Raw genomic sequence first — 57671 nt, forward strand, 5'->3', positions numbered from 1 at the left:
GGAACCCGCGTCCACCGCTTCCACCTCTCCGGTGTCGAGATCGAAGCGCAGAAGCAGAACGGACGCGTAGGCCCTGCCCCGGTAATGGGAGTAGACCGCCTGGTCCGCGAGCGTGGCCTGACCTGCGAGATCGAGCCCGGCGCGGCGGGCGTTGCGCAGGGCGTTGACGACAAGACCGGTCAGCAGAGCGGCGTCGATGCCCTCGCCCATCCCGTTGGTGACCGACAACGTCAGATGGCCGGCCGAGGCGGACCAGTCGTAGTTGTCGCCGAAGATCGCGTAGGCCGGCTCCAGGTGAGCGCCGAGGGCGAACTCGGGCCGGGCACAGGAGCGCCCGGGGAGCAGTTGCCACTGCATCTCCGCCGCCAGCGTCAGGCGCGCGGCACGCCGTGCGAGCACATAGAGGTCGGTGTCGCGTTCGGCGACGAGGATCTCACGGCCCAGTGCCTCGCAGATCTCCTGCATGTCCGGCAGAAGCGCCGGCGAGTAACGATCGTCCGGCAGGCTCACCGACAGAACGCCCAAGCGGTCGCCCCGGATGGTGACAGGCAGGTGTACCGTCACGGCAGCGGCGCCGAGGTCTCTGGTCACACATGGCTCCTGGGCCCCGAAGGCGCGCCCCTGTGGGCTGTCGTGAATCGGTACGGGGCGGGTACTGAAGGGCACGTTCTCGACGGCTTGAAGGGACCGCATCCCGTAGTCGGCGAGCCGCAGTTCGACGCGGTCGGCTCCGTACTGGCGTGTGAAGGCGGCTGTGATCACGCTCAGCAGGGCATCAGGCGCCGCGCTGCGCAAAGCCTGCTCAACACCTGAGGATCCGTCCACGTCGGCCCGCTTCTCGTCGTACCGGGGACACGCCGCCCGGTACTGCCGGGGCGTGATGTCACAGTTGCCCGGCCGCGCCGTACGCGCCCAGCTCGCACGACCCGGAACCAGCACCCAGTCTACGAATGCCTCACAACCCTTACCAAGCGGCAACGATCACAGGGTGCTCGACGATCTTCCTGCACACGTCCGGGCCTGTGCCCGTGGCTGCGGCGTCGGGGTGCCGATGACCGGGGACAGCCGGTCTGGGCGCCCCCCGAACCGTCGCCGTACACGCGGCGGGCACGTGGTGCGACGGCTGTTATCCCTACGTCGCACCACGGGCGCGTTCACGTGTCCCGGTCCCATTCGAGGTGAAGGAGCGCGACGTCGTCACTGTGGCCACCGTGACCGGCCGACAGTGCGTGCGTCTCGGAGATCAGAGCGGTGACGAACTCCTCTGCGGACAGAGCGGCATGGGACTCCGCCAGGGCGAGCAGGCCTTCCTCGCCCAGGCGTCGCCCGTCGTCGCTGATACGGCCTTCGAAGAGGCCGTCGGTGAACAGCGCCAGCGAGCCGGCCGCGGGCAGATCCAGGCAGTCCTCGCGCCAGCGGCCCGGTCCGCAGGGAAGCAGACCGAGGGCGGGCCCGACCGCGCTCTCCACGAGCCGGACACCGCCGGCGTCGCGCAGCATCAGAGGAGGGTGGCCGGCGCGGACGAGCGTGGCCTTGGCCAGTCCCGGGGGCAGCTCGACCGTCGTCACCGTGGCGAAGATCTCGGCCCCGGTGCGCTCCGCGACGAGGACCTTCTGCATGAGCTCACACACGTCGGCGCCGGTGACACCTGCCAGGGTGAAGGAGCGCCAGGCGACGCGCAGGCAGACGCCGATTGCCGCCTCGTCGGGACCATGGCCCGAGACGTCACCGATGACCGCATGGACCGTGCCGTCTCCCGTCTCCACCACGTCGTAGAAGTCACCGCTGAGCAATCCCAGGGAGCGGCTGGGTTCGTAGCGGGCGACCACGTCCACCGAGTCGCCGTGCAGCAACGGGGAGGGGAGAAGACCGCGCTCCAGCCGCGCATTCTCCTGGGCACGCATCCGGCCGGCTTCCAGGGCGACGGCCGCATGCTCGATCTGCCGACGCTGGACCGCATAGCGAATCGATCGCCCCAGAACCGTGGGCTCGAAAACACCCTTGATCAAGTAGTCCTGGGCTCCCGCCGCGACCGCGGAGAGCCCCATGCCTTCCTCGGCGATCCCTGTCAGCACGACGACGGCCGCTCCGGGCGCCTTGGCCAGGACCCGCTGGACGACGTCCAGACCCTGCGCGTCCGGAAGATGCAGGTCCAGAAGGACGCACTGCACCGGCGTCCCCTTCGGGGCACCCAGCTGCTCCTGAGCCTGTGTCAGAGAACGGGCACGGGTCAGCAGAGCTCTCAGGCCGCTGTCGCGAAGCAGCTCCTCGACAAGAAGAGCATCACCGTCGTCGTCCTCGACCAGCAGGATGGAGACGGCGGAATCGGCGTCGCCCCTCAGGCCGGAGGAGGATACCCGGGGCACCGGCCCCCGGGGACCCGGCACGTCTGCCCCTTGAGCACCGAACGTGCTCGTCACAGCCCACTCTCCCTCCCGGTCGGCCGCCTGTGGACCTCAGGCGCAAGAAGGATACTTTCCGCTCGCCAATACTTGCAGCCGCGCTGCTCCGGGCCGGCCCACACACGAGGTCCCCGACTCATCGCAGGTCAGGACTGTGGGGGCAGCCGTCCTGACCACACCGTAGGGCATGCCCCCCGAAGAGGTTGACGCCATGTCAGTCACGGTGCGCCGACGGAGTCAGGGCTCACCTGCACGCCCGGCCGTTGCCTCGTCCGGCTCCGGCAGCGCCTGTTCCGTCCAGATGGTCTTGCCCGAGGGACCGTAGCGCGTTCCCCAGCGCTGGACGAGCTGGGCGACGATGAACAGTCCGCGCCCGCCTTCGTCGTCGTCCGCGGCGTGACGGAGGTGGGGGGAGGTGTGACCGCCGTCCGAGACCTCGCACACGAGGGTGCGGTCATGAATGAGCCGCAGGCCGACCGGGCCCTCGGCATGCTTGACGGCGTTGGTGACCAGTTCGCTGACGATCAGCTCGGTGGCGAACACCAGCTCTTCGAGCCCCCATCGGCGCAACTGCTCGGCCGCGAGCTCCCGGGCATTGCTGACCGCCACAGGTTCGGTCGGCAGATGCCAGGAGGCGGTCCTGTGGCTGTCGAGCTCACGGGTGCGTACCAGCAGCAGGGCCGTGTCATCGGTGGTCGTGCCGTCCGGCATCAGTTCCGAGACGACACGGTCGCACAGGTCCTCGAGGGACCCACGGTCGTCACCGAGGACCCTCCCCAGGATTTCCAGACCTTCGTCGATCTCCCGGTCCCGGGACTCCACCAGACCGTCCGTGAACATCGCCACGAGACTGCCCACCGGCAGCTCGATGTCGACGGACTCGAACGGCAGCCCGCCCAGACCCAGCGGCGGCCCTGGCGGCAGATCCGGAAAGGTGACCCGGCCACCGGGGAAGACGATCGCGGGCGGCACATGGCCCGCTCGGGCCATGGTGCAGCGCCGTGTTGACGGGTCGTAGACGACATAGAGACATGTGGCTCCGGTGGCCACGTCCTCGCCCTCGCCGGATGTACCGACCACTTCCGTGCGGTCCGCCGCGGCCTGCCCGACCAGATCGTCGAGCCGCCTGAGGAGCTCGTCGGGGGGCATGTCCATCGGGGCGAGCGCCCGTACCGTCGTACGCAGTCGGCCCATCGTGGCGGCGGCCTGGAGGCCATGGCCCACGACGTCCCCGACCACGAGTCCGACGCGCGTACCGGACAGCGGGATGACGTCGTACCAGTCACCGCCGACGCCGGTCACATCGTCGGTGGGCAGATAGCGATGGGCCATGTGCACCGCGGAGTTGGGTGGAAGGTGCTGTGGCAGGAGCTGGCGCTGGAGGGCCAGGGCCGCCCTGCGCTCGCGGGTGAACCGGCGGGCGTTGTCGATGCATACCGCCGCCCGGGTGACGAGTTCGTCCGCCAGAGCGACGGCGGCGCTGTCGAAGACCCCCGGCCTGCCGCCACGTACGAAAGTGACCAGACCCAGGGGGATCCCCCCGGCCCGCAGCGGAACGACCAGGGTGTCCTCGTCCCGTACGAGCCCGCCCGAGGAGCGACTGCGGTACTGCGGGGAGCCGGGCGGGTAGATCACCGGACGCGACGGATGAAACCGCGACCCCACGGCCTCCGCCGTTCCGTCGCCCCTCGCCGAGAACGCGGCCGTGCGGATCAGTTCGGAACCCGGGGTTCCGGGGGCGCCCGGCAGCTCTCCCTCCAGCACCGCCGCGGCGATGTCGACCTCGACGGTGTCGGCGAACCGGGGGACGGCCACCTCGGCGAGCTCCCGCGTGGTGACGACCACGTCCAGCGTGGTGCCGACTTGACGGCCGACCTCGACCAGCAGATTCAACTGGCGCTGGGCCTCGTAGCGTTCGGAGATGTCGAAGGCGTCCTCGCAGACACCGAACACATAACCGTCGGGATCCTGCAGCCGGTAGTAGGAACAGGACCACAGGTGCTCGGTCCCGGGGTCGCTGGGCTGCTCTCCGAGGAAGTGCAGGTCGACGAACGGCTCGCCGGTCTCCAGCACGTGCCGGAGGACCGCGTCGAGCGTCTCCGGGTAACCGGGCGTCACGAACCTGCCCTCCGGATACAGCTCATCGCCCCGCTTGCCGCGGAAGGCGTCGAAGGGCAGCCCGATCTCCTCTTCGTAGGCGGCGTTGCACCATGTCAGGTGGAGGTCCGTGTCATGGATGGCGAGACCGACGGGAGACTGGGTTGCCAGACCGTGCAGCATGGCGAGCCGCGATTCCCACACCATGAGTCCTTCACGCTCCGCGGCCACGAGGACGCGTTCGGCGGCCCCGACGCCGGAGAGCGGACAGACCACGGTGACGAGTTCCACGCGGTGCCCGTCCCGGTGCTCGGCGACGAGGACGTCACCCTCCTCGAGCGGTGAGGGGGGCGGGCCTGCCGAAGGGCCCACGAGGGCGGGAGCGGCCGATGGTTCCGCATGCTTCAGGAACGTGGCGAGGGGGCGGCCGACGGCCTCGTCCGGCCGGTACCCCAGCAGTCGCTGCGCGCCCGGACTCCAGCCGATGACGATGCCCCGGCTGTCGAGCACGACCGTGGCGGCCCTGGTGACGTCCAGGGGGTCACGGAAATCGCCGACCCCGGCTGCCCTTCCTGCGCTCATGGCGCCCCACCGGCCCACTTCATCACGTCCAGAATCCGCCTGGCACCGAGCCCGCGCAACAGCGGAATCGTGCCTCGGGGCCGGTCAGAGCCGGACGATGACGAGGGCGATGTCGTCACTGGACCCGGCGCTGAGGCCGAGCCGTTCCAGTACCGCGTCGGCAAGGCGTTCCGCGCCGAGCCGGTGGTGCCGGGACAGGACGTCGGTGAGCCGGGCGAGGCCCGTGTCGATGTCTTCGTCCCGCCGTTCGATGAGTCCGTCGGTGTAGAGGACGAGCGCCGCGTCGGGGGTGTACGGGCAGCTGAACTGGGGACGGTCAACGTGGGCGGGTCGTGCCCCGAGCGGCGGATCGGTGGCCTTGTCCAGGAGCTCCCAGGACCCGTCGCGGTGCAGCAGGACGGGCGGCGGATGGCCCGCGCTGCTGTAGGTGATCAGACGGCGACGGGTGTCGACCACCACTTGGGCCGCGGTGGCGGCCAGCGCGCCCTCCACGGAGCGGGCGTACAGTCCCAGCACCTCGAGCGCCTGTGCCGGCCCTTCGACCGCTCGGGTCGCGGCGCTCAACGCACTGCGGAGCATTCCCATGACGGTGGCGGCCTCGAGCCCGTGGCCCACGACGTCGCCGACGGCCACGGCGAAGCGGCCCTCAGGGAGGTCGGCGATGTCGTACCAGTCGCCGCAGACGTTCAGCGATCCGATGGCAGGCAGGTAGCGCACCGCGATGTCCTGGTGCCTGACCAGGTCGGGTGCGTGGAGCATCGCCTCCTGCAGAGTGAGCGCCACCTGGCGTTCACGGGCATGGGCATGACGCAGTTCGTCGTTGAGCCGCTGCAGCTCACGCGCCCGCGCGTAGAGCTCGGCCTCCATCTCCACTTCACGTTCGCTCGGCTTTGCGCCCGCCGTGCGCGACTGGATGAAGGCGGTCACGTCCTCGACCCGGTGAATGATCCATTCGACCTCGCCGTCCGCGTCGACGACCGGGGTGTTGATCGTCGACCACCACCGCTCCTCGAACAGGCCGGGACTGTCCACAAGGGGGATGTCGTACCTCTGCAGTGCCATCGAGTCGGGCCTGCGTGAGGCCAGGACACGATGCAGGGAGGTGCCGAGGTTCGAGACCCCGTCGGCGTCGGGATCGGCGGGGTTGTCGGGAAAGGCATCGAAGACGAACTGCCCGACGAGGTCCTCTCTCGTCCGGAGGGTCGCCCGGAGGTAGGCATGATTGACATCGACGATGACGAAACGCCTGTCGAGCACCAGATACGGGCTGGGCGTGGCGGCGAACAGCGCTGCGTAGTCGAGTCTCATGCCATCACGCGCCTGCCGTTCCCTACCTGCCGCTCACCCCCGCTCTTCGATCAATCTACGGGGCTTCCGGCGCTCTCGCGCCACGGCCGGACCGGTCTGCCGATCCGGACTGCCGTGCCGGTCCTGCCTACGGGGTCCCCCGCAGGCAGGACCGGTACGGCCGATGCGGGGCACACCGCGAGCGCGCGAGCACGCGCCCCGACGACGAAACGGCCGGTGTCGTCCGGCGCGTGCCCGCGGCCGGTCCCGTACGGCTGACGGGACCGTACGGTCAGTCCTCGCGCATCCCCCACGGCGAGCCGTACTCCGTGAGGAGATCGAGGAACGGCTGAGGGTCGAAGGCCTCCGGGCCGAGCACTCCCGCCCCCGTCCACGTCCCGTCCGCCAGGAGTTCCAGGGCGACGACGGGGTTGACGGCCGTCTGCCAGACCACGGCCTGGGACCCGTACTCCTTCATCGACCAGTCGTTGTCGACGACGTGGTACAGGTACACCTCACGGGGCTTGCCGTCCTTGGTCCCCTTGACCCAGGTGCCCGCGCAGGTCTTGCCGTGCATACGGTCGCCGAGCGTCGCCGGATCGGGCAGGCAGGCCGCGACGACGTCACGGGGCGAGACCCGCACCGGCCCGTCGGTACCCGGCACCGTGACCGGGTCGGTACGGTCGAGGCCCACCTGGTGCAGGACCCGCAGCGTGTTGATGAAGTCGCCGCCCAGCCCGTACTTGAAGGTGACACGGCCCGCGTCGACCCAGCGCGGGATCAGCAGGACTTCCTCGTGCTCGACGTTGACGCACTCGACGGGTCCGATGCCCTCGGGGAAGTCGAACACCTCCGGCTCGGTGAAGGGCGCGGTGGTGAACCAGCCGCGGTCCTTCTCGAAGACCACCGGCGGGTTGAGGCATTCCTCGATCGTGGTCCAGATGTTGAACGACGGCGCGAAGTCGTAGCCGTCCACGGTGAGGTTGGCGCCGTCGCGTACGCCGATCTCCTCGATGGTGTCGAAGAGCTGGTCCGCGGCGTAGCGGGCGAAGACATCGGACAGGCCCGGCTCCACGCCCATGCCGACAAGGGCGAGCCGGCCGGACCTGGTCCAGTCGTCCTCGAGGGAGAACTGCTCGTCACCCAGCTTGACCCCGCACTCCTCGTAGGGCCGCTCGGCATGCGGCCTCGACAGGGACATCGCCATGTCCATGTAGTGGGCACCGGCGGCGAGTGCGGCGCGGTAGAGCGGCATGACGAATCGGGGGTCGGTCGCGTTGACCAGGACGTCACAGCGCTCTCGTTCGAGCAGTTCCCTGACCGCGGACTCGTCCGACGCGTCGATGCGGGCGGCGGCGAACCGGTCTTCCGCCTCGGGGCGCGCACCCTTTCCGGGCGTGGTGACGGCCGCCACGGCCGCTTTGGCGCGTGACTCGTCGTAGTCGGCGACGATCATCCGCTCGAAGAATCCTCGGCGGGCGGCGATCCGGGTGATGGCCGTGCCCACCCCACCGGCGCCGATCAGCAATACGCGCATAGCCAGGTCCTTTCCGTTTCCCGAAGTCTGCCCGAGGCGTCGCCCCGTGCCTCGATGAAACGCAGCGGGCGCTGATACGGTCAATGGCGTTGGCATAAGGGTGACCGAGGGTGAGGACGGGGACGGGTCAATGCCGAAGAAGGTGGTACCGGAGCGCCAGAGACGTCGTCGGCGCCCCACGAAGGGCGGCGTCGTGCTCTCTGAGCGGCTGATCGTCGAGACGGCGCTACGGATGCTGCGTGAGCACGGCGGCGCCGGGCTCACGGCGCGGCGGCTCGGAACGGCTCTGGGGGCCGATCCGAGCACGCTCTACCGCTACTTCCGGGGCATGGACGAACTGACGCTGGCGGTCGGGGACGAGCTGATCGGCCGGGCCCTGCGCGGCTGGTCGCCGTCGGAGGACTGGCAGGCGGACCTGCGCGAGTTGGGCCTGCGGATCCATGCCGCGTACCTCGCCCATCCGCAGGCCGCGGTGCTGACGGCGAGCCGGGTCTCCGGAAGAGCGCATGAGATCGCCTCGGACGAGACCATCCTGGGCGTGCTGCACAGGGCCGGCTTTCCCACACCCGACGCGGTGCGTGTCTATCACTGCTTCATCGACCAGACGCTGGCCTTCGCCGCCCTCGACGCGGCTGCTCTCGCGCTGCCGGAAGCGGCCCGCCGGGCGGACGAGGCCGTGTGGCAGGCCACCTACGCCCGACTGCCCGCGAGCTCGCATCCTCATATCGCACCGGCGGCCCCGCACCTGATCGCGGAGATGAACGTCAGCGCCTACCCGGCGGCGCTCGACATGCTCATCCGCAGTGCCGCGGCGCAACTCACGGCGTCGTGACGGGGGCAGCCGCCGGCCCGGGTTCTGCGACCCGCGCGGGATCGGTGACCGTCGCGGGGCGCTTGCCCGCCATACGGCAGCCGAGGCAGTCCGGATGCCCGTGCCGCGCGGAGCGGTCGCGCACGCGCCAGGACCATTCGTGCCGCGGGCGCGGTCCGCTCGGCTTGCCCCAGCCGGCGAGGTGGAGCGCCCAGGTCACGACGGCGGCCAGGGCGGTGATGCCCCCGCCCAGCAGGGTGAGCGGCAGTGACACGGCGGCGACGGCGACCCCCACGACGCCGAGGCCGACGAGCGAGATCGCCGTGCCGGTCCATCCCGCCACGGTGTGGCCGAGGTCGACATCCCCGTGTGCGCTCATGGCTCCCCTTCCCAGTGGCCGGAGATAGGCTCGGACCAGAGAAATTTTATCTCACGAACTAAGTTACTTAGACAGTAAGGGAAAATCTCGGTGGATGGCAAGGCGCGCCCCCGCGCCACCGCGGAACAGGCCCACGCCCAGATGGATCACCTCGTCGCGCTCGGGATCGTCGCCCAGCACGACGTCGCACAACGGCTGGGACTGAACGTCACCGACCTCACCTGCCTCGGCTTCGTCCTGGAGGCCGAGGCGGCCCAGGAACCCCTCACCGCGGGGGAACTGGCACAGCGGGCGAACCTCACCACAGGGGCGATCACCGGCGTGATCACCCGGCTCGAACGCGCGGGATACGCCCATCGCCGCAGCGATCCCGGCGACCGCCGGCGAGTGCGGGTCGTCGCCGACGAAACCGCCGCGGCGCGCCTGTTCGAGGTCTACGAGCCCAACTACCTCCGAATGGCGGACCTGTTCGCCGATTACTCCCCCGAGGAGATCGCGGTGCTCTCGGACTGGTTCACGCGCGCGACCGAGATCATGCGCGCATCACTGGAGGAGGTCCGCAGCAGCGGAACGGACTAGACAGCTCCCGGTCCGGCGCCCGGGCACATAGGCTCCCCCTGCATGTGCTCGATCACTCCGGAGGCACAACCACCGTGGCAGACCAGCGAGTTTTCATCATCACCGGCGGAGGGACGGGCATCGGGGCGGCCACCGTGCGGCTGTTGCGCGCGGACGGTCACCACGTGGTGATCTCCGGGAGACGCCCCGAGCCGCTGTTCGCGATCGCGCGGGAGACAGGGGCCCTGGCGCACCCGGCGGATGCCGCCGACCCGGGAGCCGTCCAGAGCCTCGTGGACGCCGCTGTGACCGCGTACGGCCGGCTGGACGGGCTCGTGCTCAATGCCGGTGTCGGACGTGCGGGTGCCGTCGGGGATCTGGCGGACGAGGACTGGGAGGCGGTGATGCGGACCAACGTCACCGGGCCCTTCCTCCTGCTTCGCGCCGCCCTGCCGCAGTTGCTCCGCGCACGTGGTTCGGTCGTTGCCGTCGCGTCCGTGTCCGCGCTGCGCAACGGGCAGGCCAATGCGGCGTACGCGACGTCGAAGGCGGCACTGCTCCAGCTGTGCCGGTCGGTGGCGGTGGACTACGGACGGCAGGGCGTGCGGGCCAACACCGTGTGCCCGAGCTGGGTACGTACGGAGATGGCCGACCGGCGTATGGCCCGCTTCGCCGAGGAGGCCGCACTGGGCGACGGCGGGGTGCAGGCGGCATACGAGGAGGCGACCCGGCTCATTCCGGCGCACCGGCCCGGCGAACCGCACGAGGTCGCCGAGGCGATCTCGTGGCTGCTCTCCCCCGCCGCATCGTTCGTCAACGGGGCAACACTCACGGTGGACGGCGGAGTGACCGCCGTGGATCCCGGGACCCTCGCCTTCGGCCACCGGATCGAACCCCGTACCACCGACGGCGGTTGAGGCCACGGGGGCCGCCGGTCCGGGTCACCTGATGGGAGTCCGGGTCACCTGATGGGAGGAAGTTCCCGGCCGGTCCCGGCGATCGAAGCTCCGGCAGCCGGCGCGCTGCCAGAGTGAGGGCGCACCCCTCTCCCGAAGGAGTCCGCTGTGCCGCTCAGGCTCGCGCCCACCCGTCTCGCCGTCGCGACCGCCGCTGTCGCCGCCCTCGCCGCAGGAACTCCCGTCGCGTATGCGGCACTGGACGCGGACCGGGCCGGTGCCCAGGAGCGGGCCGGCGTCGCGGACCGGTCCGCTGTCGCGGAGCGGGGTCAGCGGTACGTCGAGACGCGTCTGTTCTTCGGGACCGAGCGGCCGGACGGCGGACCCGCGGTCACGGAGCGGCAGTTCAGCGCCTTCGTCGACCGGCATGTGACGCCCGCCTTCCCGGACGGGCTCACGGTCCAGGACGGGCAGGGCCAGTGGCGCGACGCCGCCGGGGCGATCGAGAGGGAGCGGTCGTACGAGCTGATCCTTTTGTACCCGGCGGCCGAAGGCAGCAGCCGCGACCACAGTGTCGAGGAGATCCGCGCGACGTATCGGAGGCTGTACGGACAGGAGTCCGTCGCCCGCCTCGACCAGACCGTTCATGCGGACTTCTGACGCGAAGCCCCGGGCGTAGCCGAGACGGGGGCGATCTCCCACATGAAGGAAGCCTGATTCCTCCCGTCGGGATCATTGCGCAGCAGGAGCAGCCTCGAGGCGCTGTCGGGCAGGGACGCAAGATGGTTTATCGTTCATCTAGACGCGGGTGCGAACAACGGGACACCTCTGCGCGTACGCACCCGCCCCAGAGCCGCCCCGGCCGGCCTCCCCCGACCGGCCGGGGCTTCCCTTCGTTCCAGGCGCCCTCCCCTCAGGACGAGTCCCGCTCGGCGAAGGCCAGGACCTGCTCGATCGTGTCCGCCTCCGCCGCGGTCTTGTCGGGGCGGTGACGCAGCACACGCGCAAATCGCAGCGTCACGCCCCCGGGGTAGCGCGTGGAGCGCTGAAGGCCGTCGTAGGCGATCTCGACGACCAGCTCGGGACGGACATGTACGACGAAGCCGTCGTCGGAGATCGCCAGTTCGCGCAGCTGATCGGTCTGCCGGCGCAGCATCGCGTCCGTGAGCCCCTTGAAGGTCTTGCCGAGCATGACGAAACCGCCGTCGGCCGCGCGGGCGCCGAGGTGGAGATTGGAGAGCAGTCCGGTGCGGCGGCCGTGCCCCCATTCGGCGGCCAGGACGACGAGGTCGAGGGTGTGGACGGGTTTCACCTTGAGCCATGAGCGCCCGCGCCGGCCGGCCACGTAGGGGGCGTCCAGGGCCTTGACCATGACGCCCTCGTGGCCGCGGTCGAGGGTTGCGGCGAGGAACTCGTCGGCAGCACGCAGTTGCTCCTCGGACCCGGGATCGTCCACGACGACGCGGCGCACCCGCATGGGTTCGGCGACGAGGCGCGCCAAGGCCGCATGCCGCTCGCGGCCGGGCAGATCGAGCAGATCGACGGCGTCGGCCGCCAGGATGTCGAAGAAGACCGGGGACAGGGGCAGCGCGGCGGTCGCCGCGGCCACGTCCGTGCGGGAACCCACGCGCGAAGCGATGTCCTGGAACGGCAGGGGCCTGCCGGACGGGTCGAGTGCGATCACTTCGCCGTCCAGGATGAACCGGTCGCCCGGCAGATCACGCACGGCGGCGACGATGTCGGGCAGCCGTCCGGTGATGTCATCGAGGGAACGGGTGTGAATGCGCACATCCTCGCCGGAGCGGTGGACCTGGATACGGACGCCGTCCAGCTTCTCCTCGACAGAGCAGGCCCCGACCGCCTGGACGGCGTCGGCGACCGATGTCGCGGTGTGGGCGAGCATCGGATGCACGGGGCGGCCGACATGCAGCCGGAAGGACGCGAGGACGGCGGGCCCCTCGGCGAGCAGGGCCTCTGCCACACGGGGCAGGGAACCCTCGACCATGACCGCGCGCCGCACTTCGCCGGCCGGGGCACCTGCCGCTTCGGCGACGCCTTCCAGCGCTACGGCGTCCAGGGCCCCTTGGCGCACCTCGCCCGTCAGCAGCCGGAGCATGAACTCCTGCTCCGGGCCGGTCGCTGCACCCATGAGTTCCCCGACGAGCCGCCTGCGTCCGGCCTGGGCACCCGCTCCGGCGACCTGCGCGAGCGCGGTGAACGCGGCATCGGCGTCGGCGACGGTAAGGCGCGGCTCGGCCGCCGGCTCCACCCGGTCCTTGAGGACGCTCCAGCCGACGCCCAAGCGCCCCTGGGGGAGCCGTCCCGCGAGGTAGGAGATGACGAGCGCGACCTCACCCGGCCGGGCGTCCGCGAACAGCGACGCGAGCGCCGCGATCTTGCGGGTACGGGACGGCTCGGCGGCGACCTGTCGTGACACGTCCGCGATACGGGCCAACAGCATGTCGCCATCGTGCCCGCCTGGAGCGAGCCGCGCACGTGCTGACGACGGGCGGTGGGACGGGCGCGCGGAGGACGCCCGGAGACGGACGGAAGGGGGCCGACGGCCGAGCCCGGCGGCTGTCAGCCGGCGGTGCCGAACAGCCGCTCCAGATGGCGGTCGAGCAACCGCAGCGCCTCCTCGGGTGAGTGGACATTCAGCAGCGTGTACGCCGTCAGTCCGTCGACCAGGCCGATGAGAATCATCGCCTCGTCCTCGGCGACGATCCCGGCAGGCAGCTCATCCCGTTCCGCGGCCCTGCGCAGAAGTCCCGCGAAGAACTCGCGAAGCCTCGGAATGCCCTCCTGAGCCTCGGAGCTGAGCCGCTCGTCATGGACGGCCCGTCCGAAGTAGGCCGCGGCGACGAGCTGCCCGATGCGGCTGCGTTCGTCCAGGGGCAGCATCCCGGCGAGGGATTCGCGCAGCACGAAGCGGGGCGAGGGCTCCTCCGGCAGATCGGCTGCGGCCTTCTCGATGCGTTCCCTGATGCGCCGGTCGGCGAGCTGACTGATCTGCCGGAGCGCGAAGAGCAGCATCTCGTCCTTGGAACGGAAGTAGTGCTGGAGCCTGCCCAGCGAGATCCCGGCCTCGGCGGCGACCTCGCGCAGACTCACTCCGTCGAGCCCTCGTGTACTAGCGATGCGCCAGAGCGCATCGGAGATCTCCTGACGCCGCTCCTCATGATCCACCTTCTTGGGCACGGTCTGCCTCGCTCCCTTTTACAAGTCACTTGTACCGTTGTAACGTATCGGCGCCCAATACAGTTGACTTGAAAACGGGGGTCTCATGTCCACGCCTGCCGCGCCGCTCCTGCGACCACCCCGCTTCGGGGTCGATCCCCGCGCCCGGCGCTGGTGGACGATGCAGGCACTGCTCTCGGTCAGCGGGCCCGTGCTGCTCGTGGCGCTCACGCTCGCGACGCTCTCCGCGCTCTTCTTCGCCGGAGCGCTGCCGTGGCTCGGCCCACTGCTGCTGGTCACGCTCGTCGTTCCCGCGCTGGTGTACATGACGGTCATGCCTCGCCTGCGCTGCGCGGTGCACGGCTGGGAGCTGGGCACGTACGCCGTCTACTCGGCCAGGGGCTGGCTGTGGCAGCAGCGGCGTATCGCACCGCTGTCCCGGGTGCAGACCGTCGACACCGTGCGCGGCCCGGTCCAGCGGCGGTACGGACTTGCCACGCTCACGGTCACCACGGCCTCCACGGCGGGAGACATCAGGATCTCCGGACTGTCGGAGGCCGATGCCGAAGAACTCTCGCGCCGTATCGGCGAAGCCGCACAGGCAGTCCAGGGGGAGGCCACGTGACCGCGCAGGCGGCTTCCGAGGCCCCGCCCGCGTCCGTTGCCTGGCGCCGGCCCGATGCGCGGACCCTCCTGGTGCGGTGCGGCTGGCTGGCGCCACCACTCGGGTCGGTGACACTCACGACACTCGCCACCGGCGGGCGGATCGGCACCGGTGGATGGATCACGCTCGCCGTCATCGCCGCGGCATTCGCCGTCGTCACGTCGTACGGGGTGCTCGGGTGGAGCCGCACGCGCTACCGCCTCACCGGCGACTCGCTCGTCCTGCGCAGCGGGGTGTTCAGCCGACGGCTGCGGACCGTGCCGCTGCGGCGCGTCCGCAGCGTCGACGTCACCGCCACACCGCTGCACCGGCTGCTCGGCCTCGCGGTCGTTCGCGCGGGCTCCACCACCTCGCACGGGGGTCGAGGTGACATCACCCTGAACGCGGTCTCCCGGGGTGAGGCCCTGCGGCTGCGGTCAGCACTGCTCGCACACACCGCCCGCCGGACTCTCGGCGGCGACCCGGTCCTGGCCCGGCTCGACCGGCGCTGGCTGCGCTATGCCCCGCTCACCTTCTGGGTGATCGGCGGGGTCGGCGTGGCGGCGGGCACGGTCTACCGGATCCTGGACGCGGCCGGGATCGAGCTGTGGCGCGTGGCATTCGTCCGGCGAGCCTTCAGCGAGTTCGGCAGCAGTGTGCTGTGGCTGACCGTCCCCGGCGCCCTGCTGGCCGTCGTCGCCGTCGGCTCGCTCGGCGCGCTCGCGCTGTACGCCGAGAACTGGTGGGGTCTGCGCACCGAGTGGAGCGACGACCGCACGCTGGCCGTGCGGCGGGGCCTGCTCACCACGCGCTCGGTCGCCATCGAACGCGCGCGGCTGCGCGGAGTGATCCTCCGCGAGCCGTTGCTGCTGCGGGCCGCGGGCGGGGCGAGCGTGCACGCCGTCGCAGGCGGCCTCGGCGACCGCGAGCAGACCCGCAGACGCAGCGCGCTCCTGCCGCCCGCTCCGCGCGGGCAGGCACTGAGGGTTGCGGCCGGTGCGCTGCGTGCGGCACAAGCGCCCTTCGAGGGTGCGGAGTTCACCACGCACCCGCCGGTGGTCCTGCGCCGCCGGGTGATGCGTGGGCTGCTGCTGTTCGTCGTGCCGGGCACGGTCGTACTCGTGCTTGCAGGGCTGCTGCTCGCCCCTGTGCTTCTGCACTGCGCCTGGGTGTTCACCGTGGCCTCCGTACCACTGATGTGGGGCCTGGCCCGTGACGCGAGCCGCAACCTCGGTCATGCCGTGCGCGGACGCCATCTGCTGGTGCGTTCCGGTACGTTCACCCGGGACACACTCGCACTTGAGCGTGACGCGATCCTCGCGTGGACATTCACTTCCTCGCCGTTCGCCCGGCGGTCCGGTCTGGTCACCGTCACCGCGGCCGTGGCGGCGGGTGAGCACGGCTACCGCATCCCCGATCTGGCGGCGCGTAAGGCGCCGTCGTTCGCGGCCGCGGCGGCACCCGGGATCGTCGAGGAATTCCTTCAAGTCGCCTGAACATCTGCCATCCTTCACTCAACTCCCCTAATCTGCCGTCAATTTGCTCCACTCCCGACACAGCAGGCAGGGGACCATGAGGAAGCTCTCGCGTACGGCTGTGCCCGCGGTCGCAGCAGTATTACTGGGTATCGTGCTCGCACCGGCCGGGGCGCAGCCGGCCGAAGCACATGACGCGGCGGCAGGACCGGCGTACTCGTCCACCACCTGGGTCGGCGTCCACAACGCATACGAGAAGGCGAAGTTCCCGTACTTCGCGGACGCCCTCGACTCAGGTGCCGGAATGCTCGAACTGGACCTCTGGACCAATGTGTTCGGCAGATCGTGGCGGGTCTCCCACAGCAACCCGGTGGGCAACGACAACAACTGTGTGAACGCGGCGACCGCCGCCGAGCTGCGTACCAAGTCCCGCAACCAGGACCTCGGCGGCTGCCTCTCGGACATCCGGGCCTGGCACGACGCCAACCCCGGCCACCGGCCCATCCTGCTCAAGATGGAGCTCAAGGACGGCTTCCAGAGCAAGAACGGCCGCGGACCGGCCGCCCTCGACGCCCTGCTGGCCTCCCGGCTCGGTGACGCGCTGTTCCGTCCGTCCGATCTGGCCGGCGCTCACCCGAACCTCGACACCGCCGTGCGGGCCCAGGGCTGGCCCGCCCGTTCCGACATGGCCGGGAAGTTCGTGGTCGAGCTCATCCCCGGCACGGTCGAGCAGGGCAACCCGTTCGACACACTGTGGACCGACCGTGAGTACGCCGAGCACCTGCGCGGGCTGGCCGCGGCCGGCCGGCTGAGGGAGGCCGCCGCGTTCCCCGCAGTCATCAACGCACAGGCCGGCGATCCGCGCAGCCGGTACAAGGACCCCTCCATCCGTCCCTGGTTCGTGATCTTCGACGGCGATGCCTCCACCTATTCGGGAGGCACCATCGACACCGCCTGGTACGACCGGAACCACTACCTCGTCGTCATGACCGGCGCGGCGGGCGTGGCACCGGCCATCGACGGCACGCATCCCACCGAGGCGCAGGCTCGCGACCGTGTCGCGCTGCTGGCCGGACGGTACGCGAGCGTCGTCTCGGCGGACTGGTACCCGCTGCCCTCGGTCCTGGCCACCGTGGTGCCGCGGGGTACGGCAACCACAGCCGGCACACGGCGGTAGAACCCGTCTGTGTCACCGGCCTCGGCCGGGGCCGGTGACACGAACCGCGGGTGTAACGCGGCGACCTCGCGCGTCAAGGGCCATCGAGATCGATGAGAGGCGGGGACCCGCCGTCGGGGTAGTGCTGCTCGGCCCAGATCGTCTTTCCGGTACGTGCCTGGCGCGTCCCCCAGCGTTGCGTGAGCTGGGCGACGAGCATCAGGCCCCGCCCTCCCTCGTCGAACGTGCGCGCACGACGAAGATGGGGGGCGGTGTTGCTGCCGTCGGAGACTTCGCAGATCAGGGTGCGGTCCCGGATGAGACGCAACTGGATGGGCTCCGATCCGTAGCGGATGGCGTTCGTCACCAGCTCGCTGACCACCAGTTCGGTGGTGAACACCGCTTCGTCGAGACCCCACTCTGCGAGCTGTTCGGAAGCCGCCCTGCGGGAACGGGCGACCACGGCGGGATCCCGGGGCAGGTCCCAGGTGGCCACCTGGCCGCGGTCGAGTGCTCGGGTACGAGCCAGCAGCAGGGCGACATCGTCTTCGGGAGGACCCGGCACCAGAGTCTCGAGCACGGTGTCGCAGATGGTGTCGAGAGAGGAGGACGGGTCGGCGAGCGCGTCGGCGAAGGCACGCTGCCTCGCGTCGACGTCGCGGTCCCGGGCGTCGACGAGGCCATTGGTGTAGAGGCCCAGAAGGCTTCCTTCCGGCAGCTCTATCTCGCTCGCTTCGAAGGGAAACCCGCCGAGTCCCAGTGGAGGGCCGGGCGGCAGGTCAAGGAACTCGACCTCGCCTCCGGGTGTGACCAGCGCCGGTGCCGGATGGCCGGCACGTGCCAGGCTGCACTGGCGGGACACGGGGTCATAGACGGCATACAGGCAGGTCGCACCGACGTCGCCATCGCTGTTCGTATCGGCTTCGCCGCCTTCGGCCTGCACCCGCCGGTCCTCGGACAGACGCACCACCAGGTCGTCGAGGTGGGCGAGCAGCTCGTCGGGAGGCAGATCGATATCGGCAAGGGTGCGTACGGCGGTGCGCAGTCTGCCCATGTTCGCGGAGGCCCTCATCCCATGACCGACCACGTCACCGACGACCAGTGCGACGCGTGCGCCGGACAACGGGATCACGTCGAACCAGTCCCCGCCGACGCCGGCCCTGCCGCCCGCCGGGATGTAGCGGGAGGCGACGTCGACGGCGTTCTGCACGGGCACGACCTGCGGAAGGAGGCTGCGTTGCAGGGTCAGCGCGTTGGACCGCTCCCCCACATAGCGGCGTGCGTTGTCGATGCACACAGCGGCACGCGCCGTGATCTCCTCGGCGAGCAGCAGATCGTCCTCCGTGAACGGCGCCGGTTGCCTGTGGCGGGTGAAGGCCGCCACACCAAGGGTCACGCCACGCGCCCGCAACGGGACGAGCATCAGCGAGTGGGTACCCACCGTCCGGATGCGCTCGGCGCGGACCGGGTCGTGGGACGCCCACCGCGCCATGGCCGTATCGGTCAGTTCATAGATCGCGGACCGGCCGGCCGACACCGACTCGGCCGGCGGGGAGTGCTCGGGATAGACGGCTTCGCCCCCCACCGGCACCACGACCTCCGGCGTGCCGTCGAGGACCGAACTGTGCGCGGCGCGGTGCAATGTGATCGAGCCGGTCAGAGCGGCGGGCGAGGGTTCGTCGCCGCGTTCGAGGAACGTGAGCAGGTCGACGCTGGCGAAGTCCGCGAGCTGCGGTACGGCCGCATCGGTCAGCTCCTGGGCCGTGACCCGGACGTCGAGAGTGCTGCCGATGGCTCTGCTCGCCTCGTTGACCAGGACCAGGCGCTGCCGGGCCCGGTACTCGTCGGTCAGGTCGTGCGCTCTCAGACAGACGCCCTGCATCTGACCGGACCGGTCCTGGAGGGGTATGAGGGAGACCGCCCAGGAATGCCGCCCTCTCCTTCCCGGAACCTCCAGCTGTGTCGTCACATGCTGCGTCTCGCCGCTGCCCAAAGCCTGGCGCATGGCCCGCTCGACGCTGTCGCTGTCCTCCGCCGGCACGATCTCGGGCGTGCGCAGCCCTCGGATGACCTCCTCCCGGAGGTCGAGCGCCCGCTCCATGGCCCGGTTCACACGGACCACCCGCAGGCCGGTGTCATAGACGGCCATCGGAAGGGGCTGCTCAGTGAATGCCAGTTCCCGGAGGCTGCCTTCGTCGGCGCCGTCCTCGGGCAACACCGCGGACACTATGAGCCACTCACTGTCGCCGGCCGAGTTGGTCCGGCGGTGCGCCAGCAGGCTCACGTCCAGCGGACGACCGTCACCGTGACGCAATGCCACCGCCGCGGTCCAGCGCCGCCTACCCCCGGTGACGTGTGCCCAGACATGCTCCGTGACGGGCCGTGCCAGCAGCTCGACAGCCGGGCGGCCGATGACGTCGCGTGACGAACAGCCCAGCAGACGCGCGGCCTCCGGGCTCCATCCCGTGATGCAACCCGTCCCGTCCGTGGTGGCCGCGGCTGTGTAGGCCTCGGCGAGAAGAGCAGGCGCGCGATTGTGGCGCGACGCATGCGGGCGTGTCACTTCAGCGAATCTATCACCGGTGGTGGGCATCAGCCCGATTTACGCCCGGCGGTGCGGACGGCCCCCGCATCCGTGCCGGACACGGCCCACGGCCCCCGGCCGGCGGCACCTCAGCCGGGGGATGACGGCGACGGCTTGCGCAAGCGCAAGCGCGCAAGCAGCCCCTTGGAGACACGCCTTGCCGAAGCCCGGTGTCTCCCTCCGGTGTCCCTGCCTGCCCTTTCAGGAAGGTGCCAGTCGCTGCCGGGCGCCGTGCGATCCGGTACTCCGCGCGGGACCGGGGCCGAGAGCGCACCGGGTCTCGTACCGGTGTCGGCGCCGGTGCCACTGCCACTGCCGGGCAGCGGTGCCCTGCCCGCGGAGTCCGGATGCGGCACCCGCAGCCACTCGCCGTCCGGACGGGGCGCCGGGCCCGAGGCCCTTGCATCGTCCACCGCCAGGGCCAGGCTCATCCGGTGCCAGAGGATCTCGTCGGGGTCGTCCGCCAGCAGCAGACGGCCGGTGATCTCGCGGACCGCGGGGAACTCCGTACGCCCGAACGGCGCGGCAGGTCGGAGCCGTTCCAGATGCGCACGCTCGTACGGGTCGTCCACCACCTCGGCCACCTGCACCGGATCGAGGAGTGACGCGATCGCCGCCGCACGCGCCCATGGCCCCGGCGACTGCCGCAGCAGGATGCCCAGGCGGCGTCCGCGCCAGTTGCGGCCGCGCCAGTCCTCACCGGCGTCGAGTCCGGCCCGTAGCGCCGCCGGCAGTCTCCCGTCGAGCAGCTCGGGGTGCCGGGCCGCGAACTCCTTGAGTTCCGCTGCCAGATACAGCCAGACCACCGCCCGGTAGCGGTTCAGATAGAACCTGACCGGGATGATGTGCCCCGCGCGGGCCAGCCTCGTGAAGCGGCCGGGTGAGGCGGAGATGAGCCGGGCGGCGTCGGCCGTGCCGACGGTCCTGACCCGCTCGCGCAGCGCGTCAGGGAATCCGTCGGCCGCTCGCAGCCGGTCGATCTCCTCCTGGGGCACGCCGACCCTGCCCGCGGTCCTTCCCGGGGTGGTGCGGATGTAGCCGAGCTGCACCGCGAGGTCGAACTCGCCGCGTTTCAGCTCCAGTGCCGTCGCCGCCCGCGTGAAGGCCACGGCTGTGGGCGTACCCGTGGTGGTGTCGGTCATTTCAGTTCCCCCGTACTCCCGCGGTACTCCCGCGCTCCGGTACTCGCCGTAGGCGACGAGCACTCTCTGTGACGAGAGTAGGCCCGGGGAACGAGATCCCGCCGGGCCTGTGGAAAACCTCGGTCCGGCCTCTCGACACAGGTCAGATGTCGTGGAGGCCGGCAGGTCGGAGGTCTAGGAGGCCGGCGGGACCCGGCGCTCGGGCCGGGGCGGCCCAGCAAGCCGCGCCGGGAGCCGAAAGCTAGAGCGTCGCGCGGCCCGGCTGCCGGGCCTCCACCGCGAGATGCTCGCCCACTCGGTTCACCAGCAGGGTCATCTCGTAGGCAACCTGGCCGACGTCGGCCTCCGCCGCGCTCAGCACACACAGACAGCTGCCGTCGCCGGCCGCGGTGACGAACAGCATGGCGTCGTCGAATTCGACCATCGTCTGCCGCGCCTTGCCGGCCCGGAAGTGCCGTCCCGAGCCCCTGGCCAGACTGTGCAGCCCCGAGGAGACGGCCGCGAGATGCTCCGCGTCCTCCCTCACGAGGCCGCTGCTCGCCCCGGTGACCAGGCCGTCGTTGGAGAGTACAAGTGCGTGCCGTATGTACTCGACCCGCTTGGTCAGGTCGTCCAGAAGCCAGTCGAGCCCCTTGTCCAGCGCCATGTCCGGTCCTCCCCGTTCACGTGTTCCCTATTGCCCCGCGTTTCCAGTAAGCCTTCCTCACCGGCCTCGTACGGGCAAGGAGTCATCCAGGGCGCACGAAGGCGGGGAGCCTCCTTCGCCGTACGGCCCCCGGCGCCGAAGATGGCGGACATGCCGAAGCACATGACTCAAGAGGAATGGCGTGCGTTCGTCTCCGAGGGGACGCGCACCGGGAAGCTGGCGACCGTGAACGCGGACGGCAGCCCGCATGTGGCACCGGTCTGGTTCCTGCTCGACGGTGACGACATCGTCCTCAACACAGGGAAGCAGACCGCGAAAGGCCGTAATCTCGCGCGGGACGGGCGGGTGGCACTCTGCGTCGACGACGACCGGCCGCCGTTCTCGTTCGCGGTGATCCGGGGACGCGTGGAACTCAGCGAGGACCTTGCGGAGTTGCGTCACTGGGCGACAAGGATCGCGGCGCGGTATGTGGGTGAGGCGCTTGCGGAGGAGTTCGGCGCGCGCAACGGCGTACCCGGAGAGCTGCTGGTGCGGGTGCGCATCGAGAAGGTGGTCGCCGAGGCCGATCTGGCCGGCTGACGCAGACCGGCCCGTGAGCGCGGTCCCTGAGCACGGTGCCCCGTGAGCGCGGTCCCTGAGCACGGTGCCCCGTGAGCGCGGTCCCGAGCGTGGTGCGGTGTCCGGGCGCGCTGCGGTGTCCGGACGTGCACCGGCGGTCCGGCCGGCCCCGTCGTCCCCGGCGTGATCAGCCGACCGAGTTGAGCAGCCGGGCGGTATGCATCCGCCCGGCGTACTCGACAAGGCGGATGAGTACCTCCTTGCCCGAGTCCCGGTCGCGTGCGTCGCACAGCACGACAGGGGTCCCGCGGTCGAGGTCGAGCGCGCGGGAGACCTCGTGTGCGCCGTATGTGCGGGCTCCGGGAAAGCAGTTGACGGCGATGACGAAGGGAATGCCGCGGTGCTCGAAGTAGTCGACGGCGGGGAAGCTGTCCTCCAGCCGCCGTGTGTCGGCCAGGACGACGGCTCCGAGCGCCCCCTGCGACAGCTCGTCCCACAGGAACCAGAAACGGTCCTGGCCCGGTGTGCCGAAGAGGTAGAGGGACAGTCCTGAGCGGATGGTGATGCGTCCGAAGTCCATGGCCACGGTCGTCGTTGTCTTCCGGTCGACTCCCCCGGTGTCGTCGACGGTCTCTCCCGCAGCGCTGAGCTGCTCCTCGGTACGCAGCGGACGGATTTCGCTGACCGCTCCGACAAGGGTCGTCTTGCCGACCCCGAAACCACCGGCGACCAGTATCTTCAGCGCGAGAGCGGCGGATTCTCCGCCGGTGCTGCCGGAGAGCTCGGAGGACATGGATCACTTCTCTCATCGGATATGCGCCGACAGGCGGAAGCCCCAGGTCAGAGGCGCCCCGGAAGACGGCGGGAGCAGCGAGGGCCCGACACCAGCACATGTGTTCTGTGTGGCGTGAGCAGTATGGCAATCCGGGCCGTGACCGGGGCGTTGAGATCGATTTTTGCGTGATGTGACTGTTCTGTTTCCGGAAGATGCCCGGATGAATTCACAATTCGCGTGGCCTCGACAGGACGACGGAGGGACGCTGGTTTAGGGGGGCACTGGACGGGCACCCGGATCGTCCCGTTCATCGCATGCCCTCATCACGCTGGAGGCGATTCTCCGTGCAGGCGCCGGACATGCAGACCCCCGATATCCCGGCCTCGGGTGCGCAGGCCGAAGAGCAGCAGGCCCTGAAGCCGTTCCGGGGCGCAGTGCCCCGGATCGTGATCGTGGGGGCCGGATTCGCCGGTCACCGGACCGCGAGGAGGCTGTCGCGGATACTCGCCAAGGAGCGGGTGGAGATCGTCCTCCTCAATCCCACCGACTACTTTCTGTATCTGCCACTGCTGCCCCAGGTGGCCGCCGGGATCCTCGAGCCCCGAAGGGTCACCGTGTCGCTGGCGCACACCCTCCCCCGGGTACGGCTCGTACTCGGGGAGGCGTCCCAGGTCGATGTGGACGGACGTCGTGTGGAGTACACGGATCCGGAGGGCAGGCACCGGGAGTTGACGTACGACCGGCTCGTGCTCGCGGTCGGCAGCGTGAACAAGCTGCTGCCCGTGCCGGGAGTCGCCGAGTACGCGCACGGCTTCCGTGGCATGCCGGAGGCGCTGTTCCTGCGTGACCACATCACGAAGCAGACGGAGCTCGCCGCCGAGACGACCGATCCCGAGGAGTACGCGTCCCGCCGCACGTTCGTGGTGGTGGGAGCGGGCTACACGGGGACCGAGGTCGCCGCACAGGGCAAGCTCTTCACCGACGCGCTGCACGCGCAGTTGGCCCGCCCGAAGGCACCCCAAGAGGCTGCCGGGCAGTCGCGATCGGCCCCGCCACGCTGGCTGCTCCTCGACGTCGCACCCAGGGTGCTTCCCGGGCTCGACCAACGGTTGTCCGACACCGCGGACCGTGTGCTGCGCGGCCGGGGTGTGGAGGTGCTGATGGGAACGTCCGTCAAGGAGGCCACCCCGACCGGGGTGTTGCTGGACAACGGTGAGTTCGTCGCGACGGGGACGCTCGTCTGGTGTGTCGGCGTCCGGCCGGATCCGCTCGTCGAGGCAGTCGGCCTGCCCGTCGAAAGTGGCAGGCTGTGCGTCACCCCGCGGCTGAACGTACCCGGCCGCCCGGAGGTCTTCGCCTGTGGGGACGCGGCCGCTGTGCCCGACCTGACCCGGCCCATCGCCGGGGACGGCGGTGGCCGGGGCTACGAGCTGACGCCGATGACCGCGCAGCACGCCAGCCGTCAGGGGAACGCCGCGGCGCGCAATGTCGCGGCTTCCCTGGGGTTCGGCGAAGCCCGCCCGTACAAGCACCACGACCTGGGGTTCGCCGTCGACCTGGGAGGGGTGAAGGCGGCGGCCAACCCGATGGGCGTCCCCCTGTCGGGCCCGCTGGCGGGTGCGGTCACCCGCGGGTACCACCTGGCGGCGATGCCGGGCAACCGGGTGCGCGTGGCGGCCGACTGGCTGCTCGAAGCGGCGCTGCCGCGCCAGGCGGTGCAGCTCGGTCTGGTCCCCGAGTGGTCGGTGCCACTGGACTCGGCCTCGCCCGAGCTCGCACATTTCCCCAAGGCGCACACCAAGGAGTGACATGCGGTACGAAGAACTGGCCGAGCTCGGCCAGCAACTACGGATCGACGCGGTGCGGGCGGCCGACGCCGCGGGCTCGGGTCATCCGACCTCGTCCATGTCGGCGGCCGACATCGCGGCCGTACTCCTCGCCAACCATCTGCGCTACGACTTCGACGACCCGGGCCATCCCGCGAACGACCGGCTCATCCTCTCCAAGGGGCATGCCTCGCCCCTGCTGTACGCCCTCTACAAGGCGGCGGGAGCGATCGACGACGAGGAACTGCTGAGGTTCCGGCGGCTCGGCAGCCGCCTCGAAGGGCATCCCACACCACGGCTGCCCTGGGTGGACGTCGCCACGGGCTCGCTGGGCCAGGGCCTGCCGGTGGGCGTCGGCACGGCCCTCGCCGGAAAGTACCTCGACCGGATCCCGTACCGGGTCTGGGTGCTGTGCGGCGACAGCGAGATGGCGGAGGGCTCGGTCTGGGAGGCCGTCGAGCACGCCGCGTACGAGCGGCTCGGCAATCTGACGCTGATCGTCGACGTCAACCGGCTCGGGCAGCGCGGGCCCACCCGCCACGGGCACGATCTCGACGCCTACGCCCGCAGGCTGAAGGCCTTCGGCTGGCACACGGTCGAAGTCGACGGACATGACGTCGAAGCCGTGGACAAGGCGTTGGCGGAAGCAGCCGGCTCCGAGGAACGTCCGACCGCGGTCATCGCCGCCACCTACAAGGGGCGGGGCGTCGCCGCCGTGGAGGACCAGGAGGGCAAGCACGGAAAGCCGCTCCCCGATGCGGACGCCGCGATCCGGGAGCTCGGCGGCCCCCGTTTCATCGGGGTGGAGGTGCAGTCGCCGCCATCCACACGGTCTGCGGACCGGGACAAGGGCCGGCCGGAGCTGCCACGCTTCGACCGCGGCTCCAAGGAGGCGACCCGCACGGCGTACGGGCGGGCCCTGGCGGCGCTCGGCTCGGCACGGGACGACATCGTCGCGCTCGACGGCGAGGTCAGCGACTCGACGCGGGCGGAGTACTTCAAGAAGGAGCATCCGGACCGGTTCTTCGAGTGCTACATCGCGGAACAGCAGCTCATCGCCGCGGCGGTGGGGCTCCAGACGCGCGGCTGGGTGCCGTACGCATCGAGTTTCGCGGCGTTCCTGACCCGTGCCCACGACTTCGTGCGGATGGCGGCGGTGAGCCGGGCCGGGATCAATGTCGTCGGCTCGCACGCGGGGGTGGCCATCGGCCAGGACGGCCCGTCGCAGATGGGTCTCGAGGATCTGGCCATGTTCCGCGCCGTGCACGGTTCGACCGTCCTGTACCCGTGCGACGCGAACCAGACGGCGCGGCTGGTGGCGGCCATGGCTGACCTGGAAGGCGTCCGCTATCTGCGCACCAGCCGCGGCGAAACGCCCGTCATCTACGAACCCGACGAGGAGTTCCCGGTCGGCGGGAGCAAGGTGCTGCGCAGCAGTGAGGACGACCGGGCCACGATCGTCGCCGCGGGCCAGACCGTCCATGAGGCGCTGCGCGCCTCGGACGCACTGGCCGCGGACGGAATTCAGGTCCGGGTGATCGACCTCTACTCGGTCAAACCGGTGGACGTGGAGACGCTCAACGACGCGGCCGGCGCGACGGGATGCATCCTCACGGTCGAGGACCATCATCCGGAGGGCGGGATCGGCGACGCCGTCGCGGACGCGTTCGCTGACGGCCGTCCGGTGCCCCGGCTGGTCCGTCTGGCCGTGCGCAACATGCCGGCATCGGCGACGCCGGAGGAGCAGATGCGCGCCTCGGGCATCGACGCGGAGGCGATCTCGGCGGCAGTGAAACTTCTGGTCGAGCGGGTCGTCGTGCGCTGAGGGGACCAGGGCTGAGCGGCCCCGGGAGGGTGCCGGGCATCGGTGGGTTGCGCTCTCGGTGCCCGGCAACGGCCCGGACCTCCGCCCGGCCTCCCGTTGCGTACCGGAAGATCGATCGGAGTACCCGGGGACGCCGAGCATCGCCGGTGTGAGGGCCGGACGCCGCACGGTGGAGATCCGTCGGACCGGAAGGTTCTGTTCGCGTCGGACGGTTTCACCAAAGCCGATCTCGTCGACTCCTACCGTTCGATCGATCTCACGGCACACGCTGCCGCATCTTCCTGGATGTGCAGCGCAACGGCTATGCGCATGCGCAGACCGCCGTGGCGCCGTTCTCCGTGCGGGCGCTCGACGGCGCGCCGGTCGCCACGCTCATCGGCCGGGACCAACTGGACGATCCGGAACTGACGTCACGTCGCCGGACCATCGTCGATGTGGCGGAGCAGGCCGATGCGGACCCACGGAATGGGGGGTACTGCGTCGCGGAAGGGCTCCGGCCCGAGCAAGGCGCCGGCTCGACGCGGGCCCTCGGGGTGGCGTCGCCCCGGCGACGGCGTTGAGCGCACAGGTTGAGCGGCAGCGGCTGCTGTGAACAACCGGCGCTCGGCGGAGATCGTGTGCGTCACCACATGCCTGTGCTACCAGCGGTACCAACGTGACCTCGTGCCCGCGGCTGTCGTACTCCGCATGAGGAAGCCGAGCAGCCAGATCACCAGAACCACCAGCGCGATCCACCACAGCACTTTCACCGCGAAGCCTGCTCCGAAGAGCACAAGGGCAAGCAGCAGAACGAGAAGGATCGGAACCATTTGTCTGCACCTCCGCCCTCCGGGTGCCCCCAATCCCTCGGCATACACCGTGAGTTCCCGCGAACGCTAAGGAGGCAAGCGGCGGCAGCACTCCGACCGCGGGACGCGACCGACCGTTCTGGTCGCCCTGGCCGCAAACCTCGTCATCGCCGTCGCCGAGGCCGTCGGCGGTCCGGTCGCCTCGTCCTCCGCGGTGCCGTCGGAGACCGCCTACTCGGTTGCCGACAGTGTCGGTGAAGTCCGCTGGACCGGAGGTCGACCATGTCTTCCTCGACATCACGGAAGCGCCGCCGGACACGAGGCACTGGAAACCGTGTCAACGCCGGCGCAGCAGCGCGCCGAGGCCGCCGGCCGGTACGCCGGGCCCGACGGCGTACCGGCCGTCGGTGCCGTCCGCCGGATGCACGCGCAGTACGTCGGCTCCGTCCACCGCGGCCGACCGCAGCAGGGCGTCGTCGGCGCGCGCGGGCCGGGGCTCGTGTTCACCGAGGTAGCGCGTGGCGCCACGGCGCATCGCGATCTGGTCGGGCTCGGGGCCGACCCACACCTCGCGCCGGACGTCGGGTCCGTCCGGCCGTACGAGCAGTTCGGCGATCCGCTGCTCGCGTGCCGCCTCGACGAGTGCGAGGACGCCCTGGGCCCTGGCCGTACCTGGTGCGCGGAAGTGGTCGAGCTCGGCCTCCTCTGTGCGGCGCGCATGTTCCTGGCGGGCACGTTCGACGTCCGCGTCGGGGAGCCGCATGCCGGAGCCACGGACGGGTCGGCCCGGTTCCACCCCGACGCTGAGCGAGCGCAGTGGCTTCGGCAGCCGCTGCATGACGGCACGGCGTTCGCCGTCTCCGCCGACGAGGACGATCAGGTCGGCGCGGGCCTCCTCCTGGCAGAGGGCGAGCGCGGCTGCGACCTCACCGCCGCCGTCGTCCCAGGCGTTCTCGACCCTCATCCGGAAGTGGCGCTCCGACCAGCCGGCGGTCGCGGTGCGATACAGGGGCCAGTCCTTGCCCTCGGCCTCGCCCGACGCGTGGCTGCCGAGCGGGCCGCGGAGTTCGAAGGCGGCCCCCTCGCGGTCGATGTACGCGACAAGACAGACCGGCTCACGGACACTGAGATCCAGCAGCGGGGTCACTCGGGGCAGTACCGACCAGTGGACCTCGTCGACCGGCGGCGACACCGTGAGGGGCGGGTCGAGTACGACCTGCCCGTGGGTGGCGTAGACGGCCCGTCCGACCGCCCCCACGGATACCGGCCACTCGGTCAGCGCTGCGTGGACCGCCCTGCCCGTGGCCGCGTCGGCCCCTTTGAGTCCCAGCTCCCGGCAGACCTCCCGCGCGGCGCGTTCCTGCTGCCCCGGTGTCGCTTCGTCCGCGGCGGGCGTCGCGACACAGATGCTCGCCCAGGGGCCCGGGCGTTCGTAGAGAGGCGTGAGATGGGCGAGTCGCATGGCTGCACTCCGCGGACTTCGGGTCTTCATGGCCCTGCGGGCACCCGAACGGCATCGGGCGACGGCCGGTCTATGAGCGTGGCGGTCGTGACCGCGGCGCGGGCACCGGCGGGCTCCCGGCCCGCGCCTTCGGCCACAAGCTGTCGGTCACACAGGGTGCCGACCCCTCAGCGTGCCGCGCCCGTCCCTGCTTCCTCCTTGGCGAATTCGGCGGTGAAGGCCGAACAGAACGCATCGAGGTCGGCAGGCTTCCGACTGGTGATCAGGGTGTTCGGGCCCTCGTGGCAGATCTGCACCTGCTCGTCGACCCAGATGCCTCCCGCGTTGCGGATGTCCGTGCGCAGGCTGGGCCAGGAGGTCAGTACCCTGCCGCGCAGCACATCGGCTTCCACGAGTGCCCAGGGAGCATGGCAGATCGCGGCGACAGGCTTGCCCTGGTCGAAGAACGACCGTACGAACGCCACAGCCTTCTCGTCCATCCGCAGCGCATCGGGGTTGGCGACGCCTCCGGGCAGAATCAGGGCGGCGTAGTCGGTCGCGGTGCGGGGAACGACCAGGTCGACGGGAAAGACGTCGGCCTTGTCGAGGTGGTTGAAGGCCTGGACACGGCCTGGCTTCGTGGAGAGCAGGAGGGGTGTGTCGCCGGCGTCGGCGACAGCCTGCCAGGGCCGCGTGAGCTCGATCTGTTCGACGCCTTCCGGCGCCATGAGGAAGGCGATGTTCATGGTGGTCCTCGCTCCTCTCCCCCGTATCGCGTGTGCCGGTCCGGCCGGGGCCGGAGCACGGCCTGACACGGGACCTACGTACCCCCGTAGCGCGTGCCTATGCCCGCGGAGCTGCGACGATGGACGATGCTACGACGACCAGTGCGCGGGGCGGGTCAGCGACCGGGGCAGCTTCACCTGCCCGTCGCCCCTGGCCTGCTGGAGCTGGGGCTGAGTCACGAAGATGCTGCCGGTGAGATCGGCACCACCGAGGTCCGCGTCGCGCAGGTCGGCTCCCAGCAGATCGGCCAGGCGCAGGTCGGCGCCCGTGAGGTCCGCGGCGATGAGGCAGGCGCCGCGCAGGTCCGCGCCCCGGAGGTCGGCACCGGCGAGCCGGGCCCCCGGCAGGTCCGCGCCCCGTCGGTTCTTCCTGCGACCGGGTCCGGCCTCGGCTCGCACGAGCTCGCTCGCGCGCAGGAGCACTTCCCCCACCTGCCCGCGGTGGGAGGGCACGTCGACAGTCAGGAGGGCGGCGGCGTCCTGCCGGGCAAGCGCTTCGGTCTTCTCGAGGAGGCGTCGGACGCGGGCGTGGAGCGGCGCGGCTGCGGGAAGTGTCAGCGCTTCGTCCAGATACCAGAGCAGTTCGTGGAGCTGCCGCATCACAGGGAAGACGTCGAACATCTCGCGGGCCGTGTCCGGAGCTTCCCGCCAGCTCCGCCCGCCGAAGGTCGCTTGCGAGACCCTCTGACCGGCTCCGAAGCAGTCGTAGACGGTACAGCCGGAGAAGCCGCGCTGCCTGAGGCTGGTGTGAATGCCGCAGCCGAAGTCTTCCCGGAGGTTGGTGCAGGGCCGGCCCGCGGGCTTGTCGACGGCGAAGTCGGCCGATGCCGAGAAGGGCAGGGCGACGCAGCACAGCCCGAAGCAGCTGCCGCAGTCGGCCCGAAGCGCCGGCTGTTCCGGAACGGTGACGGGCTCACGCGCGTCGTGTACACCCCGGGTGACGGGGCCTTCATGGGTGTCGCGACCATCGCGTGTGTCGGGCACGGAGCGGTTCCTCTTTCCTGATTCCGGTCGGGTTTCCTGAGACCTGGTCGAGCCGGGCTCTCCAGTGTCTCCCGGACGGCGGAGCCGCCCGAGCGGGGGCGTCGCACAGGCACCGGGGCGCCTCTGTCCCGGCTGATCAGCCGCTGCTGCGGGGCGAGCTGGTGCCGGATGCAGGGCAACCCGCGCGGCGCGATTCCACCGCGCGTCGGCGTCGGCCGGTTTCGCAGCCGGACGGGAGCGGGCACGGCGCCTGCCGTTGACGGGGGTTCGCGGACACTCCGCACCACCGCGCGCCGAGGCCGGCCGGCGCTCGGTGCCTGCCTTCCCCTAGGGTCTTTCGTTCGGATCAGGCCGGATCAGTGAGCGGGGTCTGGCGGCGTGCATCGCAAGGCGGAGGAGGGAGTCCACGCGGAGCGTCGGCGACTGACGACAACGCAGCGAGGTGCGGTGCCAGGGCACGCGAACCCGGCAAGATCCGAACGAGAGGCCCTAGACCTCCCGCTTCCCGAGGGTGCCGACCGCGGCGATGACACGGTCCCAGAACCTCTCACTGTCCAGGCCGACCGCCACCTGAGCGTTGACGGGCCGGTCCAGATACCGGTGGAGATCGACGACGGTCGCCCCGCGCGTGTGCTGTCCGCGCAGTTCGACCGCCACGCTCGCCTCGGCGCACTGCACGATCGAGGCGTCGATGACACGGGCCACCGCGACCGGGTCGTGCAGGGGCGGGGCTTCGAAGCCCCACAGCCGCCGGTAGGTGGAGGCGAAGTAGGTCAGCAGCTCGGCACAGATACTGCCGAGTTCGGTGCCCAGACCTTCGAATCGGGCGACCACGTCAGGTGTGGCGAGCGCCTGGTGGGTGACGTTGAGCCCGCACATGGTGACGGGCAGGCCGCTGCGGAAGACGATGTCGGCGGCCTCGGGGTCGACGTACATGTTGAACTCGGCGGCCGGTGTGCGGTTTCCGCGGTCGGTGGAACCGCCCATGAGGACGATCTCCCGGATGTGCGCGGCCGCGTCGGGATACCGGGTCAGCAGCAGGGCGATGTTGGTCAGCGGGGCGGTCGGGACGAGAGTGACCGGCTCCGGGTGTCCGGTCAGAATCCGGTACATGAGGTCGACGGCGTGCTCGGGGACGGCATCGACGGTGGGTTCACCGAAGCGCGGGCCGTCCATGCCCGATTCGCCATGGACGTCGTCCGCCACATACAGCGGCTGAACGAGCGGCCTCGCGCAGCCGGCCGCGATGGGAACGTCGTCGATTCCGGCGGCAGTACAGATCCGGCGGGCGTTCAGGGTGGTCTTCTCGACCACCTGGTTGCCGGCGACCGTCGTGATCGCGAGCAGGTCGATCGCGGGATCCCCGGCAGCGAGCAGGATCGCGACGGCATCGTCGTGCCCGGGGTCGCAGTCGATGATGATCGGGACAGGCACGGTACTCCTCGGGGTCGGGGGCCCGGGTCGGTTGTGTCCGTCACCAGTCTGCCCCGGTCCAGGTCCGCGCAACGGCGGTTACAGCGCCCTCAGGCCGTCGATCACCTCCCGGAGGATCTTCTCGTCGGGCAGTTGTGCGGGCGGTACGGGCCGGCTGACGGTGACGTAGCGGGCCTCGAGGAGGTCGCCGAGGAGGACACGTACGACACCCACGGGCAGGTCGGCCCCCGCGGCGAGTTCCGCGACCGACTGGGTCTCGTCCTGGCAGAGCTCGAGGAGTGCCCGGTGCTCGGGGCCGAACAGGGAATCCCCGGCCCGGTCCACCGCGCCCCCGGCCACATCGACGAGTGCGATGAGATCGAGTTCGGTGCCGGGACCCGGTCTCGTGCGGCCTCCGGTCATGGCGTACGGGCGGACGAGGGGTCCCGCTTCGGCGTCGTACCAGCGGCTGCCCCGGAGTTCCTCGCCTTCGTCGCCGGATTCGCTCATGGTGGTGGGGACTCCCTGCGGTCAGCCGGCGGCGGGCGGGGTGGCGGAGGTGCGCGGCGGGGTGCCGAGGTGCTCACCCACGCGTTTGACGAGGCGGGCCATCTCGTACGCGATCAGACCGATGTCGCCGGTCACGGAGCTCAGAACGGCAAGGCAGGAGCCGTCCCCCGCGGCGGCGACGAAGAGGAAGCCGTCGTCCATCTCGACCATCGTCTGGCGGACGGATCCGGTGCCGAAGTGCCGGCCCGTGCCCTTGGCGAGGCTGTGGAATCCGGAGGCGACCGCGGCGAGGTGCTCCGCGTCCTCCCGCGTCAGTCCGCCAGAGGCACCGACGGCGAGGCCGTCGGAGGAGAGAACGACCGCGTGCCGGACCGCGGTCGCCCGCAGCACCAGGTCGTCGAGCAGCCAGTCGAGTTCTCCGGATCGGTGTTCCGCGGCGACCCTCTCGTGGTCGATCATGCGTCGTCTCCTTCGCTGCTGTGGGCGGTGCCGGGTGTGCTGCTGCTACGGGTGCTGCCGGGGGCGGCGCCGCCGCCCCGGGCCCAGCCGGCGCGGTAGGCGGCCATGCGGTCCCTGGCCTGTTCCGGTGTGCGATCCGGGGTGTCGTGCGAGGTGTCGTCGGCCGAATCCGGCGCTTCGGGCCCTGGTGCCTCGCGCAGTTGTGGCACGAGGCTCGCCTGGCGGACCCTGCGAGGGAGGCCGCCCGCGTCGTCCCCCGGCTTTGACGGGGACGCAGGGAACGAAGGCGATGACGGGGACGAGGTGGTCGACGGGGAGCGGTCGGGACGGGCCTGGGAGCGCGATTGCGGGCGAGGTCGCTGTTGTTCGTGCGACTCGGGCTGCTGCGCGGAGTGCGGGCGCCCGCGCAGTCTCAGAGCGATGACTCCGGGGGGCGGTGGTTCGGCGGCGTCCGGCTGGACTTCGACGGCCCGCGCAGCGGTGTCCTTCAGCGCCGACTCCATGCCGTGCACAGCGGTTTGCGCGGCGGACGGTGTCGCGGCATCCGGGCCCGTAACCCCTTTGTGGCCGACGGCTCGTGACGGAGATCCCGCCGAGGAAGACGCGTTCTGGAGCAGAGGTGTCGGGATCAGCACGACCGCGGTGGTTCCCCCGTAGGGCGAGGTGCGCAGCCGCACCTTGATGTCGTGGCGGGCGGAGAGCCTGCTCACCACGAAGAGACCGAGCCGGTCGCCGTCGAAGATGTCGAGCGCCTCGGACTCGTCGATACGACGGTTGGCGTCGGCGAGGGCTTCCTTGCCCATACCGAGTCCGCGGTCCTCGATCTCGAGCGCGTAACCGTTGCCGACGGGTTCGCCGCTGACGCGCACCCTGGTGTGGGGCGGGGAGAACTGGGCCGCGTTCTCGACGAGTTCGGCCAGGAGGTGGGTGAGGTCGGCGACCGCGGCGCCGACGACGGCGCTCTCGGGAAGGGGCCGTACTTCCACGCGTGCGTAGTCCTCGACCTCGGACACGGCGGCGCGTACGACGTTGGTGAGGGGTACCGGCATGCGCCAGGCGCGGCCGGGGGCGGCGCCGGAGAGGATGATCAGGCTCTCGGCGTGGCGGCGCATCCGGGTGGTGAGGTGGTCGAGGCGGAAGAGGTCCCCGAGTTCACCGGGGTCCTCGGCCCGGCGTTCCATGCTGTCGAGCAGATTGAGCTGACGGTGGACGAGGACCTGGCTGCGGCGGGCGAGGTTGACGAAGACACCTGAGATGCCGCGGCTGAGTTCCGCGCGTTCGACGGCGGCGCTGAGCGCGGCGCGGTGCACGGTCGACAGGGCCTCGCCGACCTCGGCGATCTCGTCCTGCGGGGCCGGGCCCTGTGGGGTCTCGGCGTGTACGTCGAGTTCCTCGCCGGAGCGGAGCCGGCGCATGGCGTGGGGCAGTTTGTGCCGGGCGATCTCCAGGGCGGTGTTGCGGAGGCTGATGAGTTCGACGACGAGGGCGCGTCCGATCCGTACGGAGATGACGAGCGAGGCGGCGACGGCGACGAGGCCGAGGAGTACGGCGGCGCCCGCAACGGTGAGCATGCCCTGGCCGAAGGGATCGGCGCGGTCGACGGCGCTCCGCCGCGCGTCCCTCTCGATGTCACGCATCGCCGTTCGGACGGTGCTGTGGGCAGCGTCCCAGGTGGTGGAGGGCACGGCCTGGGCGGCGCGGCGGCCTGCCGGGGCGGTGAGGGTCCGGTCCTCGGCGGCCAGCAGTGCCCGGTAGGAGCTCTGTGCGGTGAGTTCGCGCCAGGCGGAGCGCCCGGGAGCGCGGAGATCGGCGACGGAGGATTCGGTGAAAGCACGACGGGTCCCGACGGCACCGGCGAAGAGCCGCAGGCGCTCCGTGCTGAAGTCCCCGGCCGTCCGGGCCGCGGTGACCAGGGCGTCCTCGCGGTCGAGCATCTCGGCGGCGCGGCCGAATTCGAGAAGAACGCGTGCGTCGGAGCCGCGTGCGTCGTCCTGGATGCCGGTGAGCGCACCGCTGACGCCGAACGCCGAGGCGATCACGGCCGTGTACGCCTCGTATGTACGGTCCCACTCGGCCTTTCCGTCAAGGACGGAGGTGCGCAGGACGGACAGTTCGCCGGCCGATGCGACGAACTCACGAAGACGGCCCGCGACGGGCGCGGGGAGGTCGCCCGCGTCGGCGACGGTGTGGTTGTCATCGAGGAAGAGCCCGGCGAGGGCCGCATCGGTGAGCTCGGCCTGCTGCTGGAGGTCGGCTGCCCGGTCGGGTCCGGGGGCCGCGAGCCGGCGCAGCGCGGCGCGCCGTTCGGCCTGAAGGGCGGTGACGGCTCCCGCGAGGGGCTCGCGGACGCTGTGCTCGATGTCCTGGAGCTGTCGGAGCCGGGCGACGTCCTGGGCGGTGGTGACGGTAGCGAACCCCCACAGGGCGAGGAGCGAGACGACAGGCACCATCAGCAGCGACACGATCTTGGCACGTACGGTCCGGGGGCGGAGCCGCCACCGCTCGCGGGGGCCCCGTCCTGCCGACCGGTCCGTCCCCGCTTCCTGGCCCGTTCCCGGTTCGGGCTGTTCTTCGGCGGGCGGTCCGGCGTGGGCACGCCGGCCGCGCGCCGCCGGCACGGCGGGCCGGGCGGAGGTAGGGCGCTGTGGTGGCGGCGTGTCGGGGCCGGGGGTGCTGCGAGGTGTGCGCATGGCCTCCTCGTTCCGGATACGGGTGGTTGGTGCGGCGTGGCGCTCGCGGTCCACGGCTAGTGGGGGGTGACGGCCGGTTCGGTGCTCCGGGCGGCCGACGCGTAGGCCGCGCGTTCGCGTGCGGTCGGGGAAAGGGCGACGAAGGCGGAGGTGAGGAAGAGGTAGGAGCCGAGGCCGACGGCGAGGGGGAAGATGAACTGCATCGGGGTGGCCCCGGGCAGCGTCTCGGCCGAGGGCTCGATGCGTACGCTGACCGCGAGCATCCCGGTGTAGTGCATGCTGCTGACCGCCGCGCCCATGACGAGCGACGCGACCGCGACCGCGACCGGTGACTTGATGTTGAGTGCCGCCCAGAGCGCTGCGGTCGCGGCGACGACGGCGATGGCGACGGAGAGCGCGACGAGCAGCGGCTCGTACCGGACTTCGCCGTGGAGCCGCAGAGCTGCCATGCCCAGGTAATGCATGCTGGCGACGCCGAGACCGGTGGTGAGGCCGCCGAGCAGCAGGGCGCGGACACGATCGCGGCTGTGGCCGACGGCAAAGACTCCCGCGCCGACGACGAGCACGGACACGAGCAGGCTCAGGATGGTCAGCGGCACGTCGTAGCGGATGTCGGTACCGGTCACGCCGAAGCCGAGCATCGCGACGAAGTGCATCGTCCAGATGCCCGTGCCGATGGCGGATGCGGCGGTGACGAGCCAGTTGCGGCGGGAGCTGCCGGTCGTCTCGAGCGCGCGTACGGTGCAGCGCAGACCGAGCGCGGCGCCGATGCAGGCCATCACGTACGACAGCACGGGGGTCAGCCAGCCGAAGGTGGCGTGGTCCAGGTGTCCCATGGCTCAGGGACGCTAGCCCCGCCGGGTGCGATCGACTGGGGCGCAGTTCGAAAGCTGATGGAATATGACAGAGAGCTTCTTGTGAACGATCGCGTCGAGCTCGAACGTGTGCACCGAACTTCTGTGTGCTGCGGGATCATTTCCTCATGACCGACGACCACACACAGGTGCAGGAGTTCTTCGGCGCACGTGCTGCCCGGTGGGACGCACGCTTCCCGGACGACGGCCCCGCCTTCACGGCCGGCGTCGCGGCGCTGGGTCCCCGGCCGGGTGACGCGGTGCTCGACGCGGGCTGCGGCACCGGGCGCGCCCTGCCCGCGCTGCGGGATGCCGTGGGATCCACGGGCACAGTCATCGGCGTCGATCTGACGCCGGAGATGCTGGACACCGCGGTCCGCGCCGGGCGGGACCGGGCAGGGGCGCTGCTGCTCGCCGACGTGGCCCGGCTGCCCCTGCGCCCAGAGTCGCTCGACGCCGTCTTCGCGTCCGGGCTACTGGCTCATCTGCCGCACCCCGAGGAGAATCTGCGTGAGCTGGCCCGGGTGGTGCGTCCTGGCGGCCGGCTCGCGCTCTTCCACCCCATCGGGCGGGCCGCGCTCGCCGCACACCAGAGCCGCCGGCTCACCGACGACGATCTGCGGGCGGAGCCCAACCTCCGTCCGCTGCTGAGCCGTTCGGGCTGGACGATGGTCTCGTACGTCGACGAGGACGCGCGGTTCCTGGCCCTTGCCGTGCGTCAGGGCTGAGGCGCAGAGGAGGCGTCCGCCGCCGCCGGCGCCGGCGCGTCCGGTCCGCCGGCGGCGATAGCCTGCGCGAACGCGTCGGGGGCGTCGAACATGACGTTGTGACCCGCGTCCGGGACAGTGATGACCCGCACCCCGGAGGTCATCAGCTCGTCCGCACCGGGGAGTTCGCCGCTGAGCGCCCCTTGGAGAAATACGCGCGGGACGCGAAGGTCCATCAGCATGCGGCGCATCGTCGGCCGGGTGCCGCGGACCAGCCACGTCGCGCTCCGATGCAGCGCGAGTGGGTCGGCGAGCCGCATGGTCGCGGCCCATGCGGGTCCGATGCGCTGCAGTACGCGCGCGAATCCACCCCCGTGGGCGAACTCGTCCTCCGTCCAGGACGCGATGCCGCTGCTGCTCGCCGAGGCCGGGGGGTGCGGATCGAGGTTGGCTTCCGTGAGGACCAGCCGCGACACCAGATCGGGCCTCCGGTGGGCGAGAACAATCGCGACCGCGCCACCCATGCTGTGTGCCACGAGCTCGGCGCCGCCCGGCCCGCCGACGCCCGCCGCGTCGAGTGCGGCGGCCAGTGCATCGGCGTGATCCTCCAGCCGGTAACCGAAGCCGGCGGGCCGGTCGCTGATGCCGTGCCCCGGCAGGTCGACGAAGAGTGACCGACGACCCGCCAGGAGCGGGTGGGCGGCGATATGGGCGTGGTAAATGGTGGAAGCCGCGCCGAGCCCGTGCACATACACCCGCGCGGGTCCCTCCCCCGCGGACTCCGTCCAGCGGATGACGCTCCCACACTCGTCGAATCCGGCCTGTCGCATCCGTACCGCCCCCTCCATGTGGATCTCCGACGCTCCGGACCATACATCGGCGCTGTAGTACTACGCCACCGATGTACCACGTTGGTGAGCGAGAATATGGGCATGCTGGAGCTGACCATCCTGGGATTCCTGTACGACACCCCGCTGCACGGCTATGAGCTGCGCAAACACATCACAGCGCTCACCGGTCATGTCCGTCCGGTGGCCGAGAGCACCCTCTACCCGGCCATCAAGCGGCTGGAGAAGTCGGGCTTCCTGGTGCGCGAGAGCCGACCGGGACAGGCCGCCGCTCCCAGGCATGTCCTCACCCTCACCGGCGAGGGCCGAGAAGAACTGCTGCGGCGGCTCACCGCTCCCGCCGCGCAGGACATCACCGACGAGAACCGCTGGTTCACGGTGCTCGCGTTTCTCCGGCACGTCCCCGATGCGGTGGCACGCGACGCCGTACTACGACGCCGGCTGGACTTCCTCGAGCAGCCGGCCAGCTTCTTCTACGAGGGCGACCGGGCCCTGCGGGCCGAGGAGATCGAGGACCCGTACCGGCGCGGGATCCTCACCATCGCCCGGGCCACGAGCGCGGCGGAACTCACGTGGCTCAGGGCCCTGTTGCGGGAAGACTTGACGCACCGGCGGGGTACGCCGGACGGGTGAACGGGGCTGGGAAGGTGGCCAGGGTGTTCGACAGGGTGATCGGGAACATACGCAAGCTGCTGGTGTCCGGACGGGGCGGCGAGCGGGGCGCGGCTCCTGCCCCGAGCACGCGGACTCGGCAGCACAACCTGTTCGAGGCGGCGGCGACCTATGTGTCCGCATGTGCCGAGGACGATCAGCAGGGCATCGACGAAGCGTCGAGCTGGGTGTCGCCCGAGGCCCTGACGTTCGGAGTCAACGAGCTGGCCTGCCGGGCGGTCATCGCCCTCGCCCGCGAGCGGGACGAGTCCCCGCAGTCCGTGGCGCGCAGCCTCCTCGGGCTGCCCGCGGCATGACGTGGAGGCGGGCCGGGAGGCGGGCCGAGGCGATGCCCGCACCGCGCAGGACCGGGCCTGGTTCACTTTCCCTGCCGTGAACCCTCGACGCCGGGGTTACCCACTGGTTAGGGTGCGCCGACGAACGATCGGATGGGGAGGGTGCTGTGGCCGGGACGGACGAGGTCGCCGACGACGACACGCTCTATGTGCTGACCGCCTTGCTGCTGACGCCCGCGCAGTTCCCGAGCGTGCTCGGTGACGACTACCCGGCGGTGTGCGCATCCCTGGGGCTCGAGCCGTTCGCCGAGGGATACGGGCTGGTCCTCGGCCAGGACAGCGCCGGCGCCCGGTGGACGGTGGTGGTCGACGACGTCTCTCTCGTCGCCGTCGCGATCGCGTCGTGGGACTGCGGGATGGACTACGACCTGTCCCCCAGCGACCGCACCGTGGTCGCCGCTCTGCCGGGCTGGCCCCTGCATGTCGCGACCGTCGCCCCCGGTGTGCCGGCGCCCCATGACCCGGAGAACGAGGACGATGCCGGGCCCTGTCTCGCCCCGCCCGACACGGAGACCTGGGGCCCCGCGCAGCGCAGGCTGGGCGCGGACGAGATCGCCCTGCAGTGGGCCGCCTGGCGCGAGCAGGTGGCCGACCAGGTCACCTTCGTCCAGCCCGACGAACAGGAGGACGACGGCGGGGAGCCGGCGGCCGGGCACGAGGGCGTTCGTCGGGTGCTCAAGGAACTGCACGGCTACGTGGACGAGCCGCCGCCGCCCGGACGGGTGCGCTCCAGCTTCGCCCCGGACGGTGCGCGCACGCTGCGTGCCGACGGGCCCGGCTGGTCCCTCGTGGCCAGGACCGACGACATCGCCTTCGTCCTGCTCGACGACGAGCCGGGCGAGGTGCTCCCGGTGGGACGCGGGCCCGAACTTCCCGGTCTGCTGGAAGGCCTGGACAAGGTGGCGGTACGCCCCTCCTGAGCACATGGCCGGCCGGTTCGAGGTGTGGGCCGGCCCCATGGCCGTACGGACGGGACGACAGCACGATGTGGCGGCGCGCCCACCTGTTCGCCCTTCACTCGGAGGCTAGTCGCCATGCGTCCGTCCCGATCGTCCCGGAGGACTCCGATCCTCGCGTCCCGGAGAACCCCGGTCCTCGCCTCACTGCTCCTCGCACTCACGTCGGCCTCCTTCGCGGACGCCGGTCCGTCACAGGCGTCGTCGCCCGGCCACTGCGCCCGTCAGGACCGGCTGCGGGTGCCGGGCGCGGCACATCAGGGGACGGCCTGTCTCGGGGACCTGACGACTTCCGGGCTGGCCGGGACCCCGTACACCGACATGGCGGACCAGGCCGGTCTGGCGGCCGGCGGCACCAGGAACCCCTCCGGGGTGCCGGGCATCCAGATCGACGGCTACTTCCCTGACGACTCGCGCCTCAACGCCACCCACGGTCTCCACCACGACTCGCAGTTCGTGATCCGGCTCCCGGACCGCTGGAACGGTGGCCTGGTCGTCACCGGATCGCCCGGCACGAGGCGGCAGTACGCCACGGACGCACTCATCTCCGATCAGGTCCTGGCGCAGGGTTACGCCTATGCGGCGACCGACAAGGGCAACACGGGACCCGACTTCTTCACGGACGGACGGCGCCCCGGTGACGCTGTCGCCGAGTGGAACCGGCGGGTCACCGAGCTGACGCTCGCGGCGAACCGGGCGGTGCGGCAGCGCTACGGACACGGTCCGGCCAGGACGTATATGACGGGCATCTCGAACGGCGGCTATCTGACGCGCTGGCAGCTGGAGAACCGTCCGGAGCTGTACGACGGGGGCGTGGACTGGGAGGGCGTGCTGTGGACCTCGCGCGGGCCGAGCCCGTTGACGAGCCTCCCGGTCACCGTGGCCAGGACCCTGGGCAGGGCCGGTGACGAGGAGCTGATCACGGCCGGGTTCGCGCCGGGCTCCCGGTTCCTGTGGCCGTACCACGAGAAGGTCTACTGGGGGCTCACCCAGAAGATCTTCCGCGCCGAGTTCGATCCGTCGTACGACCCTGGCTGCCCGGGCGCCTCGGCCGGGTCCTCGCCGGAGCAGATCTTCGCCGTCTGCCCCTCGGACGCGGACTACGACCTCGCGTCACGTCCCCCGTATGTCCGCCGAGCCCTCGCGAAGGTGGCGCTGACGGGCCGGATCGGGAAGCCGCTGATCACACTGCACGGCGATCTGGACACGTTGCTGCCGATCAGTCAGGACTCCGATGTGTACCGGCGGATGATCGACGGCCGGGGACGCGCGGCGCTGCACCGCTACTACACGGTCGAGGGCGGGACGCACACCGACGGCCTGTACGACACGCACCCGGACAGACTCCGCCCGATCCTGCCCTGCTACCGCTCGGCGTTCGCTGCGCTGACCGGCTGGGTGGAGGACGGCGCCGCACCGCCGGCGGACCGGACACTCCGCAGACCGGCGGGCGGTGACACGGTCAACTCCTGTCCACTGCGCTGAGGAGGCGTCCTCAGACCCGCTCCAGCGGCCGGTGCGGCCCGTCGGGCAGTTCCACCGCGATCGGGTCGCCGGGACGCACCACTCCGCCCGTCCTGACGACGGACATGATCCCGGCCTTGCGGACGACATTGCCCTCGGTGTCGCGACGGACGACCTGCTTGAGCAGCCCGACCTGGAAGTGGTCGATCTGCAGACACGGATTGCGCAGTCCGGTGACCTCGACGACCGCCTCGGCACCAAGGCGCAGCAACGCGCCGGTGGGGAGGCCGAGCAGGTCGATGCCCCTGGTCGTGATGTTCTCGCCGAGGTCGCCCGGTCGGACCTGGAAGCCGGCCTCCCGCACCTCTTCGAAGAGTTCCTCGTGAACGAGGTGGACCTGGCGGAGATTGGGCAGGGTGGGGTCCTGCGCGACGCGGGAGCGGTGCTTGACGGTCACCCCGGCGTGGACGTCACCTTCGACGCCGAGTCCGGCGAGCAGGGTCACACTGGCGCGGTTCGGCTTGGTGAACGAGTACTCGCCGTTGCTGCTGACCGTGGTGATCCGTCCACCGACGCTCATCTGCGTGCCCCTCTCCCGTACCGGTAGTTTTTCGGATGGGCGCACTCCGGCACGAAGGACCCGGGCCGGGCCGGGCGCCAGGCCCGGCCCACGCCCGGTCAGCGGCCGATCTGCTTGCGGTTGATCCGGCGGAGCCGGCGGCGCTGCGAGGGGTCGAGCGCGAAGTAGGCCGCGGCCGGCACCCCCACGACGATCAGCAGCGCCCACCAGAATCCGATCAATGGCATCAGGATGAGGCCCACGGCCACTCCCCCGATGGCGATCTTGGCACCTGTCGACATTTCGTGGCCTCCTTAGCAGCCCCGAGGCCGCACCTTGCTCTGAGAACGCGTCCGCGAGGTCTCCGGTTCCACTATGCGCCGGTTTCCTTGCGACGGCGCCGCACTGCCTCCTGTGCCCGCAGCGCACCGCCGACCTCGTGCATGTGCCCGAGAGCCTGACGGTACGACTCGACCAGCCCGGTCTCCGTGTACGGCATGCCGAGGCCGCGGCAGTGGTCGCGGACCAGCTGCTGGACGAGTCGCAGATGAGGGCGGGGCATGCTCGGGAAGAGGTGGTGCTCGATCTGGTAGTTGAGGCCGCCGAGGAACCAGTCGGTGAGGACGCCGCCTCGTATGTTGCGGGAGGTCAGGACCTGCCGCTGCAGATGGCCCCAGCGCTCCCCGCTCTCCGGGTCGGGCATCTCCATGCCCTTGTGGTTGGGCGCGAAGGCCATACCGAGGTGGAGGCCGAGGAGCATCTGGTGGAGCAGGGCGAACACGAGCGCCTGGAGCGGGGTGAGGACGGTCAGCAGCAGCGTGACGTATCCGGCGACATGCGCGACGAGGAGCCCGCCCTCGACCGCGCGGCCGCGTGCGGGGGGCCTGCGGTCGCCCGTCCGCGAGAAGACGTGCCGGAAGGCGTAGACCTTGAGAGCAAGTCCCTCCAGCGTGGTCAGCGGGAAGAACAGCCGGGCCTGGTGGCGGGTGAGCCAGCCCCGGAAGCCGGTACGGCCCTCGGCATGGTCCTGGCTGAACACCAGGACGTCCGGGGCGACGTCGGGATCCTTGTCGACGTGGTTGGGGTTGGCGTGGTGCCGGTTGTGCTTGTCGTTCCACCAGTCCTGGCTCATGCCGAGCAGCAGATTCCCGTGCAGGAGCTGGATGATCCGGCTGATCCGGCGGTCGGCGGTGATCTGTGCGTGGCCCGCGTCATGGGCGATGAAGGCCGTGCGTGCCGAGAGCAGTGCCAGCGGCACGGCGAGCGGGAGCACCCACCAGGAGGGGCCGATGAGCACGATGCCCGTGACCACGGCGGCCATGGCGAGGACGTTGACCGTGATGGCGCGTGCGTACCAGCCGGTGCGGCGGTCGAGGAGCCCCTGCTCCTTCGCGGCCCGCAGGAGCGGCGCGAAGTCGCTGCCCGCCGACCGCGCGGAGCGTCCGCCCGGCGGCGGGGACGGCTCGCTGACGAGGGCGCTGACGGTGGCGGTGGCCTGGGACATGCGGTCTCCGGTCTCTCGGCCGTCGCGCCGGCGGGCGCGTTCGACTCCTGACATTGCTCTGACCTGAGGAAACGTATGAATTCGGGACTACTGGCGGCTATGGCGCCACCACCCGGGAGCAGTGGGGGGATGCCCGGTGGGGCGGGGTGGTGCTGGCTCCACCCCGCCCCGGGTACGTGAGGTGGGTCACCATGGCGACGCTCCCGCCGGAGGCACGCGTGAGGTAGCCTCGGCGACCCCCGGTCCAGCTAGTCAAGTTTGAGGAATGCGCCATCGCTGTGCACACGCTTCCCGCGGCAACGCTCTTCGAGATCTCCGAACTCGCGCACTGTTCCGCGGCCTTCCTCCCCGCGGATCCGGCCCGTACGGGCCGAGTGGCGTTCTGGCACCCCGAAGGCGACGAGCCGCCCACCGGCTCCGGCGGCCCGGTCGAGGCCCTCACCGTGGTCACCGGCGGACGTAGCGGCGTGCGTACTCGTTCCGTACGGGCCCGGCTGCTGCCGGTACGGGACGCACTGCCCGTCCTCACCCGGGCGCGGGTGCTCCCCGGCGCATCCTCCGCCGGGGCGTTCTGGGGCGCCGCGACCGTACTCGCCCTTCAATTCGTCGCGCGCGGAATGCTGTTGCCCGGTCTCACCACGAGCGACCACGATGCCTGGCGGGTCGGCCCGCTCACCGCGGACGACCTGGACCTGGTCCGTACGCTCGCCGCTTCCATGCCGCCGTCCGCGCACGCCGTCCCGCTCGACCCCACGGCACGGCCGCTGCGGCTGCACCAACCCGAACGGCTGCTGCGGGCCTTCCTCGACGCGGTCGCCGACGGACTTCCGCGCACACCTGCAGCACCGCTCGCGACCGGTTCGGGCGCGTTCGCCTCGGACGAACCACAGCGGCTGCCGGAGGCACGGGCGTGGGCGCAGGATGTGGCGGCCGGCCATGACGCGGGCGTACGGCTGTCCCTGCGCGTGGAGATGCAGGGCCTGACCGACGCCGCGGCCGACATCGAAACCGGTACCGGCGCGCACGAGGCGTCCTTCCGCGCCGTGCTGCAGATGCACAGCGTCGGCGACCCCGCACTCGTCGCGGACGCCGCGGAGGTCTGGGCGGGCGGGCAGGACGCCGTGTTCGGGGCGCGCGCACGGATGGACGCGCTGCTCGCGCTGCGCCGGGCGGCACGCGCCTGGGCACCCCTCGCTCCGCTGCTCTCGGCGGCCGTCCCGGATGCGATCGAGCTCGCCGACGAAGAGATCACCGAACTGCTCGGCGACGCCTCGCGGGCGCTCGCCGCGACCGGGGTGCAGGTTCACTGGCCCAGGGCACTGGCCCGCACGCTGACGGCGCGAGCGGTGATCGGCCCACGGGACGGTACGAAGGCAACGCCGGGAGCGGAGGGCACGGAGGCATCGGAGGAAGCGGATCCGCCCGGCTCCGCGATGCCGTCGTTCCTCTCGGCTGAGGCTCTGCTCTGCTTCGACTGGCGGTTCGCGCTGGGCGATCAGCGCCTGACCCGTGAAGAACTGGACCGACTCGCCGAGGCAGGCAGGCCCGTGGTGCGGCTGCGCGACCGATGGGTGCTCATCGACCCGAAGGAGGCGAGCCGCGTCCGGGCGCGCCAGGACCACGAGATCACTCCTGTCGAGGCGCTCCGCGCCGTGCTGACCGGTTCCACCGAGGTCGGCGGACAGCGGGTCGAGGTCGATGCGTCGGGGTGGCTGGAACGGCTGCGGGATCACCTCGCCGACCCCGAGGGAGGAGCGCAGACAACCGGTCGGCCCGCAGCGCTCGCCGCGACCTTGCGCGACTACCAGCTGCGCGGACTGAACTGGCTGCACCGGATGACCTCGCTCGGGCTCGGTGGCTGTCTCGCCGACGACATGGGTCTCGGCAAGACCGTCACCCTCATCGCCCTCCATCTGCACCGGCAGACCGACGAATCGTCGGCCGGGCCCACGCTCGTCGTCTGCCCGACGTCCCTGATGGGCAACTGGCAGCGCGAGATCGAGAAGTTCGCGCCCGGGACACCCGTGCGCCGCTTCCACGGCGCGGTCCGCAGCCTCGGCTCCCTGGCGGACGGGGAGTTCGTCCTCACCACGTACGGGACGATGCGGCTCGACGCCGCGAAACTCGGCGCGGTCGCCTGGGGCATGGTCGTCGCCGACGAGGCACAGCACGTCAAGAACCCGTACTCGGAGACGGCGAGAGCGCTGCGCACGATCGGTGGTCAGGCGCGCGTCGCTCTCACCGGCACACCGGTCGAGAACAATCTGTCCGAGCTGTGGGCGATCCTCGACTGGACGACACCCGGACTGTTCGGCCGGCTCGGCACATTCCGTACGAGGTACGCGCAGGCCGTGGAGGGAGGCGGGGACCCGGCCGCGGCCGAGCGGCTCGCCGCGCTCGTACGGCCGTTCCTGCTGCGCCGTCGCAAGTCCGACCCGGGCATTGCGCCCGAGCTGCCGCCGAAGACCGAGACCGACCGTGCGGTCTCCCTGACCCCGGAGCAGGCGGGACTCTACGAGGCCGTGGTCCGTGAAACCCTCGCGGCGATCTCCGGGGCGGACGGGATGGAGCGCCGCGGTCTCGTGGTGAAGCTGCTGACCGCGCTGAAGCAGATCTGCAACCATCCGGCGCAGTACCTCAAGGAGGAACAGCCGCGGGTCCCGGGCCGCTCCGGGAAGTTGGAGCTGCTGGACGAACTGCTCGACACGATCATCGCCGAGGACGCGGGCGTCCTTGTGTTCACCCAGTACGTGCAGATGGCCCGGCTGCTGGAGCGGCATCTCGCGGCGCGCGGGGTGCGGACGCAGCTTCTGCACGGCGGTACGCCTGTTGCCGGGCGGGAGGCGATGGTGCGTCGCTTCCAGGACGGGGAAGTGCCGGTGTTCCTGCTGTCCCTGAAGGCTGCGGGAACCGGGCTGAACCTCACGAGGGCCGGTCATGTCGTGCACTACGACCGGTGGTGGAACCCTGCCGTGGAGGCGCAGGCCACGGACCGTGCGTACCGCATCGGCCAGACCCAGCCTGTGCAGGTCCACCGCCTGATCACCGAGGGCACGATCGAGGAACGCATCGCGGCCGTGCTGGAGCGCAAGCGGAAGCTCGCGGACGCGGTGCTCGGTTCCGGCGAGGCAGCCCTCACCGAACTGACCGATGCCGAGCTGGCGGAACTGGTCGAGCTGCGAGGGGACGCACGATGACGGACAGCGGATACACGGACGGCGCTGACGAGGGCGGCGGTCACAGGGACGGCGGTTACGAGGACGGCGGCTACGAGGACGAGCGGACGTTCGCGGCGCTGCCGCCGGCGCGGGGGCGGGCGTTCGCGCAGACCTGGTGGGGACGGACCTGGCTGCGTGCCCTCGAGGACACGGCGCTGGAATCGGAGCAGTTGAAGAAGGGGCGCAAGCAGGCGCGGGACGGGGCAGTGGGCGCCGTCTCCGTTCGGCCCGGGCGGATCACCGCGGTGGTGAAGGACCGGGACGGGACCGGCCATCGAAGCGATGTGCTGCTGCAGGAGCTGAACGGCGCCGCCTGGGACCGCTTCCTTGACATGGCGGTCGACCGTGCGGGGCACATCGCGGCCCTGCTGGACCGGGAGATGCCGCCGCATCTCGTCGAGGACGCGACGGACGCCGGGGTCGAACTGCTGCCGGGCATCGGGGATCTCGAGCCCGAGTGCACCTGCGAGGCATGGGACCTGTGTTCGCACACGGCGGCGCTGTGCTACCAGGTGGCGCGCCTGCTGGACCAGGACCCGTTCGTGCTGCTGCTGTTGCGCGGACGCGGGGAGCGCCGGCTGCTCGATGAGCTGCAGCAGCGGACGGCGGCGCGCGCGGAGCGCGAAGCGCGTCCGGCGCCTCCGGCCGAGGGGGTGTGTGCGGACGAGGCGTTCAGCGCGGCGGACATCCTCCCTCCGCTGCCGTCGGCCCCCTCGCTGCCGCCGGAGCCGGGAGCGCCGCAGTCACTGGACACGGACACGGCTGCGCCGGGTATCGAGGCCGACGCCCTGGAGTTCCTCGCTGCGGACGCGGCGGCACGGGCCCACCGGATGCTGGCAGACGCGCTGGCGGCGGGGCATGAACGGCAGCCCTCCGAACCGGAGTTGACGACCGGGCAGGACGCCGTGCGCTTGGCCGCGGCGCATGGGGAGAACACTGTCCCGACAGCGGTCATGGCGAGGCTCGCGGCAGGCTCGGGCAGACAGCCCGCCGACCTGCAACTCGCTGTCAAGGCCTGGCGGTTCGGCGGCGCCGCGGCCCTCGCGGTCCTGGAGAACGACTGGATCCCCGACGGGGAGGCCCTTGCCCGGGCGAGGGCCCAGCTGGCGGAGGACCGGGAAGAGGGGGAACGTCCCCGGCTGCGGGATGCGGGCGCCGGGCGCTGGACCGTCGTGGGTGCGGAGGCCCAGCTCCGCCTGGGACCTGAAGGGCGCTGGTGGCCCTGTCTGAAGACCCAGGGCCGCTGGACTCCCGCGGGTCCGTCGGCACCTGACCCGGTGTCGGCTCTGGCGGCGCTGCTCCCGGAGACGTGACCCGACGTACGCCCTGGCTGCGCAAGCGTGGCGGTATCGGCGATGGAGACCGCCCACTCGTCTGCGCGGCGAAGCACGGCATGGCCCCTGGCCCCTGGCCCCTGGAACCTGGACCCTGAGGGCAACCATCACGCTGGACGCCCGATCTGCCTGCTGGCAGTTCCGGCATCGGATCTGCCGTCGTACGTCACGCCGGGCCACGTGGTGATCGCCGCTATGTCGCCGCCGGCGTCATGATGTGCTGCTTGACGAGTTCGTACGACCTCAAGCGGTCGGCCAACGCGTAGACGGGTGTCACCAGCATGAGTTCGTCCGCACGGGTCACAGCCACCAGGTCCATCAGGTGCTTCGCGACGGTCTCGGGTGAGCCGTGTGCCTGTTGGGCGCGGAAGCTCGCCAGCGCCTGCACCTCTTCTGCGGCGAACGAGTGGGTGGCTGCCTCTTCGGGCGTGGGGAAGGGGATGTCGCCTCGTCCCCTGAGGAGTCCGGCCTTGACAACGTCCATCGGGCCTGCGAGCCAGGCCGCCTCCTTCTGCGTCTCGGCGCATATCGTTTCCACGCAGATCAGCACGCGGGGGCGGTCGCACCAGCGGGAGGGAGAGAAATGCTCACGGTAGTGATTGAGCGCAGCAAGGGTGTTGTCAGGACGAATGTGATGGGCGAAGGCGATCGGCAGTCCAAGTTCCGCGGCGAGCGCGGCACCGGCCGTGCTCGAGGACAGCAGCCATGGCTCCGGGAGCGGGCCGAGCGCGACCTCGTCCACCAGGAAACGCAGAGTCGCTGACACATCGTTTCGGTACTCGTCGTCCGTTGTCGGTCCGGCCCCACGCCGCAGGGCACGCGCCGTCGGCTCGTCGAAGGTACCCGGGCCACGGCCGATGCCCAGGTCGATACGACCCGCGTGCATCGCGGCCAGTGTGCCGAACTGCTCCGCCAGCATGATGGGGGCGTGGTTCGGAGCGAGAACGCCCCCGGAACCGAGACGGATGGACGACGTCAACGCGGCAGCGTGGGCGGTCAGGACGACGGGCGGGAACGCTCCGATGGCCGGAGAATGGTGATGCTCGGCGTACCAGAGACGCAGGTAACCGAGGTCTTCCAGGCGTCGGGCGAACTCGGTGGTGTCTCGTAACGTGTCTGCGGCCCGGGCGCCCGTCTGGACCATGGCTACTTCGAGCGCGCTGAGCGGAACGGTGATCATTCGATCAGTATAGGAAGCGTCCATCCGCGTTGAGCCTGTCCGCGCAAGGCCGATCGGACACCCGGACGGCTTCCCGGACCGCCACGAACTGCGGGCCGTCATCGCGCCGTCCGGCAGTGAGGCCTGCCCGTTGGGACGGGACCCGGTTGCGTGCCGGTGAACCCGGCAGACCGTGGAGTCGACGTTCACCTCCCAGGTGACCAGCCCGACCACATCGGGCGCACCGTATGCGGCAGAGCAACACAGAGCACCTGCCGGTGAGTCGTGGCAGCGACGCCGGCACGACGGCCCGCCGCCACCCGTGTGCGGCGCGAGACAACCACGCTGACGGCATGGAGTTGACGGCATGGAATGGTCTACTGACTCTTCGATGGACCCCACGATCGGCTTGCGGACCCAGGCCACACGGCACGCCGACACTGCGCACGCGAACCGTCACAGGAGTCTGCACACGCTCTGACCTTGGACGATGGGACTTGCCCAGATCCTGTTCGTCGTCAAGGAAGCTGCACTCATCAGGCTCCCGGTGAAGGCACTCGGCGGCGCCGGCCCGCACGCGCGTCGGTGGGGAATCCAACGCACACGGAATGGGCTGCGTGCGACACACAGGGGAACAGGCGCCGGGGGTCACGGCCGGGGCCGGCGAACGGGACCAGTGATCGGGGCGGAATCCGCTCGTACCGGAGGCCGGGGCACCGGTGAGGCAGGACCACGGGCCCCGTCAGAACCCGACCGCCACCCGGCCGGATCCTGCGTCAGCCCCTCGCCGCCAGCAGATGGTCCATGGCCAGCTGGTCGAGCCGCTCGAAGGCCATGCCCCGCTCCGCCGCCGCGGCCACGTCGAAGTCCTCGAACGCCGACCGGTCGGCGAGCAGTGCCTCCAGTCCGTCCTCCGCCGTGGGGCGGGCGAGGTCGTCGAGGCGGGCGGCGCGCAGGGCGTCCGCGACCTCCGGGTCGGCGCGGAAGGCCGCGGCGCGCTCCTTGAGGACGAGGTAGTTGCGCATGCAGCCCGCGGCCGACGCCCACACCCCGTCCAGGTCCTCGGTACGCGGCGGCTTGAAGTCGAAGTGCCGCGGGCCTTCCCAGCCCGCGCTCTCCAGCAGGTCGACCAGCCAGAAGGCGGCCCGCAGGTCACCCGCGCCGAAGCGCAGGTCCTGGTCGTACTTGATGCCGTTCTGCCCGTTGAGGTCGATATGGAAGAGCTTTCCCGCCCAGAGGGCCTGGGCGACGGAGTGCGGGAAGTTCAGCCCGGCCATCTGCTCGTGGCCGACCTCGGGGTTGACGCCGTACAGCTCCGGGCGCTCCAGCCGCTCGATGAACGCCAGCGCGTGGCCGACGGTCGGCAGCAGGATGTCGCCGCGCGGCTCGTTCGGCTTGGGCTCGATCGCGAATCGCAGCTCGTACCCCTGTCCGGTGATGTACTCCCCCAGCAGGTCGAAGGCTTCCTTCATGCGGTCGAGCGCGGTACGGACATCCTTCGCCGCTCCCGATTCGGCGCCCTCGCGCCCTCCCCAGGCGACGTACACCCCCGCCCCGAGCTCCGCCGCGAGGTCGATGTTGCGGATGGTCTTGCGCAGCGCGTACCGCCGGACGTCCCGGTCGTTGGCGGTGAAGGCGCCGTCCTTGAAGACGGGGTGGGTGAAGAGGTTGGTGGTGGCCATCGGCACGACGACACCGGTCTCGTCGAGGGCCTGCCGGAAGCGTTTGACGTGCGCCTCGCGCTCCGCCCCGCCCGCCCCGAACGGGATGAGGTCGTCGTCGTGGAAGGTGACGCCGTACGCGCCGAGATCGGCGAGCCGCCGCACGGTCCCGGCCGGGTCGAGGGCCGGCCTGGTGGCATCGCCGAAGGGGTCCCTGCCCTGCCATCCCACGGTCCAGAGACCGAAGCTGAACCTGTCGTCGGGGGTCGGCCGATAGCTCATGAGAGGTTCCCTGCTTTCTTCCGCCGCGCATATTTCGTCATGGCCCTTAACAAATTAGTATCCGGGAGCAGCGCAGGGAAGGCGCAGTGCGGCACGCCGCCCGGCGCACTGCAACGACGGCAGGGAAACGGAGAGTCCGATGGGTGCACCCGAGGGGCCGCTCGTCGTCGGCGTCGACAGTTCCACCCAGTCGACGAAGGCGCTGGTCGTCGATGTCGCGACGGGCCGGGTCGTGGCGAGCGGACAGGCTCCGCACACGGTCATGGGCGAGGACGGCGCCCGTGAGAGCGATCCGGAGAACTGGTGGACCGCCCTGGGTGACGCGCTGCGCCAGTGCGGTGCACCGGCCCGGCGAGCCGCGGCCGTGTCCGTGGCCGGGCAGCAGCACGGGCTCGTCACGCTCGACGGCCGAGGCCGGCCGGTACGTCCGGCGATGCTGTGGAACGACGTACGGTCGGCGGCGCAGAGCGAGCGCCTGATCGAGCGCCTGGGCGGCCCGAAGGCGTGGGCCGAGCGCACCGGAAGCGTGCCGGGCCCTGCTTTCACGGTCACCAAGTGGGCGTGGCTGCGTGAGCATGAACCGGAGGCCGCGGCTGCCGCGCGCGCGGTGCGGCTCCCGCACGACTTCCTCACCGAGCGGCTGACCGGCCGCGCCGTCACGGACCGTTCCGACGTCTCGGGCACGGGCTGGTGGACGCCCGCGACCGGGGCGTACGACGTGCAGATCCTCGGGGACGCAGGACTCTCCCCCGCGTTGCTGCCGGAGGTGGTGGACCCGTTCGAGGCGGCGGGGACGGTGCGTGAACTGCCCGGTCTGCCGCTTCCGGCGGGTGCGCTGGTGGCACCGGGCGCCGGGGACAACGCGGCCGCAGCCCTCGGCCTCGGACTCGCCGCCGGGCAGCCGGTCATGAGCCTCGGTACCTCGGGCACGGTCTACACGACCTCCTCGCATCGGTCGGCCGACCCGACCGGGACCGTGGCCGGATTCGCCGACGCCCGTGGCCGCTGGCTGCCGCTCGCCTGCACGCTGAACTGCACGCAGGCCGTCGACCGGGTCGCCGAGCTGCTCGGCCGCGACCGGGAGGCGGTGGAGCCGGGCGGCCGGGAGGTGCTGCTGCCGTTCCTCGACGGCGAGCGCACTCCCCCACTCCCCTGTGCGTCAGGGCTGTTGTACGGACTCCGGCACGACACAACACCGGGGAAGCTGCTGCAGGCGGCGTACGACGGCGCCGTGTACGCGCTGCTGGACGCCCTCGGCAGAGTGTCGGCCGGGGGACCCGGACAGGACGCCCCACTGCTGCTCATCGGAGGCGGCGCCCAGGGGGCTGCCTGGCGCGAGACGGTCCGAAGGCTCTCCGGGCGAGTGGTGCGCGTACCTGCCGCCCGCGAACTCGTCGCTCTCGGTGCCGCCGCCCAGGCCGCGGGGGTGCTCACCGGCGAGGACCCGGCACGGATCGCCCGGCGCTGGGGCACGGCGGACGGTCCCACGTACGATCCGGTCCCCGTGGACCGTGCCGCACTGGACCGGATCGGCTCCGTCCTGGCCGACGGCGGGGCACTGCTGCGCAAGGAGGACCGGCCATGACCCCACCGCCCGCTGCCGACACACCGTGGGGAGTGCCCAACACCCAGCAGGGCATACGCAGGCGCAATCTGTCGCTCGTCCTGCACGCAGTGGCCGCCGAGGGACCGCTCTCCCGCGCGGCCGTCGCCGGCCGGATCGGGCTGACCAGGGCCGCGGTCTCGTCCCTCGTCGACGAACTGGCCGCCGCCGGGCTGCTGGTGGAGCTCGGCCGTGAGCAGTCCGGCACCGTCGGACGCCCCGGCAGTGCGCTCGCCCTGAACGGCCGCGGCCCCGTCGGTATCGGTGCCGAGGTCGGAGTCGACCACCTTGCCGTCGCCGCGGTGGACCTGCGCGGAAAGGTGCGGGCCCGGGCGACGAGCGGCGCCGACAACCGCGGCCGTCCGCCCGAACCTGTTCTCAAGGAACTCGCCGCACTCGTACGCCAGGTCACCGACGCCGTACGCGGCGAAGGGCTGCGCCCCGCCGGGGTCGCGGTCGCGGTACCCGGGCTGGTGGCCCGGGACACCCACACCGTCGTCCGCGCCCCCAACCTGGACTGGTGGGACGTCGATCTGGGCGCATGCCTTCCCTACGGGCCGCGGCTCACGGTCGACAACGAGGCCAACCTCGGGGCCCTCGCCGAGTTGTGGATCGGAGGGGACCCGGCGCCCCAGGACTTCGTCCATGTCTCGGCGGAGATCGGCATCGGGGCGGCCGTGGTCGTCGACGGCCGGCTGCTGCGCGGAGCGCACGGGTACGCGGGCGAACTGGGCCATGTCCCCGTGCGTCCGGAGGGGCCCCTGTGCGCCTGCGGGGGCCGCGGCTGTCTGGAGCAGTACGCCGGCGAGGAAGCGGTCCTGAGGGCCGCCGGGCTCGGCACCACCGACCGGCCGATCGAGCTCCTCGCCGAGCGCGCCGGAGCCGGGGACCGCGAAGTGCGCCGTGCGCTGCGCGGCGCGGGAGCGGCGCTGGGGATCGCGCTGGCCGGGGCGGTCAATCTCCTCGACCCGCGGGCCGTGGTCCTGGGCGGCGCCCTTTCACGGCTCTCGCCGTGGCTGCTGCCGTCCCTGGAACGGGAACTGACGCGTCGCACGGCGGAACCCGCACGTCCGGCGCTGACGGTGTCCCGGCTGGGTTCCGAGGGCCCGTTGCTGGGCGCGGCGCATTCGGTGGTACGTGCGGTGCTGGACGATCCTGTCTCGTACGCGGCGACCTCCTGACCGAGGCCCGGAGAACGCGTACGTCGCCGCGGCGACCGACACGAGCGGAGGCGGCCGGTGCGGCTGTTGCTGACGTCCGACACTCATGTGCCCAAACGTGCCCGGCAACTGCCGGACCAGCTCCTCACGGAGATCGAACAGGCCGACGCCGTGGTCCACGCGGGCGACTGGGTGGACGAGGCGACGCTTGATCTGTTCGAGGCACGGGCCCGGCGGCTCATCGGTGTCTTCGGGAACAACGACGGCCCCGCACTGAGGGCCCGGCTGCCCGAGGTGGCACGCGCCGAACTCGGCGGCCTGCGCTTCGGCGTCGTCCATGAGACGGGGCCCGCACAGGGCCGTGAGCGCCGGTGCGCCGAACGATTCCCCGACCTGGACGTGCTGGTCTTCGGCCACAGCCACATCCCCTGGGACACCACCACGGCGGGTGGCCCCCGGCTGCTCAACCCGGGTTCGCCGACGGACAGACGGCGTCAGCCGTACTGCACGTACATGACCGCGGTGGTCTCACAGGGTCAGTTGACGGAGGTGCGTCTGCACCGGTTGCCGCCCAGGGCGTAACACCACGGACGGCCGGTTCCCGAGGCTTGTCGGGTCCCGGGTGGGGGACGACGATGGCCCTGCGGGAGAAGTCACCGACCGGGAGGCCGAGTTGACCGACGCTTGGGTGGCACTGCAGGCGGAGAACGATCCGGCGCGGCGCGTGAGCGAGCTGCGGCGGGCGTACGAGCGGTTCGCGACGGCGGGCAGCGTGGAGCGGACCGTACGGCCGGTCGTGGCCGAGTCCTGGCGGCGGTGCGCACGCGCGCATGTCGCCCCGGAGGGTGCCGCGGCCGTGGAACTCGGCGACGACGAACTGGGTGTGTACCGGGACGGACATCCGCTGTCACGCGTCATGCCGGTCATCCGGGAACTCATGGGCGTGTACGCCGTCGACGGCGAGCATCTCGTCGCGGTGTGCGACGCCCAGGCGCGACTGCTGTGGGTCGAGGGGCATCCGGACGCGCGCAGGCGTGCCGGGCGGATGAACTTCGTGGAAGGTGCGCGCTGGGCCGAGTCGGTGGCCGGGACCAATGCGCCGGGGACGGCGATCGCGGTCGACCGTCCGGTCCAGGTGTTCGCCGCCGAGCACTTCCGGCGGCCGGTGCAGGAGTGGACCTGCGCGGCGGCCCCGGTCCACGATCCCCGAAGCGGCCGGCTGCTGGGCGCGGTGGACATCACGGGCGGCGACCGGCTGGCCCATCCGCACAGTCTCGCGTTCGTGGGAGCGGTGGCCCGGGCCGCCGAGTCGCACCTTGCGCTGCTGGCACCGCCGTCGGCGCGCCATGCCGTGCAGCTGACGGCCCTCGGCCGGGACGAGGCGCTGCTCGTCACGGACGACCGCAAGCTGCGGCTGAGCCGCCGCCACAGCGAGATCCTGGTCCTGCTCGCCCACCACCCGGAGGGGCTGAGCGGCGACGAACTGCTCCTGGAGCTGTACGAGGACGAACATGTCACCCCGGTCACGCTGCGCGCCGAACTGTCCCGGTTGCGCGCCCTGCTCGGGCCGCGGCTGCTGCTGTCCCGTCCGTACCGGCTGGCCGGGCCGCCGGACACCGACTTCGACACGGTGGCCCGGCGGCTGGCCTCGGGTGCGGTCGCGGCGGCACTCGGCGGGTACCCCGGTCCGCTGCTGCCGGGTTCGCGGGCGCCCGGTGTCGGGCGCCTCAGACACCGGTTGGCGGACCAGCTGCGGGCAGCGCTGATCACGCGCGCAGATCCAGGGCTGCTGTCGGACTGGGCGTACAGCCCGTGGGGCGAGGACGACCTTCCGGTGTGGCAGGCGCTCGCCTCCGCACTGCCGAAGGGCCGACGGGCTGCCGCTCAGGCCCGGGCCGGCGCGCTGGACGCGGAGTACGGTGCCGCCGGGGCGCCCCGGTGGTCCCCGGCGTCCTGAGCCGCCTCAGGCGTCCGGGGTGAGCCCGCGCACCGGCCGTGGGGAAGGCACGATGCGATGGCGAGTCAGGCGCCGACGCCTCACGGGCCGTCCCCCGCGACGAGCCGGGACACCGGCCGACGTGCCAGGCGGCGAAGGTGGGCGTTGCTCCGTCGGGCCCGGCGGCGGGGCGGAGGCCGAGGTCGTCGACCCGAGCGTCGTCCGACACCGGCGCGGGCGGGCGCGTAACGGCCGGGAGGGCCTCTCCGCCGAGTAGTCGAGCGGTCTCGTCCCCGCCGGTGCGACGGCTCCTTCGTCACCCTCACCCCCGACCGGTACGACCGCCTCACCGAGGTCAGCGCCGTGTCTCTCGGCGTCCCGCACGAGGCGATCGCCGGCGTCCGCGACGTCGTGCAGGGCGCAGACGCCTCCCGCGTCACCGGGCCCGTCGTACCGGTGGCCCGAGCCGCACGCCCCCACCGTCGGCAGCGCTCCCGGGAGGCACAGCACACCGCACGCGCGACGGACTGGTCCCAGGCAGCGCGCGTGACGACTGCGCGTGACGGCCCCGGATCCGGCGGATCCGTCTTCCCGCGGCCGAGGCAAGCGGCCCGGGCCGCAACGCGGTTGCAACGTCCCGCTTCCTAGGTTCGGCGCCGAAACGCCGTCCGACGGCGGACGGCGGCAATTCCGGGAGGCCTCCGAGATGACTCGTTTCGCCGCGCCTGGCACCAAGGGCGCGATCGTCACCTACGCGTCCCGCTACGACCACTGGATAGGCGGCGAGTACGTCGCGCCCGCCCGCGGCCAGTATTTCGACAACCCGAGCCCCGTCAACGGGCAGCCGTTCACCGAGGTCGCCCGCGGCACCGCGGAGGACGTGGAGCGCGCCTTGGACGCCGCGCATGCGGCCGCCCCCGCCTGGGGGCGTACCGCTCCCGAGGCCCGGGCGAACATTTTGCTGAGGATCGCCGACCGGATGGAGTCGCGTCTGGAGGAGCTCGCGGTCGCGGAGAGCTGGGAGAACGGCAAGCCGGTGCGGGAGACGCTCGCCGCCGACATCCCGCTGGCCATCGACCACTTCCGCTACTTCGCGGGGGTTCTGCGTGCCCAGGAGGGCTCGCTCAGCGAGATCGACGACAACACGGTGGCGTACCACTTCCATGAGCCGCTCGGTGTCGTCGCGCAGATCATCCCGTGGAACTTCCCGATCCTGATGGCGGTCTGGAAGCTGGCGCCGGCACTGGCCGCCGGAAACGCGGTCGTACTGAAGCCCGCCGAGCAGACCCCGGCCTCCATCCACTTCTGGATGAGCCTGGTCGCCGATCTGCTGCCGCCGGGGGTCGTGAACATCGTCAACGGCTTCGGTGTGGAGGCGGGCAGGCCGCTCGCCTCCAGCCCACGGGTCGCGAAGATCGCGTTCACCGGTGAGACCACGACGGGGCGGCTGATCATGCAGTACGCCTCGGAGAACATCAAGCCGGTGACGCTGGAGCTGGGCGGCAAGTCGCCGAACATCTTCTTCGACGACATCTGGGCCGCGGACGACGAGCTGCGCGACAAGGCTCTGGAGGGCTTCACCATGTTCGCCCTGAACCAGGGCGAGGTGTGCACGTGTCCGTCACGGGCACTGATCCAGCGCGGGCATTACAGCGAGTTCCTTGACGCCGCCATCACCCGCACCGAGGCGATCGTGCCCGGGCACCCGCTGGACACGGACACGATGATCGGCGCACAGGCCTCCAACGACCAGTTGCAGAAGATCCTTTCCTATCTGGACATCGGGCAGCAGGAGGGCGCGAAGATTCTGACGGGCGGTCAGCGCATCGAGTACGGCGATGAGCTGGCGGGCGGTTACTACGTCCAGCCCACGATCTTCGAGGGCGACAACCGGATGCGGATCTTCCAGGAGGAGATCTTCGGTCCGGTCGTCACGGTGACGTCGTTCTCGGACTTCGACGACGCCATCAAGACGGCGAACGACACGCTGTAC

General features: G+C 71.1%; 50 protein-coding genes (2 of these 50 running past the window's edge). 23 read left to right on the plus strand and 27 right to left on the minus strand.

The features are described from left to right. From ACFU5O_RS21220 to ACFU5O_RS21240, 5 genes are all read right to left on the minus strand, one after another. Positions 1-759: the 5' portion of a PP2C family protein-serine/threonine phosphatase gene (locus ACFU5O_RS21220; RefSeq protein ID WP_384242802.1), read on the minus strand. The gene continues 375 nt to the left of window position 1, outside the view; 759 of the gene's 1134 nt are visible here — the first part of the coding sequence; the start codon lies at positions 757-759; its stop codon lies off the left edge, out of view. 395 nt (positions 760-1154) lie between these two features. Further along, on the minus strand, positions 1155-2366 hold the full coding sequence (locus ACFU5O_RS21225; protein ID WP_384242636.1) for a PP2C family protein-serine/threonine phosphatase: 1212 nt from the start codon (positions 2364-2366) through the stop codon (positions 1155-1157). A 273-nt stretch (positions 2367-2639) separates the two neighbouring features. Further along, positions 2640-5081, minus strand: a complete 2442-nt coding sequence (locus tag ACFU5O_RS21230; protein ID WP_384242639.1) for a SpoIIE family protein phosphatase — start codon at positions 5079-5081, stop codon at positions 2640-2642. Between the two features lie 84 nt (positions 5082-5165). Then, positions 5166-6389: a PP2C family protein-serine/threonine phosphatase gene (locus ACFU5O_RS21235; RefSeq protein ID WP_384242642.1), complete on the minus strand. Its 1224-nt coding sequence runs from the start codon at positions 6387-6389 to the stop codon at positions 5166-5168. Positions 6390-6660: 271 nt separating this feature from the next. After that, positions 6661-7905 carry a saccharopine dehydrogenase family protein gene (locus tag ACFU5O_RS21240; protein ID WP_384242644.1) on the minus strand — a complete coding sequence of 415 codons (1245 nt, stop codon included), beginning with the start codon at positions 7903-7905 and terminating at the stop codon, positions 6661-6663. Between the two features lie 130 nt (positions 7906-8035). Here ACFU5O_RS21240 and ACFU5O_RS21245 point away from each other — a divergent pair, with 130 nt between their 5' ends. Next, positions 8036-8737, plus strand: coding sequence for a TetR/AcrR family transcriptional regulator (locus ACFU5O_RS21245; RefSeq protein WP_384242647.1), 702 nt, complete (start codon positions 8036-8038; stop codon positions 8735-8737). Here the strand turns inward: ACFU5O_RS21245 and ACFU5O_RS21250 are convergent. Next, entirely contained in the window at positions 8724-9095 is a 372-nt protein-coding gene (locus ACFU5O_RS21250) for an HGxxPAAW family protein (protein ID WP_384242648.1), read from the minus strand. The genes ACFU5O_RS21245 and ACFU5O_RS21250 overlap by 14 nt on opposite strands. Positions 9096-9185: 90 nt before the next feature. Here ACFU5O_RS21250 and ACFU5O_RS21255 point away from each other — a divergent pair, with 90 nt between their 5' ends. From ACFU5O_RS21255 to ACFU5O_RS21265, 3 genes are all read left to right on the plus strand, one after another. Continuing rightward, positions 9186-9674 carry a MarR family transcriptional regulator gene (locus tag ACFU5O_RS21255; protein ID WP_384242651.1) on the plus strand — a complete coding sequence of 163 codons (489 nt, stop codon included), beginning with the start codon at positions 9186-9188 and terminating at the stop codon, positions 9672-9674. Between the two features lie 74 nt (positions 9675-9748). Then, positions 9749-10570 carry an SDR family NAD(P)-dependent oxidoreductase gene (locus ACFU5O_RS21260; RefSeq protein ID WP_384242653.1) on the plus strand — a complete coding sequence of 274 codons (822 nt, stop codon included), beginning with the start codon at positions 9749-9751 and terminating at the stop codon, positions 10568-10570. 147 nt (positions 10571-10717) lie between these two features. After that, positions 10718-11209, plus strand: a complete 492-nt coding sequence (locus ACFU5O_RS21265) for a DUF3574 domain-containing protein (RefSeq protein ID WP_384242656.1) — start codon at positions 10718-10720, stop codon at positions 11207-11209. A gap of 253 nt (positions 11210-11462) precedes the next feature. Here ACFU5O_RS21265 and ACFU5O_RS21270 read toward each other — a convergent pair whose 3' ends face one another. Continuing rightward, positions 11463-13010: an ATP-dependent DNA ligase gene (locus ACFU5O_RS21270; protein ID WP_384242658.1), complete on the minus strand. Its 1548-nt coding sequence runs from the start codon at positions 13008-13010 to the stop codon at positions 11463-11465. A gap of 119 nt (positions 13011-13129) precedes the next feature. Further along, positions 13130-13747 (minus strand): TetR/AcrR family transcriptional regulator, encoded by a 618-nt coding sequence (locus ACFU5O_RS21275; RefSeq protein WP_384242660.1) that lies wholly within the window; start codon positions 13745-13747, stop codon positions 13130-13132. Between the two features lie 85 nt (positions 13748-13832). On the opposite strand from ACFU5O_RS21275, the gene ACFU5O_RS21280 reads away from it, so the two are divergent. The 3 genes from ACFU5O_RS21280 (at position 13833) to ACFU5O_RS21290 (ending at position 17021) form a co-directional block, all read left to right on the plus strand. Then, the gene (locus ACFU5O_RS21280; protein ID WP_384242663.1) at positions 13833-14351 is read left to right on the plus strand and encodes a PH domain-containing protein; all 519 of its coding nucleotides are present in this window, start codon (positions 13833-13835) and stop codon (positions 14349-14351) included. Continuing rightward, entirely contained in the window at positions 14348-15865 is a 1518-nt protein-coding gene (locus tag ACFU5O_RS21285) for a PH domain-containing protein (protein ID WP_384242665.1), read from the plus strand. The genes ACFU5O_RS21280 and ACFU5O_RS21285 overlap by 4 nt, the downstream gene beginning before the upstream one ends. Before the next feature lie 76 nt (positions 15866-15941). Beyond that, positions 15942-17021 carry a phosphatidylinositol-specific phospholipase C domain-containing protein gene (locus tag ACFU5O_RS21290; RefSeq protein WP_384242668.1) on the plus strand — a complete coding sequence of 360 codons (1080 nt, stop codon included), beginning with the start codon at positions 15942-15944 and terminating at the stop codon, positions 17019-17021. Between the two features lie 73 nt (positions 17022-17094). Here ACFU5O_RS21290 and ACFU5O_RS21295 read toward each other — a convergent pair whose 3' ends face one another. From ACFU5O_RS21295 to ACFU5O_RS21305, 3 genes are all read right to left on the minus strand, one after another. Continuing rightward, the gene (locus tag ACFU5O_RS21295) at positions 17095-19563 is read right to left on the minus strand and encodes a SpoIIE family protein phosphatase (RefSeq protein ID WP_384242670.1); all 2469 of its coding nucleotides are present in this window, start codon (positions 19561-19563) and stop codon (positions 17095-17097) included. Positions 19564-19673: 110 nt separating this feature from the next. Beyond that, positions 19674-20726, minus strand: coding sequence for a DUF6397 family protein (locus tag ACFU5O_RS21300; protein ID WP_384242673.1), 1053 nt, complete (start codon positions 20724-20726; stop codon positions 19674-19676). A gap of 241 nt (positions 20727-20967) precedes the next feature. Beyond that, positions 20968-21372 carry a roadblock/LC7 domain-containing protein gene (locus ACFU5O_RS21305; RefSeq protein ID WP_384242675.1) on the minus strand — a complete coding sequence of 135 codons (405 nt, stop codon included), beginning with the start codon at positions 21370-21372 and terminating at the stop codon, positions 20968-20970. A 150-nt stretch (positions 21373-21522) separates the two neighbouring features. Here ACFU5O_RS21305 and ACFU5O_RS21310 point away from each other — a divergent pair, with 150 nt between their 5' ends. Continuing rightward, on the plus strand, positions 21523-21951 hold the full coding sequence (locus tag ACFU5O_RS21310; RefSeq protein WP_384242677.1) for a PPOX class F420-dependent oxidoreductase: 429 nt from the start codon (positions 21523-21525) through the stop codon (positions 21949-21951). Positions 21952-22117: 166 nt separating this feature from the next. On the opposite strand, the gene ACFU5O_RS21315 is transcribed toward ACFU5O_RS21310, so the two are convergent. Next, positions 22118-22723, minus strand: a complete 606-nt coding sequence (locus ACFU5O_RS21315; protein WP_384242679.1) for an ATP/GTP-binding protein — start codon at positions 22721-22723, stop codon at positions 22118-22120. Between the two features lie 341 nt (positions 22724-23064). On the opposite strand from ACFU5O_RS21315, the gene ACFU5O_RS21320 reads away from it, so the two are divergent. From ACFU5O_RS21320 to ACFU5O_RS21330, 3 genes are all read left to right on the plus strand, one after another. Next, entirely contained in the window at positions 23065-24513 is a 1449-nt protein-coding gene (locus tag ACFU5O_RS21320; RefSeq protein WP_384242681.1) for an NAD(P)/FAD-dependent oxidoreductase, read from the plus strand. Between the two features lies 1 nt (position 24514). Further along, on the plus strand, positions 24515-26356 hold the full coding sequence (locus tag ACFU5O_RS21325; RefSeq protein WP_384242682.1) for a transketolase: 1842 nt from the start codon (positions 24515-24517) through the stop codon (positions 26354-26356). A gap of 287 nt (positions 26357-26643) precedes the next feature. After that, entirely contained in the window at positions 26644-26916 is a 273-nt protein-coding gene (locus ACFU5O_RS21330) for a hypothetical protein (RefSeq protein WP_384242684.1), read from the plus strand. Between the two features lie 78 nt (positions 26917-26994). On the opposite strand, the gene ACFU5O_RS21335 is transcribed toward ACFU5O_RS21330, so the two are convergent. The 9 genes from ACFU5O_RS21335 to ACFU5O_RS21375 form a co-directional block, all read right to left on the minus strand. Then, positions 26995-27165, minus strand: a complete 171-nt coding sequence (locus tag ACFU5O_RS21335; RefSeq protein ID WP_384242687.1) for a hydrophobic protein — start codon at positions 27163-27165, stop codon at positions 26995-26997. A gap of 316 nt (positions 27166-27481) precedes the next feature. Then, entirely contained in the window at positions 27482-28606 is a 1125-nt protein-coding gene (locus tag ACFU5O_RS21340; RefSeq protein WP_384242689.1) for a Vms1/Ankzf1 family peptidyl-tRNA hydrolase, read from the minus strand. A 167-nt stretch (positions 28607-28773) separates the two neighbouring features. Then, a complete protein-coding gene (locus ACFU5O_RS21345) occupies positions 28774-29331 on the minus strand; it encodes a type 1 glutamine amidotransferase domain-containing protein (protein WP_384242692.1) in 558 nt (185 codons plus the stop codon). A 129-nt stretch (positions 29332-29460) separates the two neighbouring features. After that, a complete protein-coding gene (locus ACFU5O_RS21350) occupies positions 29461-30225 on the minus strand; it encodes a pentapeptide repeat-containing protein (protein WP_384242805.1) in 765 nt (254 codons plus the stop codon). A 618-nt stretch (positions 30226-30843) separates the two neighbouring features. Then, positions 30844-31788, minus strand: a complete 945-nt coding sequence (locus ACFU5O_RS21355) for a nucleoside hydrolase (protein ID WP_384242694.1) — start codon at positions 31786-31788, stop codon at positions 30844-30846. 78 nt (positions 31789-31866) lie between these two features. Further along, a complete protein-coding gene (locus ACFU5O_RS21360; RefSeq protein ID WP_384242697.1) occupies positions 31867-32277 on the minus strand; it encodes a DUF742 domain-containing protein in 411 nt (136 codons plus the stop codon). Positions 32278-32298: 21 nt separating this feature from the next. Next, positions 32299-32736, minus strand: a complete 438-nt coding sequence (locus tag ACFU5O_RS21365) for a roadblock/LC7 domain-containing protein (RefSeq protein WP_384242699.1) — start codon at positions 32734-32736, stop codon at positions 32299-32301. After that, on the minus strand, positions 32733-35426 hold the full coding sequence (locus ACFU5O_RS21370; RefSeq protein WP_384242702.1) for a nitrate- and nitrite sensing domain-containing protein: 2694 nt from the start codon (positions 35424-35426) through the stop codon (positions 32733-32735). Before ACFU5O_RS21370 ends, ACFU5O_RS21365 begins: the two co-directional genes overlap by 4 nt. A gap of 56 nt (positions 35427-35482) precedes the next feature. Then, positions 35483-36262 carry an MHYT domain-containing protein gene (locus tag ACFU5O_RS21375; protein ID WP_384242704.1) on the minus strand — a complete coding sequence of 260 codons (780 nt, stop codon included), beginning with the start codon at positions 36260-36262 and terminating at the stop codon, positions 35483-35485. Between the two features lie 146 nt (positions 36263-36408). Between ACFU5O_RS21375 and ACFU5O_RS21380 the strand changes: the two genes are divergently transcribed. Then, positions 36409-37008, plus strand: coding sequence for a class I SAM-dependent methyltransferase (locus ACFU5O_RS21380; protein WP_384242706.1), 600 nt, complete (start codon positions 36409-36411; stop codon positions 37006-37008). Here the strand turns inward: ACFU5O_RS21380 and ACFU5O_RS21385 are convergent. Continuing rightward, positions 36999-37817, minus strand: a complete 819-nt coding sequence (locus ACFU5O_RS21385; protein WP_384242708.1) for an alpha/beta fold hydrolase — start codon at positions 37815-37817, stop codon at positions 36999-37001. The two genes, ACFU5O_RS21380 and ACFU5O_RS21385, sit on opposite strands and share 10 nt — an antisense overlap. Before the next feature lie 102 nt (positions 37818-37919). Here ACFU5O_RS21385 and ACFU5O_RS21390 point away from each other — a divergent pair, with 102 nt between their 5' ends. The 4 genes from ACFU5O_RS21390 (at position 37920) to ACFU5O_RS21405 (ending at position 41283) form a co-directional block, all read left to right on the plus strand. Beyond that, positions 37920-38468, plus strand: a complete 549-nt coding sequence (locus tag ACFU5O_RS21390; RefSeq protein ID WP_384242710.1) for a PadR family transcriptional regulator — start codon at positions 37920-37922, stop codon at positions 38466-38468. A gap of 56 nt (positions 38469-38524) precedes the next feature. Then, a complete protein-coding gene (locus ACFU5O_RS21395) occupies positions 38525-38803 on the plus strand; it encodes a hypothetical protein (protein WP_384242807.1) in 279 nt (92 codons plus the stop codon). A gap of 146 nt (positions 38804-38949) precedes the next feature. Next, positions 38950-39762, plus strand: a complete 813-nt coding sequence (locus ACFU5O_RS21400; RefSeq protein ID WP_384242712.1) for a hypothetical protein — start codon at positions 38950-38952, stop codon at positions 39760-39762. Between the two features lie 114 nt (positions 39763-39876). Continuing rightward, the gene (locus tag ACFU5O_RS21405; protein WP_384242714.1) at positions 39877-41283 is read left to right on the plus strand and encodes a tannase/feruloyl esterase family alpha/beta hydrolase; all 1407 of its coding nucleotides are present in this window, start codon (positions 39877-39879) and stop codon (positions 41281-41283) included. A 10-nt stretch (positions 41284-41293) separates the two neighbouring features. Here the strand turns inward: ACFU5O_RS21405 and ACFU5O_RS21410 are convergent, their stop codons facing one another. From ACFU5O_RS21410 to ACFU5O_RS21420, 3 genes are all read right to left on the minus strand, one after another. Beyond that, positions 41294-41842, minus strand: coding sequence for an MOSC domain-containing protein (locus ACFU5O_RS21410; RefSeq protein WP_384242717.1), 549 nt, complete (start codon positions 41840-41842; stop codon positions 41294-41296). 98 nt (positions 41843-41940) lie between these two features. Then, complete coding sequence (locus ACFU5O_RS21415; RefSeq protein WP_384242719.1) at positions 41941-42123, minus strand: hypothetical protein; 183 nt, start codon at positions 42121-42123, stop codon at positions 41941-41943. 71 nt (positions 42124-42194) lie between these two features. Next, positions 42195-43325 (minus strand): acyl-CoA desaturase, encoded by a 1131-nt coding sequence (locus ACFU5O_RS21420; RefSeq protein ID WP_384242720.1) that lies wholly within the window; start codon positions 43323-43325, stop codon positions 42195-42197. Between the two features lie 278 nt (positions 43326-43603). Between ACFU5O_RS21420 and ACFU5O_RS21425 the strand changes: the two genes are divergently transcribed. Together ACFU5O_RS21425 and ACFU5O_RS21430 are read left to right on the plus strand one after the other, a co-directional pair. Next, entirely contained in the window at positions 43604-46522 is a 2919-nt protein-coding gene (locus ACFU5O_RS21425; RefSeq protein WP_384242723.1) for a DEAD/DEAH box helicase, read from the plus strand. Beyond that, entirely contained in the window at positions 46519-47856 is a 1338-nt protein-coding gene (locus ACFU5O_RS21430) for an SWF or SNF family helicase (RefSeq protein ID WP_384242725.1), read from the plus strand. The genes ACFU5O_RS21425 and ACFU5O_RS21430 overlap by 4 nt, the downstream gene beginning before the upstream one ends. A gap of 214 nt (positions 47857-48070) precedes the next feature. Here the strand turns inward: ACFU5O_RS21430 and ACFU5O_RS21435 are convergent, their stop codons facing one another. Then, positions 48071-49057 (minus strand): LLM class flavin-dependent oxidoreductase, encoded by a 987-nt coding sequence (locus ACFU5O_RS21435; RefSeq protein WP_384242727.1) that lies wholly within the window; start codon positions 49055-49057, stop codon positions 48071-48073. Between the two features lie 755 nt (positions 49058-49812). Beyond that, positions 49813-50979, minus strand: a complete 1167-nt coding sequence (gene xylA / locus ACFU5O_RS21440) for a xylose isomerase (RefSeq protein WP_384242730.1) — start codon at positions 50977-50979, stop codon at positions 49813-49815. A 139-nt stretch (positions 50980-51118) separates the two neighbouring features. Here xylA and xylB point away from each other — a divergent pair, with 139 nt between their 5' ends. The 5 genes from xylB to ACFU5O_RS21465 form a co-directional block, all read left to right on the plus strand. Continuing rightward, positions 51119-52564, plus strand: a complete 1446-nt coding sequence (gene xylB / locus ACFU5O_RS21445) for a xylulokinase (RefSeq protein ID WP_384242733.1) — start codon at positions 51119-51121, stop codon at positions 52562-52564. Then, positions 52561-53763 carry an ROK family protein gene (locus tag ACFU5O_RS21450; protein ID WP_384242735.1) on the plus strand — a complete coding sequence of 401 codons (1203 nt, stop codon included), beginning with the start codon at positions 52561-52563 and terminating at the stop codon, positions 53761-53763. The genes xylB and ACFU5O_RS21450 overlap by 4 nt, the downstream gene beginning before the upstream one ends. Before the next feature lie 57 nt (positions 53764-53820). Then, the gene (locus ACFU5O_RS21455) at positions 53821-54324 is read left to right on the plus strand and encodes a metallophosphoesterase family protein (protein ID WP_384242737.1); all 504 of its coding nucleotides are present in this window, start codon (positions 53821-53823) and stop codon (positions 54322-54324) included. Positions 54325-54415: 91 nt separating this feature from the next. Then, positions 54416-55699, plus strand: a complete 1284-nt coding sequence (locus tag ACFU5O_RS21460) for a GAF domain-containing protein (RefSeq protein WP_384242740.1) — start codon at positions 54416-54418, stop codon at positions 55697-55699. Positions 55700-56384: 685 nt separating this feature from the next. Further along, positions 56385-57671, plus strand: the 5' portion of a protein-coding gene (locus tag ACFU5O_RS21465) for an aldehyde dehydrogenase family protein (RefSeq protein ID WP_384242741.1). It continues 237 nt past the right edge of the window; only the first 1287 of its 1524 coding nucleotides appear in the window; its start codon is at positions 56385-56387; the stop codon falls past the right edge of the window.

Source organism: Streptomyces sp. NPDC057445, assembly GCF_042802855.1.
Lineage (GTDB): Bacteria > Actinomycetota > Actinomycetes > Streptomycetales > Streptomycetaceae > Streptomyces.

Excerpts from the sequence above, each read along its gene's own strand:
- ACFU5O_RS21245 (WP_384242647.1), top strand. The coding sequence starts at position 8,036 with ATGCCGAAGAAGGTGGTACCGGAGCGCCAGAGACGTCGTCGGCGCCCC.
- ACFU5O_RS21370 (WP_384242702.1), bottom strand. The coding sequence starts at position 35,426 with ATGCGCACACCTCGCAGCACCCCCGGCCCCGACACGCCGCCACCACAG.
- ACFU5O_RS21435 (WP_384242727.1), bottom strand. The coding sequence starts at position 49,057 with ATGATCACCGTTCCGCTCAGCGCGCTCGAAGTAGCCATGGTCCAGACG.
- ACFU5O_RS21325 (WP_384242682.1), top strand. The coding sequence starts at position 24,515 with ATGCGGTACGAAGAACTGGCCGAGCTCGGCCAGCAACTACGGATCGAC.
- ACFU5O_RS21365 (WP_384242699.1), bottom strand. The coding sequence starts at position 32,736 with ATGATCGACCACGAGAGGGTCGCCGCGGAACACCGATCCGGAGAACTC.
- ACFU5O_RS21410 (WP_384242717.1), bottom strand. The coding sequence starts at position 41,842 with ATGAGCGTCGGTGGACGGATCACCACGGTCAGCAGCAACGGCGAGTAC.
- ACFU5O_RS21310 (WP_384242677.1), top strand. The coding sequence starts at position 21,523 with ATGCCGAAGCACATGACTCAAGAGGAATGGCGTGCGTTCGTCTCCGAG.
- ACFU5O_RS21420 (WP_384242720.1), bottom strand. The coding sequence starts at position 43,325 with ATGTCCCAGGCCACCGCCACCGTCAGCGCCCTCGTCAGCGAGCCGTCC.
- ACFU5O_RS21360 (WP_384242697.1), bottom strand. The coding sequence starts at position 32,277 with ATGAGCGAATCCGGCGACGAAGGCGAGGAACTCCGGGGCAGCCGCTGG.
- ACFU5O_RS21270 (WP_384242658.1), bottom strand. The coding sequence starts at position 13,010 with ATGCTGTTGGCCCGTATCGCGGACGTGTCACGACAGGTCGCCGCCGAG.
- xylA (WP_384242730.1), bottom strand. The coding sequence starts at position 50,979 with ATGAGCTATCGGCCGACCCCCGACGACAGGTTCAGCTTCGGTCTCTGG.
- ACFU5O_RS21345 (WP_384242692.1), bottom strand. The coding sequence starts at position 29,331 with ATGAACATCGCCTTCCTCATGGCGCCGGAAGGCGTCGAACAGATCGAG.
- ACFU5O_RS21280 (WP_384242663.1), top strand. The coding sequence starts at position 13,833 with ATGTCCACGCCTGCCGCGCCGCTCCTGCGACCACCCCGCTTCGGGGTC.
- ACFU5O_RS21385 (WP_384242708.1), bottom strand. The coding sequence starts at position 37,817 with ATGCGACAGGCCGGATTCGACGAGTGTGGGAGCGTCATCCGCTGGACG.
- ACFU5O_RS21375 (WP_384242704.1), bottom strand. The coding sequence starts at position 36,262 with ATGGGACACCTGGACCACGCCACCTTCGGCTGGCTGACCCCCGTGCTG.
- ACFU5O_RS21450 (WP_384242735.1), top strand. The coding sequence starts at position 52,561 with ATGACCCCACCGCCCGCTGCCGACACACCGTGGGGAGTGCCCAACACC.
- ACFU5O_RS21405 (WP_384242714.1), top strand. The coding sequence starts at position 39,877 with ATGCGTCCGTCCCGATCGTCCCGGAGGACTCCGATCCTCGCGTCCCGG.
- ACFU5O_RS21415 (WP_384242719.1), bottom strand. The coding sequence starts at position 42,123 with ATGTCGACAGGTGCCAAGATCGCCATCGGGGGAGTGGCCGTGGGCCTC.
- ACFU5O_RS21305 (WP_384242675.1), bottom strand. The coding sequence starts at position 21,372 with ATGGCGCTGGACAAGGGGCTCGACTGGCTTCTGGACGACCTGACCAAG.
- ACFU5O_RS21240 (WP_384242644.1), bottom strand. The coding sequence starts at position 7,905 with ATGCGCGTATTGCTGATCGGCGCCGGTGGGGTGGGCACGGCCATCACC.
- ACFU5O_RS21430 (WP_384242725.1), top strand. The coding sequence starts at position 46,519 with ATGACGGACAGCGGATACACGGACGGCGCTGACGAGGGCGGCGGTCAC.
- ACFU5O_RS21315 (WP_384242679.1), bottom strand. The coding sequence starts at position 22,723 with ATGTCCTCCGAGCTCTCCGGCAGCACCGGCGGAGAATCCGCCGCTCTC.
- ACFU5O_RS21390 (WP_384242710.1), top strand. The coding sequence starts at position 37,920 with ATGCTGGAGCTGACCATCCTGGGATTCCTGTACGACACCCCGCTGCAC.
- ACFU5O_RS21380 (WP_384242706.1), top strand. The coding sequence starts at position 36,409 with ATGACCGACGACCACACACAGGTGCAGGAGTTCTTCGGCGCACGTGCT.
- ACFU5O_RS21300 (WP_384242673.1), bottom strand. The coding sequence starts at position 20,726 with ATGACCGACACCACCACGGGTACGCCCACAGCCGTGGCCTTCACGCGG.
- ACFU5O_RS21235 (WP_384242642.1), bottom strand. The coding sequence starts at position 6,389 with ATGAGACTCGACTACGCAGCGCTGTTCGCCGCCACGCCCAGCCCGTAT.
- ACFU5O_RS21230 (WP_384242639.1), bottom strand. The coding sequence starts at position 5,081 with ATGAGCGCAGGAAGGGCAGCCGGGGTCGGCGATTTCCGTGACCCCCTG.
- ACFU5O_RS21340 (WP_384242689.1), bottom strand. The coding sequence starts at position 28,606 with ATGCGACTCGCCCATCTCACGCCTCTCTACGAACGCCCGGGCCCCTGG.
- xylB (WP_384242733.1), top strand. The coding sequence starts at position 51,119 with ATGGGTGCACCCGAGGGGCCGCTCGTCGTCGGCGTCGACAGTTCCACC.
- ACFU5O_RS21335 (WP_384242687.1), bottom strand. The coding sequence starts at position 27,165 with ATGGTTCCGATCCTTCTCGTTCTGCTGCTTGCCCTTGTGCTCTTCGGA.
- ACFU5O_RS21320 (WP_384242681.1), top strand. The coding sequence starts at position 23,065 with ATGCAGACCCCCGATATCCCGGCCTCGGGTGCGCAGGCCGAAGAGCAG.
- ACFU5O_RS21250 (WP_384242648.1), bottom strand. The coding sequence starts at position 9,095 with ATGAGCGCACACGGGGATGTCGACCTCGGCCACACCGTGGCGGGATGG.
- ACFU5O_RS21290 (WP_384242668.1), top strand. The coding sequence starts at position 15,942 with ATGAGGAAGCTCTCGCGTACGGCTGTGCCCGCGGTCGCAGCAGTATTA.